The following is a 57,671-nucleotide window of genomic DNA, read 5'->3' as shown; positions in this document are numbered from 1 at the left end:
ATTAATATTTGGATTTGAACGAGCACTTTTGGTTGGCTCAATGATCGCTGCATCTACTCCCAATGATAAAATGCTTTCAAGCACCTTTTTCTCCGTTTCTACATTATTATTCGTGCTGTACAAGCTAACCTGGTACCCTTTTTGTGCTAAGTACGGTTCTGCCCCACGAATAATGAGAGGAAAAATATAATCAGAGATATAGGTAGTGATGATCGCAATGTTTTTGGGACTATTTACAGTTAATTTCTCAATGGTTCGATCGGCACAGTATGTACCAGAACCTTGAGAGCGGTAAAGCCAACCATCCTTCACTAAGTCCCCTATGGCAATTCGGACCGTATGACGGCTGACGCCAAATTCCTTCATAAACATACTTTCTGATCCTATCTTTTTATGAGGAGTGTAGGTGCCATCAAGAATACGTGACTTTACCACTTCAATGATCTTGCTATACTTTGTCTGCATATGGTTGTCCTCAATTCTCTGTTCACTTATACGAATAGGCTACCATACTTTGTGAATCGGAACAATTCGCTTATCTGCTGAATTTATAGGCAAGTTCATTCCATTTCAATTCATTCTCAATGCCTTGGATGGTTGTATGCTCGTTAATGACAACTGCTTCAATTCCAACAAGCTTCGCCCAATCTAGCAATTGCTCTGTTGTAATTTTGTACGACATGACCGTATGATGTGCGCCACCAGCGTGAATCCAGGCTTCGGCTGAGGTTTCAAGTGAAGGCTTCGGCTTCCAAAGTACCTTTGCCACAGGTAGTAACGGTGTCTCATGCTCAGGTGCCACAGCTGTTACTTCATTAATAACTAGACGGAACCGATCACCTAAATGAATGATAGATGCGACTAGTGCTTCACCTTCCATACTGTCAAACACCATACGTGCCGGGTCAGATTTTCCTCCTATTGATAGAGGATGAACTTCGATCTTCGGTTTCCCTGAAGCGATGGTTGGACATACCTCAAGCATATGGGAACCGAGGATCATTTCGTTTCCTTCTTCAAAATGGTATGTGTAATCCTCCATAAACGATGTTTGTTCACCGTCGGCCATTAGCTTTATCATCCGCAAGAGAGCAGCTGTTTTCCAATCACCCTCTCCTCCAAATCCGTAGCCTTGCTGCATCAATCGTTGAACAGCCAGACCTGGAAGCTGAGTTAACCCGTGTAATGTATCAAAGTTTGTTGTAAACCCTCCAAAGTTTCCTTCCTCCAGAAAACGTTTTAAACCGAGTTCAATACGTGCCTGCTCTAAAATGGCTTGTTTATCAGCGTTCGGATCAATGTCGTATTCCTGCTCATACACTGAATATAACTGCTCAACCTCTTCGTCCGTAATGGATTCCACTACTTCTACAAGATCTCCAATTCCGTACCCTTGTACGGACCAACCAAATGTTAATTGAGCCTCAACCTTATCTCCTTCTGTTACAGCTACCTCATTCATGTTATCTCCAAAGCGTGCGATGCGTATGGATTTACTTTGAATCGCGGCAGCCGTTGTTTTCATCCACGTACCCATTCTCTCTTGAACACGTTCATCGGCCCAGTATCCGGCAATGACCTTTCGTGGGAGCTTCATTCTTGCACCAATAAAGCCAAATTCACGATCACCATGAGCAGACTGATTTAAGTTCATAAAGTCCATATCAATGGAATCCCACGGGATCTCCCGGTTAAATTGAGTGTGCAGGTGAAGGAGCGGCTTTGTTAGTAAATGTAATCCACCAATCCACATTTTAGCTGGGGAAAATGTATGCATCCATGCAATAATCCCTCCGCATGTTTCATCTGCATTGGCATCAGCACAAAGCTTGGTAATGCCTTCAGGATTTGTTGCGACGTCCTTTAGCTTAATCGTAAAAGATATCGCCTTACTTTCATTTAATGCTTCAACCATTTGGCGGGAATGATTTTGAACCTCACGAATGGCTTCCTCACCGTATAGAGGCTGTCCCCCTGTAACAAACCAATATTCAATCGTTTTTTGTTGTGTCATTTTGTTTCCTCCTCAGTTGTTTGTATGTGCAGGTGTTGAATCATTTTTGGCCTTTAATGCTTTTAATCGTTTCATGACATCGTTCTCTCCACGACCAAAATAATCATGAAGCGTTGAGTATTCTTTATATAGCTCAGCATAGGTGGAGACGTTTTCAGGAATTGGTTTAAAGGTTTCCTCTCGTACCCGACTCATCGATTGCGCAGCATCGGTTATTGAGTTATACCCACCATATGTTGCTCCAGCTGCAACGGCTGCGAACATCGCTGCACCAAGCGCAGGTGTTTGTGAGGCTGCACTAACCTTAATTTCAACATTTGTTACATCTGCATAGATCTGCATAAGTAATTTATTTTTCTGTGGTAACCCACCGCATGCATACACTTCGTTAATTTCAATTCCATTTGATTGAAAGGCATCAATAATCTTTTTTGTTCCAAAAGCCGTAGCTTCAAGCAACGTCCGGTAAATCTCTTCTGGTTTTGAATGTAGAGTTAAACCTACGATTAATCCACTTAACTCAGTATCAACGAGAACAGACCGATTTCCATTCCACCAATCAAGCGCAAGCAACCCTGTTTTACCTGGAGCATAATTAGCTGCTTTTTCTTCCAGATAAGCGTGGATATTCATTCCTGCTTCCTGCGCTGCTTTTTCCACTTGTTCTGACACTCCATGTCGCACAAACCAAGCGAAAATATCCCCAACCGCAGATTGGCCTGCTTCATAGCCAAAGTATCCAGGAATAATCCCATCTTCAACGACACCGCACATACCTTCCACTTCTTTTTCTTCCTCACCAAGTACCACATGACAAATGGACGTTCCCATCGCCATCACTAATTTTCCTGGCGTTACAACGCCAACACCCGGAGCTGCAGCATGCGCATCAACGTTCCCCACTGCAACAGCCGTACCTGGAAGCAATCCCATTTGCGCAGCCATTTCCTCTGTCAGCCCACCAGCTTTCGTACCAAGTGGAACAATCTCTCCCCGCAGCTTAGTAGATGCTACTTTTTCCAGACGAGGGTCAAGCGCTTTGAAAAAGCCCTCACTCGGATAGCCGTCTTGTTTATGCCAAATGGCCTTGTATCCAGCTGTGCAGCTATTACGAACAATCGAACCTGTCATTTGTGCAATGACCCAGTCCGTGGCTTCAAGAAATAGATCAGCTTCCTCATACATCCCCGGATCTTCATTTAGTACTTGCCAAATCTTTGCAATCATCCACTCTGATGAGATCTTCCCTCCGTATCGTGCAAGGAAGGCTTCTCCTCGCTCTTTGGCAATCCGATTGATCTCGTTTGCTTCATCCTGAGCTGCGTGATGCTTCCATAGCTTTAACCAGCTATGCGGACGGTCTTTTAGCTCGTCTTTTAAACAAAGCGGTGTTCCTACTTCGTCAACTGGAAGCATTGTACACGCCGTAAAGTCAATGCCTACACCAATCACATCTTCCGCATTCACCCCAGCTTGCTTTAATACAGCAGGTACGGAAGTCGTTAGTACCTCGATATAATCGCTCGGATGCTGAAGTGCCCACTCTGATTCAAGGGGCTGATTGGTTGATGGAAGCGTGCGATCAATGACCCCATGACGATAGGGTGTTACATGTTCACTCACTTCTGTTCCATCTACTACATTTACTAACACAGCTCGTCCTGATTCTGTCCCAAAATCCAATCCTATTGTATACGTACTCATTGGTTTCCTCCTTTAGTTTCGTTGACCATAGTAAGCGTCTTTTCCATGTTTCCTAAGAAAATGTTTATCCAAAAGGTCCTGCTGCATATGATTGGCATTTGGGTTAAGAGCGAGTGTGTTTGTCGCCATTTTTGCCGTTTCTTCTAATACCACTGCATTGTGCAAAGCTTCCATAGCGTCCTTTCCCCAGGCGAATGGAGCGTGCGCATGGACAAGCACACCAGGCATGTGGTCGTATCGCTTTTCTGCAAATGTTTCTACAATCACATGCCCTGTTTCCGCCTCATACGCTCCCTTAATTTCTTCTTCAGTCATAGGTCTGGTGCATGGAATCTCCCCGTAAAAATAGTCTGCGTGGGTCGTTCCAAACGCTGGAATTCCCCTACCTGCCTGGGCCCAGCTTGTCGCATGAGGAGAATGAGTATGCACGATCCCACCAATTTCAGGGAAAGCACGATACAGCACCACATGGGTTGGTGTATCCGACGAAGGATTCAACTCACCCTCAACCACATTACCCATTAGATCAACCACGACTAAATCTTCTTTCTTCAACACGTCATACTCGACGCCACTTGGCTTAATAACCACTAATCCACTTTCGCGATCAATACCACTCACGTTTCCCCATGTGAATGTAACCATGCCATGCTTTGGTAAAGCCAAATTGGCATTGAGCACCTGTTGCTTTAAATCATCCAGCATTCTTTTTCTCCTCCTATCCTTATACGTACAAGTATCTATAATAAGAAGCGATTAAGACCGCTTCTTATTCATAATGTCAAAGGCAACTGCCGCTAATAGAACAAGTCCTTTGATTGCTTGCTGCCAATCAATACCTAATCCAAGAATGGACATTCCATTGTTCATGACACCCATAACAAGTCCACCAATGACGGCACCAATGATGGATCCTACACCACCATATGCTGAGGCGCCTCCGATAAAACTTGCCGCAATGGCATCAAGCTCAAACAAGTTTCCTGCTCGTGGCGTGGCCGCATTAAGTCTGGCAGCAAAGATCAAACCGGATAGCGCTGCGAGCACACCCATATTCACAAACACCATAAAGGTGACACGCTTTGTTTTAATACCAGATAGTGATGCGGCCTTCTCGTTTCCACCTACTGCATAGATGTGTCGACCGATGACTGTCTTTTTCATAACAAAAGAATAAAAGGCAATGAGTACAATCAATAGAATTAGTATATTTGGGATCCCACGATAATCCGCTAGAATGTACGTAAACACTCCAATAACCGCTGCCATTCCAACTATTTTTAAGAGAAACAAAGACCTGGGAAGAGCATCAAACCCATTCTTTAGTTGTTTTCTTCTTGCTCGTACTTCAAGAAAGACAAGCATTCCAATTAGTACAACTCCTATGATTAGTGACAACAAGTGAATGGTAGAACCGTTAAATACATCTGGTAAAAACCCAGCACTTAATTGCTGAAACGCAGGAGGGAACGGAGCAATGGATTGTCCTTGGAGCATAATCAATGTAATCCCCCGGAAGATCAACATTCCAGCAAGAGTGACGATAAAGGCAGGTATCTTCACATAGGCAACCCAAAATCCTTGCCATGCCCCAACTATCGCTCCCATCAATAAACAAAGAACAACGGTAAAGAAAGGATCCATGTTCATTTGAATCATTAGAATGGCTGATAAGGCACCGATAAACGCTGCGATTGAACCTACAGACAGGTCAATATGTCCTGTGATGATAACTAACACCATGCCAATCGCAAGAATGAGAATGTAGCTATTTTGCAAGATTAGATTCGTAATATTCAGAGGCTGCAACAGAACGCCATCTGTGAGAATTTGAAACAGTAGCATAATAAGAAGCAACGCAAAGGTCATACTATATTGCCTAATATTAGTTTGGACGATCTTTAGAAATGTCTTCATGGAAAGTCACCTCCCGTGTCATCAGCCTCATTAAATCCTCTTGGTTTAACTGTTCACCCTGAACCTCACCAGTCATTCTTCCTTTATTCATGGCATACACGCGACTACACATGCCAATTAATTCTGGAAGCTCAGAGGAAATGATAAGAATTCCCTTCCCTTTTTGAGCCAGCTCTTGAATGATCGTATAAATCTCGTATTTCGCTCCCACATCAATGCCTCGTGTCGGCTCATCTAGTATTAAAACGTCCGGATCAGAAAGGATCCACTTACTTAAAACGACTTTCTGTTGGTTCCCACCACTCAGATTCCCTGTTTCTTGTTGAATAGAAGGTGTCTTGATGTTCATTTTCTTTCTAAAATCTTCTGCTACCTTCACTTCTTCCGTTCCATTGATCAAGGTCTTGTTAGACAATTTGTCTAAGCTTGCAAGCGAAATGTTCTCTTTTACATCGTTCATTAAAATGAGCCCATATGATTTCCGATCCTCTGTTGCATAGGCAAGACCTGCTTGAATGGCTTCACTAACAGAAGAAAATGAAGTGGGTTCGTTGTTTAAAAGGAGCTCGCCACTTATCTTTGAGCCGTACGATCCACCAAACAGGCTCATGGCAAGCTCCGTACGTCCCGCTCCCATTAATCCTGCTATGCCTACAATTTCTCCTCTCTTCACATGAAACGCCGCATCAAAGATAATCTGGCGTTCACGCTGAATTGGATGAAAGACATTCCAGTTCCTTACCTCAAGGATCGTCTCACCAGGTGTACCTGAATACTCTGGATACCTGCTAGAAAGACTTCTACCTACCATTCCGCGAATGATTCGATCCTCATTCACTTCATCCTTTTTCACATCAAGCGTTTCAATGGTTTGCCCATCGCGAATAATGGTCACTTGATCGGCAATTTGCTTAATTTCATTTAACTTGTGTGAGATGATAATGGAGGTAATTCCTTCATGCTTAAGCTCAAGCAAAAGCTTTAATAAGTTTTGGCTATCTGTTTCATTAAGAGAGGCGGTCGGTTCATCTAATATGAGAAGCTTTACGTCCTTTGCTAGAGCTTTGGCAATTTCCACTAACTGTTGCTTCCCTACCCCAATATGCTTTATCTTGGTCTGAACGGGCTCTAGCAGATTCACTCGTGTAAGGAGCTCTTCAGACAACTTACTTGTCTGATCCCAATCTACTAGCCCGTATCGACCGCGCTCATTTCCTAGAAAGATATTTTCAGAGATTGATAGCTCCGGGATAAGAGCCAGCTCTTGGTGGATAATTGCAATGCCTTTTTCCTCGCTCTGTCTGACATCCTTAAACTGACAAGGCTCGTCTTGAAAATAGATGTCACCCTCATAGCTTCCATATGCATAGACCCCACTTAACACCTTCATTAAAGTAGATTTGCCTGCTCCGTTCTCACCACATAAAGCGTGAATATCACCTTGTTTCACTTGGAGATTCACATGATCAAGTGCCTTTACACCAGGAAACTGCTTTGTGATATTCTTCATATCTAGAAGAATGTTTGACATGTCCCTCTCTCCCTTTTCTGAGTGAGCGGTTCTACTCCTTTAGAACCGCTCAATGAGTAGGTGCTAATTAAGCTGGTCTGCTGTGTAATAGTCACTTTCAATCAGAATCTCTTCGTAGTTATCAATATCTACGACAACAGGTGACTCCAGGAATGAAGGAACTACTTTTACATTGTTGTCGTAGGTATCAGTGTCATTCACCTCAGGTTCCTCATTGTTCAGAACGGACTCAGTCATCTCCACCGCTTTTTCAGCTAAGACCCTTGTATCTTTAAACACGGTCATTGATTGTTCTCCTGCAATAATGGCATTAACGGACGGAATATCCGCATCTTGACCTGTAATAATAGGCATATCATCTGCCGTGTATCCAACGCTCTTTAATGAGGCAAGTACACCAATACTTAAAAGATCTGCTGGAGCTAAAACAGCGTGTAACTCTTCGCCACCACCATAATTTGAGCTTAGTAGATTATCCATTCGACTTTGTGCAGTTGCGCCGTCCCATCGTAAAATAGAAATTTGGTTAAAATCAGTTTGACCACTGCCTACTACTAATTTCCCTTCATCTAAATAAGGTTGAAGAACAGACATCGCCCCATTAAAGAAGAAGTGAGCATTATTGTCATCAGGAGAACCTGCAAACAATTCGATGTTAAAAGGACCTGCTTCATTTTCTAAATCGAGCTGGTCAACAATGTACTGACCTTGCATGACACCAACCTCATAGTTATCAAAGGTTGCATAATAATCTACATGCTCTGAATTCATGATTAAACGGTCATATGAAATGACCGGAATGTCTTCTGCATTTGCACTTTCCAATACACTCGTAAGGGCTTCTCCATCTACTGAAGCAATGACTAATGCATCGACACCTAACGTAATCATGTTCTCAATTTGAGATACTTGATTTTCCACTACATCCTCGGCATATTGAAGCTCTGTTTTATACCCTAATTCTTCAAAGTAATCGACCATATTATTCCCGTCTGCAATCCAACGTTCTGAAGATTGCGTTGGCATGGAAATACCAACTGTTAACTCTTCTTCACCTCCGCCGTCTCCACCAGAACTCCCCTCAGAACAAGCAGCTACCATTACCCCACCGACTATCATTAACCCTACTAAGCCCAGCTTTTTCATAAAAACTCATCCCCCTAATTGGTTGTCCTCCGAATGATAGCGCTATCATTTGTACGGACATTATCGGCTTCATTTTCGATTGGATCGGTTCTCAACTAAACTAGTACGTACAACCAATATAAATCGATTAGCCAAAAAATACAATAACATCACCTAATTATTTTTCGACATGGTGCCAATATACAAGCTTGATCAACAGATTTTATGAAAGGTGAAGGAAAGTTATTCCTTTGTAGAAGTAGAAAAACCCAATGAATCTGTAGTCTGACAGATTCGTTGGGTTGGGATCATCTTTCAATCTTTAAACGTTAAGTGTGTTGCTTGTGTTCTTCCCTCTTTTTTCTTTGATCTCACTTCTAAGAGTGAATACCACACACGCAATTCCAGCCAGAATAAATAAGGCAGAGATTGGATTCGTAAAGAAATCGGCTGCATTTCCTGATGTCATGAGGGCTCTTCTCATATATGTTTCAAGTAATGGTCCAAGAATAAATCCAAGAATCATCGGAGCGATAGGGAATCCATTCCGAACAAGGAAAAATCCTACGACCCCAAACAAAATCATCACCCAAATATCAAAAATGGAGCTATTGGTCGTATAGGCGCCTACGACCGTCAAAACAAAGATAACTGGAAACAGGTATTGCTTTGGAACTGTTAATACCCGAGTAAAAAGCTTCATCCCAAACAACTGATACAAGAATACCAATACCATCGCGACAAAAAAGGCAATAAACACGACGTACACAATGTCGGGGTTACTCGTAAAGAATAACGGTCCTGGTTGGAGTCCATGAATCATAAAACCACCTAAAAGAATCGCCGTAACCGTGTCACCTGGAATCCCGAGAGATAGCATGGGAATAAGAGAACCCCCGACACTTGCCGTGTTTGCTGATTCTGAGGCGTAGATTCCTTCTGGGGCACCTTTTCCAAATCGTTCTGATGTCTTAGAAGCCTGCTTTGCCTGTGCATACGCAACTAAATTTGATGTCCCACTACCAAGCCCTGGTAAGATCCCGAAGGCAATTCCGATTAGTGATGAACGTAAAAGATTCCACCAGTTTTTGATGATTTCCGTAAGCGAGAAAGCAAACCCTTTTGCCTTAAGGTCGATATCCTGACTTTTAGAGTCTCCAAGAATCTCAATTAATAGTTGCGAGATTGCGAATAATCCCATAATTAAAGGCAGAAGTTCAAATCCTCCCTTTAACTCAAGAATTCCGAGCGTATAGCGTTGCAGCCCATCAATTGGAGCAAAGCCAACAAGTCCTGCCGCCAGTCCAAGAAATCCGGCTGTCACTCCTTTTAACATACTCCCCTTCGCAAGGACCGCTACAAGTGAAAGGGCAAAGAAAATTAATGCAAAGAATTCAAATGGCCCCATCTTTACAGCGAGTCTTGAAATAACGGGAGAGATCGTCACAAGAGCAATGAAGCTTAATGCTCCCCCTACTAAAGAAGCGATAACCCCTATTCCAAGCGCCCGTAATGGCTCACCATTTTTAGACATTGGGTATGCGTCAAAGGTTGTTGCAATAGAAGATGGAGTTCCTGGTATCCCGAGTAAAGTCGAGGCAACAAGTCCTCCCGATACACCACCCAAGTGTAAACAAATTAAAAAGGCGATTCCAGGTACCGGGTCCATCCCAAAGGTAAAGGGTACAAAGAGCGCCATACCCATGGTTGCTGTTAATCCTGGCACTGTTCCAAATATCAATCCAATTAGCACACCTAGTGCCATAAGCAGGATGACGAACGGAGTGAAGGATGCAGATAAACTTTGAATAAATACGTCCATGTTGCTCCTCCTTTATAGAAGCCCTGCAGGTAAAATGACATTCAGTAATTGTGAAAACACCACATAAATGATAACGGTTACAACAAAGCCATTAATTAAACTTTTCCAAATGGTTGCTTTGTCTTTCTCTTTTGTCAGGTACCAAGTTAAGAAGCTGAGGAATACAAATGTACTGATGATATACCCAATAACATTAAACAACAAAGCATATGCAAGTAGCGCAATAAAGCTAATGACCATTCGCTTACTGTTCTCGTTTAATTTAAAGGTAAGTTGTTTAGCACCCTCGCTCTTATAGAAGGCGAGCCCAATTCCACATAAAATAAGGGCAATCGAGACTACCCTAGGCAATAGCCTTGGTCCCGGATCATCCGCTAGCATCATAAAAGACATGGTGAATGTATTCAAAAACATGAGTAACCCGAGCCCTGCGATCACCATACCCATGACCCGTTCTTGTGTTAGATTCATCCCCATCACGCCTTATCATTCAATATCAGAAAAAAGTTCATCTGCAATAAGCTGAGCTTTCTCCATTTCTTCCTGAGAAAATAACCGTGCTTCCTCTGCATTCATTAATGTGTGCTGCTGGAACGTCTTTTCGAGTTCCTCGTTGTAGTCCTCATCCTGTGCAAGCTGTTCTGTTGCATCATTCCATTGTTGAACAATCTCATCAGGCATATCCTTAGGTCCATACAAGGAATGAACAATAGGGAATTGAACGTCATATCCCTGCTCCACTGTTGTCTCAAGCTCTGGAGCCAGTTCATCTCGTTCATCCGATAGTACACCTAACGCTCTAAAATCTCCGGACTCAATGTAATTTAATACATTTCCAACACCTGTTACAGCAAGATCGATCTGTCCTCCAAGAAGTCCTGTCATCCGATCCGACTCGCTACCTACATCAAGAATTTTAATTTCTGTACCAGACTCAATTCCTAATAGCTCTCCCATAAAGTGAGTGGTTCCTCCGATCTGTGAACCATAAATGACTTCATTAGGGTTTTCCTTCGCGTAGTCTACGAGGTCATCGAGTGTTTCATAGGGTGAATTGGCACTAACAACGAAGACCTGGTTAACAGATGAGAAAGTGCCGATAGCTGTCAATTCATCTGTGCTGTACTCCAATTGACGTACGGCATGGCCTGTATGAAGGGCTTGATGATTAAAAAGGAGGCTGTATCCATCTTTATCTGAGGAACGAACATTTTCAAAAGCAAGAGCTCCACCAGCGGTTGCTTGATTCACAACCACAATATTAGCACCAAGGTACTTTGGTAAATGCTTGGCCATCACACGAGCGGCTGTATCTGTTTGCCCCCCTGGACTCGCAGGCACATAAATCTCAATGGTCTTATTTGGATAGTTGGCGATATCAGCTTCTGTTGCCTGTTTCCCTTCAGAAGAGGAACAGGCAGCAAGGAATAGAAGACCTATTCCAAGTGCTGCCACACCCACGTGCTTCCGCATGCGTTTCCCTCCCTATCCTCTTGTTTGGGACGTTCGATCCTGCAGCTGGTGAACAGATACATCGCCCCAGCTTAGATCAGGCACTCGATATTTTTCAATCTTATTCCAATCAAGATCTACCCCAATCCCTGCAATTTTTCTATCAGGTAAACGTAGGAACCCGTTCTCGTACTGAATTTTGTCGGTTACGATATCATCAATATAGAGCTCTGGACCTGTTGGGTCAGATGTATAATTTAAATGTGGTAGCGCGCTTCCAAAATGAGCCATAGCGGATGTACCGATAGAAAGCTCTTGAGTTGTTCCGATTAAGACGCTTTTCCCTGCCACTTCAGCTGCATATGCGGCTTTTCTTGCGGCTGTTAGTCCACCGATAAAGACAGGAGCAATGTTAAAGATATCAACGGAATCTTTTTTGATCATTTCATATTGTTGTCTTGGACTCCATACATGCTCACTTACAGGAAATTCACATTGAAGTCTAAAATGATTTAACCCTTCAAAGTCATTCCAGAATGCTGGGCTTTCTACTAATTCAAAGTGATATTTAGATAGACGTTTTGTAGCCCTAAGCGCATCCTTCCAATCAAGTAAGTGACTAAAATCCAAGGACTTAATCGTTACTTTTCCAGCAAATTCGGAATAGACCCTGTCGAGGAATGCTTCATCTGCGTCCACGTTTTTCCCAACATAGAGGCGGAATGTATCAAATCCTTGTTCAAGTCTGTTTCGTACAATTTCAATGTTCTCATCCACTTCATCCATAAAGCGATGGCGGAAGATTGGATAGCATACTTTAAATTTCTCGCGTTGGCGTCCACCTAGTAGATCAGACATAGACACTCCTAAGTATTTTGAACATACGTCATATAGAGCGGTATCTACGCCGTTTCGAATAAAACTACCTTTTTCATAATAATAAAGCGCTTGCGGAAAATTCAAATCGAGCTCGCGGTTGATATCTGCTGTATCAAAAGGATTTTTACCAATTAAAATGGAATCAAGTGTAGCCTCTAGATCCTTCATATCAACTGAATAACGAGGTAGGTGGGAGAAATCGGACATTTCGCCGATTCCCACCGCTCCTTCGTCTGTTTTAAGCTGAACAATGACGTGTTTGTTCACGAATCCAGTATGACGCGGAACACCAACTGCAGTAAGTTTAACTTTTGAAATCTTCATTATAGATCCCCCTCATTTATCCTTTGATAAAAACGGTTTTAACTTCTGTAAAGAATTCAATGGCAGCTGTTCCTTGCTCACGTGAATGTGAGCTTGATTGCTTCATTCCACCAAATGGTGCCTGTAGTTCAACTCCAGCACTTTCTGCATTAATTCGGACAAGCCCTGCATCGATGTCCTCGATAAATGTCATCATGCGAGCAATGTTTGTTGTGAAAATCGATGCACTTAAACCAAATTTCGTATCATTTGCCACTTCAATCGCTTGCTCAAGGCCATCTACCTTAATTAAAGCGAGAACCGGTCCAAAAATCTCCTCTTGAGCGATACTCATCTTCGTATCAACTTCATCAAAGATAGCAGGCTCAACATAATACCCGTCTCCTAGCTTTCCATCTTCTAGGCGGCGACCACCGAATAATAGGTTGGCTCCTTCTTCCTTCCCTTTTTCAATATAAGAAAGTACTGTATCAAGCTGCCCCTTACTTACACTTGGTCCCATCCATGTATCAGAATCAAGCCCGTCTCCTACTTTTAATTCACTCACTTTTGCAACTAATTTCTCTTTAAATGTTTCATAGACTGCTTGATCGACGATAACACGACTTGTGGCTGTACACTTTTGTCCTGTTGATTTTAATCCTCCACTTATCGTTGCATCTACGGCTAGATCTAAGTCCGCATCATCCGCTACAATAACAGGGTTCTTTCCACCCATTTCAAGCTGATACTTTCCACCTCTAGCAAGAACAGCTTGGCCAACCTGCTGCCCAACACCGTCAGAACCAGTGAATGTAACGCCATCTACCTGCTCATGATTAGCGAGACCCTGACCGATAATTGAACCGGAGCCAGTGATATAGTTCACGACACCTTCAGGAAATCCAGCTTCAGCAAAGCACTCTACAACTTTAGCCGCTGTGATTGACGCTTCTGACGCTGGTTTAAGAACAACAGTGTTTCCGTAGATTAATGCTGGAGCCATCTTCCAAATCGGAATCGCTACCGGAAAGTTCCAAGGGGTAATAACTCCTACAACTCCAAGAGCCTTACGGGTTGTGAACATAAAGGCCTCAGCGTCTGTAGAAGGAATGACGTCTCCAACCTTTCGCATCCCTTCACCCGCATAATACCTTAGAATCGCTACTCCGCGAGCGGTTTCTCCCTTTGCCTCTGGTAGGGTTTTACCCATCTCCTTGGTCATAACTTCAGCAACTTCATCTGTTCTTGCTTCAAGGATATCCGCTACTTTATAGAGGTAAGCTCCACGAGCCGCACCTGTTAACTTACGCCACTTTTTTTGAGCCGTTGCTGCTGATTGTACGGCTTGATTAAGATCTTCCGCCGTTGATTTTTGGAACCGTCCTACCACTTCTTTTGCACGAGCCGGATTCACACTTTCTCCTACTTCTCCTGATGCTCCTTGTACCCACTCACCATTAATGTAATTGCTAAACGTCACTGCTTCTGACATGTTCCACACCATCCTTTATGAATTTTGAGTTGTTTTCAAACCCCATGTTTCAAGTAATGCTTCAACTTCTGCATGATCAGATTCATTTAATGCCGCTACCGGCTCACGTGTTTTGCCAGCCGTTAAACCAACGGCTTCCATGGCCTCTTTAATCACAACTACATTGTTTCCATTATTATATTTGGCACGTAAGTCTTCAAACGGAAGAACATGCTCCCAAACATCCCATGCAGCCTCCCAATTGTTTGCTCTGAGCGCCTCTAGCAATTCAAATGACTTACTAGGAAGGATGTTGACTAGACCTGAAGTAAAGCCAACCGCTCCAGCATTCCAGTAATACGGAGCCCACTTTTCAGCAGTTCCACAAATCCAAGCTACGTTATGTGAGGCTGGTACCTCACGTACGAGTTTGGTGAATCGCGGCAAGTCATTGATTGCATACTTTACTCCAACAAGTTTGTCGAGTGGCGCGAGTTCCTTTAAGACATCATCTGATACATTTGGATCTTTAAAATAAACAATAGCTGGCAAATCGACTTGCTCAATAATGGAGCGGAAATAATTAGCTGCTCCTTTCGATGTAATATATGGATGGACAGGCATGTGAATCATAATGGCGTCTGCGCCAGCTTCTTTAGCAAAGTTACCAAGCTCCACCGCCGTTGGGACAGCATAACCAACACCAGCTACAACTAGTGCTCGACCATTCACGTACTCTACAACTCTCTTAGTCTCTTCTTTTGCTTCGTCCATTGATAATGCGTAGAACTCACTTGTGTTTCCACATGGCACAACAACCTCAAGTTTATTCTCCATTAAGAAATCAATATTCTCCTTCACTCCCTCCCAATTCACACTCAAATCATCATGAAAAGCAGTAATTGGGATCGCCGAAATCGTTTCTAACCTTTTGGCAAATGTTTTATAATCCATGTCGTCCTCCTTTTGTATGCGTTATCATTTTATTTAATAGAAGCTTAGCTCCTATTGTTCCTTTTGATGAGACAGAATGAATTCTGTCGTTCGTAAAATATGCTGCTTCATTAACCTCTCAGCAAGATCACCATCTCGACTCTTGATGGCTTGGAAGATAGCTGAATGCTCTTCATATCCCTCAATGATTTCTTTATGATAAGAAAGAGCCCGTTTTCGGAATGCATGATCAAATGCTTTGACGTTGTTTAGCATATTCTTAATCATTGCATTTTCTGCAAAATGAACAATCATTTCGTGGAAGGCTGTATTGTGTCGCACTAACGCTTCCGCATCCTCGTCTTCTTTTAATTCCTTCATCGTGTCAATCTGATCCTCTAACAGCGCTAACTCCGAGTCATTCATTTTCATCGCAGCTAATCGACAACATAATCCTTCGATTGATGCACGGAGCAATAGAATCTCCTCGATTGAGGTATTGGCGTACTCTGATACATAGGTTCCTTTTCGCGGAATCGTCTGGACAAATCCTTCATTTCCAAGAATACGAAAAGCTTCTTTAATTGGCGTTGTACTTATACCCATTAACTGAGATAGCTCACGTTCTTTCAAATGATCTCCAGGCATAAAGTATCCACTAACAATCGCCTCTTTAATTTTCTCTACGGCAATCTCGCGCAAGGACTTAACACTTTCAATCCCTGAGCTAAAAAAGTCCGCTGTATCCATCTGCTTTTTCATGATGACTCCTCCAATGATATCTGATATATCAATGACTATCGACGAAGTCCGAATCTGTCAACGTCTGATCATTTACGAATTGAGATCTAAGAACCTACCTGATATATCAGATATTATATTTATAATAATTCTGATAATAAGGTGTGTCAATACATAAACAAAAAAGATTATGCGCTTACATTGGTTCACCATATCCCTTATAGTGAAGGAAATGATGTCTAAAGGAGTGGCAGAATGACGTTTTTACTCATTTTTACTGGCCTCATATGTTTCATTGGTCTTATCGTTTCAATTATCTATGTAAATATTGTTGATCAAAATTACAGTAGTGAAAAAAGCTTCCGAAACCTGTCCTGGATCTACCTTTTGCTCATTCCTATCGCAATACTGATTGTCATTGGATTGGCTTATGTGTTTTTGTCTTAACCAAAAAAATGCCGCTTCGGGAGAATACTCGCTTTCCGTGGGTACGGCCTCATCCACTTACGCAGAAAATCACTGCTACAGAGTCTTCACCGCGTACTGTATCCACAGGAGTCTCGCATTCACCCTCCGCTTATATCTTAAAAAAAGACAAGGCAAATGATTCACTCATCAAATCATTTGCCTTGTACCTATTTTCTTAGCTCTCTTACTTACTATTTATTTTGATACAAACGAATGATTTTCTCCATATGGATTGTCATTTGTTCCTGTGCATGAGTCATTAGGGTGCTTAAATGTACTTGTTGGTTTTCTTTAACCGTGTCTGCAATGGTGCTCACTGCTGTTAATGAGATTTCTGTATTAACATTAATCTTCCTGATACCATAATCAATCGCTTTTAAAACTTGATCCTCTGGCGTGCCCGATCCTCCGTGAAGAACTAATGGAATTTGAACCTTCTCAGCAATTTCCTCGAGCAAATCAAATTGAAGCTTTGGCTCACCTTTATACATTCCATGAACGGTTCCAATGGAAGCAGCAAGAAAGTCAACGCCTGTTTCTGAGACAAATCGTGCAGCCTCTGTTGGATCTGTTAATCGGCCATCTCCCTCCTCTTCATCTGAGAAGTCTCCTTTTTCCATTGAACCAATCTCCGCTTCAACATGTACACCATGGGCATGTGCGAGCTCAACAACCTCTTTAGTTAATCTGATATTTTCTTCTAATGAATGAGGTGATCCATCAAACATCACAGATGTAAACCCAGCTGTGAGCGCTCTCTTGATGGTCTCTAATTCATAACTATGATCTAAATGCAAGGCCACAGGAACACTTGCAAGCTCTGCTAGTTTTATTGTGAATGCAGCAAACGCTTCCAAATTCATGTAATCTTTATACCGCTCTCCGTACGCAATTAATACTCCTTGATTGGCTTGTTCAGCCGCTTGAATCGCTGCTTGTACCGTTTCCGCATTGTAGCAATTAAAGGCAGCAATTGCCGCATGTTCTTGCTCCGCTTTTACTAAAAGTTCCTTTGTCGAGATAAACATAAAGACCCCTCCATAATGTAGTTTTATTACAATAATCCTTATGATAACGCTACATTCGACATTATTCAACTAAATTTATGTAGTAAAACAAACAAAAAGTCTTGTGTAAGCGATTTTATTGTAGTAATATTACTACGAACACGGAGGTGATTAGACGTTGTCCAGTTTTCAACAACGTATTGAATCGAAAAAAGAATCCATTACTGCTTCTGAACGAAAAATTATTCAACAACTAAATCAACATGATAAACCATTCTTACTTTCTATGAATGAGTTATCTCTATTAAGTAATGTAAGTGAGCCTAGTGTTGTGAGGTTATATCGCAAGCTTGGTTATGCAAGTTATCAAGAACTAAAGGTTGCTCTCGCCCAAGAGCTTGCTGAATCTAAATCAAACGCGACCGAAACAAATGATATCCAAGTGGGTGATCAAGCAGATGTTGTCTTTGAAAAGATTTCTGATCAAATTAGCTCTGCCTTATCAATGACTCAAGATCAGTTAAATGTCTCAACGATTGAACAAGCCATCCTTGCTCTGCAACAAGCAAAACGCCTTTATTTCTTTGGACAAGGCTTATCAGGGACCATTGCGGAAGATGGTGCTCATAAATTTATGCGTTTAGGTGAGACCACCCTCTCAGTCAAAGACCCTCACTACCAAGCGATTTATGCAAGCCATATGAACGAGCAGGATGTTGTTGTAGCCATCTCGCACTCTGGTGAAACCGTTGACATTATTGATGTGGTTGAGATCGCTAAGAACAACGGAGCCAAAATCATCGTCATTACATCAAATCGGAATACGACACTTGCAAGCATGGCGACTTTTCTTCTATTAACTCAAGCGGCTGAAACAACAAAGCGCTCTGATGCCATGGTTTCAAGGATTGTACAGCTTACACTCATTGATACATTGTATACACGTATGGTTGCTCTCGGAGGCGAACGATTAACAAGCAGAGTAAACCAGTCAAGACTTGCCGTAACACGAATGAAAAAATAAGCTTCCAAATGGAAGCGCTCATAAAATGGAAAGTAACTTCAAGAGGTGACGCATATGCTTACAGGAACAGGTTTAATTATTGGTTTTATCGTAGCTTTGATTGTGCTTTTTGTTCTTATTATTAAATTAAAGTGGGATGCATTTATTGCCTTACTGGTTGTAGCTATTGGAATTGGTCTCATTTCGAATATTGGTGTCAGGGAATTACCCGGAGTCATTGCAGATGGCTTCGGAGGAACATTAGCAGGGGTCGGGATACTGATCGGTCTTGGAATTATCTTCGGTCAATTCCTTGCTGCCTCTGGTGCCATTGAGAAAATTGCTTCATCAATGATTCGAGCATTTGGAGTGAAACGATCTCCTCTTGCCTTATCTGCAACCGCAACCACAGTGGCGATTCCCGTTTTCTTTGATGCTGCTTTTATCATCTTAAACAAACTGGTTCAAAGCTTATCCATTAAAACAAAGATTTCACTTGCAACATTTGTTGCGATCCTGGCTATCGGTTTGATTGTTTCACACAGCTTAATTATTCCAACACCAGGTCCACTGATTGTTGCTGACAATACCGGTTCTGAAATTGGCGTCTTCTTCCTTTACGGCTTACTTGTTGCCATTCCTGCCACGCTAGTCGGTGGTGTACTTTATGGTAAATTCATCGGCAAACGTATACCAAACGGAGATCGTCTAAGTGATGTCACTGAGGAAATGGAAGAAACAGAACAAGTATCAACTGGGAAAGAAATGCCTACATGGCTTGCTTATTCCATGCTTGCCTTACCAATTGTTTTGATTCTATCAAACACGTTAATGAATGTTGTTTTCATAGAGAATCCTGAACATATCATTCCTACGTTCTTTGCTTTTATTGGCGATAAAAATACAGCCTTACTCATTAGTGTCATTACTGCACTCTTTGTGTTCAGACCTTATCTAAAAGAAGATTCAAAGACTGTTATGACACAAGCATTTGAGTCCTCCGGTATGATCTTGTTAATAACTGGTGCAGGTGGTGCTTTCGGTAAAGTTGTTCAAGAAACAGGGATTGGTGATTTATTAATCGGAATGATGCAGGGCTTGAATATGCCTGTACTCTTACTTGCTTTCCTATTCGCTCAATTACTACGCGCAGCACTTGGAAGCGCTACAGTTGCACTAATTACAACGTCTTCAATCCTAGGACCGATGGCAGTAGAACTAGGTGCATCTCCAGTGTTACTCGGACTAGCAATCTGTGCAGGTGGTATTGGATTATCCTTACCAAACGATTCCGGCTTCTGGGTTGTTAGTAAATTCGGACGTCTGTCTATGATGGAAACGCTACGTGTGTGGAGCTTAGGTGGTTTCATAGCAGGACTGACAGCTTTAGGTTTTATCTACTTTTTAACAATGTTCCAAACCGTATTACCAGGTTTATAGAATAAGAGAGAGATTATATAAAAAAGGATGGAGATATACATGAACAAACGCGTTGGATTTATTGGACTAGGTATTATGGGAAGCCCTATGGCACGTAATTTACTACAAAAAGGATTTCAAGTAACGGTATTTGACTTAAATCAAGGCGCCGTTGATCAGTTAGCAACTGAAGGCGCAACACCTGCAACCTCAGGTAAGGAAGTTGCCCAAAACAGCGACTGCGTCATTACCATGTTACCTAAAGGCGAGCATGTTCGTATGGCTGTATTTGGCGATAACGGTGTCATGGAAGGCGCATCTAAAGATTTAATTATTGTGGATATGAGCTCTGTCTCTCCTGTAGATTCTAAAGAAATGGCAATTCTAGCTGCAGCACAGGGTGTTCATTTCTTAGATGCTCCTGTAAGTGGTGGAGAACCAAAAGCCATCGATGGCACACTCGCTATCATGGTTGGTGGAGAGTCAGCACAGTTTGAAGAAGTAAAGCCAGTGCTACAAGCGATGGGTTCAGACATCGTTTTAGTTGGAGACAGCGGCTGCGGAACAACGGCCAAACTTGCAAATCAAATTATCGTTAACTTAAATATCGCTGCTGTATCTGAAGCGCTAACGCTTGCTTCTAAGGCTGGAATTGATATTGATAAAATGTACCAAGCCATCCGAGGAGGACTCGCTGGAAGTACTGTAATGGATGCAAAGATTCCAATGATCCTTGACCGTAACTTTAAAGCAGGCGGAAGAGTCGATATTAACTTAAAAGATCTGACAAATGTGATGAATACCGCGCATGAATTGTCTGTTCCACTGCCTTTATCAAGTCAGCTACTTGAGATTTTCCATTCGTTAAAAGCAGATGGAAAGGAAGCCTTGGATCACGCAAGCATCGTGCAGCATTATGAGAAGATGGCAAACGTAACTGTAGAAAGAAAGGAGCAATAAGTATGCAAAACCTAAAAGCTTCCGAACGACTAGACCAGATTCCTTCAATTAATAGAGAGGTTGTTCAAGATCTTTTATCAAAAGAACTAGCAAATTCAGCTTATAAAATTGTCGTACTTGATGATGATCCAACCGGTATCCAGACGGTACACGGTGTGTCGGTTTATACGGATTGGACAAAAAGCTCCATTCAAGCTGGGTTTCGTGAAGAGAATCGAATCTTCTTCCTACTAACTAACTCACGCGGATTCACTTCTGCTGAAACAACAAAGGCTCATACTGAGATTGCAGAAAGAGTACAAGCTGTTTCAGAAGAGGAAAACGTTCCTTATGTTTTAATTAGCCGAGGAGACTCTACCCTTCGCGGGCACTACCCACTTGAGACTGTTACGTTAAAGGATTCAATTGAAGCTGCTTCTTCTAGTCGATTTGATGGAGAAGTGATTATTCCCTTCTTTAAAGAAGGAGGTCGCCTAACCATTGATAACGTTCATTACGTACAGTACGGAGATGACCTCGTCCCTGCTGGAGAAACAGAATTTGCTAAAGATCGTACATTCAGCTTCCACTCTTCTCATCTTGGAGAGTGGGTCGAAGAAAAAACAAAAGGCGAATTCAAAAAGGAAGATTGTATCTACATTACGCTTGAGACGTTAAGAGCAAACGATGTAGAAGCTGTTAAAAACCAACTACTTGCTGCAACCGATTTTCAAAAAATCATTGTCAATGCAGTGGATTACGTAGATGTTGAAGTCTTTGTTACAGCCTTCCTCCAAGCTTTAAAAGAAGGCAAGCAATTTCTATGCCGTAGCGCCTCAGCCTTAACAAAGGTTATTGGTGGAGTAACAGATAAAGCCCTATTAACACGCGATGAGTTAATCACAGAAGACACAAATCATGGCGGATTAATTGTTGTAGGTTCTCATGTTCAGAAAACAACCGAGCAACTCAATGACCTGATTGCGAGCGGTCTAGTGGAAGCGATTGAGTTCGACGTTCACCTTGTACTGGATGATGACGCATTTGCCAAAGAAATTGAGCGAGTTCGTACAACGATTGAACAATTGATTACCTCAGGAAAATCGGTAGTTTATTACACTAGACGTGAGCGATTAGATCTCGGTGATAACCGTCAAGAAGAAGAGTTACAGCTTTCTGTAAAAATTTCCGATGCTGTCACTAGCATTGTTAGCGACTTAACCGTCCAACCGAACTACATTGTCGCAAAAGGCGGCATCACTTCTAGCAGCGTCGGTACAACCGGTCTATCGGTGAAACGTGCAGAAGTCGCCGGACAAATTAAGCCAGGCATCCCTGTATGGAAAACAGGTCCAGAAAGCAAATTCCCAGGATGTGCATACATTGTGTTCCCTGGAAATGTCGGACAAGCTGAGACACTAAAAGAAGCCGTTGCCGTGTTGGAAGGGAAATAAAGAGAGGAATGAGGAGAACCGCGGAGAGACCGCGGTTTTTTTTGATGAACGGTCTGGGGAACGTATTGATGGCTATCGCTTCGATCCCGTTGCTTATCGCATGGATTTTTCTTCTATCACATCAATCTAGATGCCTATCGCATGGTTCTTCCTTCTATCGCATCAATCCAGATGTCTATCGCATGGATTTCCCATCTATCGCATTAATCCAGATGCCTATCGCATAGACTTTCCTTCTATCACATCAATTCCGCTGCCTATCGAATGGATCTTCCTCTATCACATCAATCCAGATGCCTATCGCATGGATCTTCCTTCTATCGCATCCATCCAGATGCCTATCGCATGGATCTCCTTTCTATCACACCAATCCCAGATGCCTATCGGATAGATTTCCCTTCTATCCCACCAATCCAGATGCCTATCGCATGAATCTCCCTTCTATCGCATCCATCCCGCTACCTATCGTATGAATCTCCTTTCTATCACACCAATCCAGATGCCTATCGCATGGATTTCCCTTCTATCGCATGGATCTTTTCTCTATCGCTCCGATTCCACCCCTACCACTCCAAACCCCAACCAAAAAACCACCACCTCATCCAGAAGTAGTGGTTCAAATCTTATAACGTACGGTCTTCTTCTAAGTAAAGCATCAGCTGACGAGCCCAGATCCTGTATCCCAGATCATTTGGATGCAAGCCGTCTGCTAACGTTTGCTCAAGCATTAATCCTTCTTTTTCAAAATCAATTAACATCGCACCATACATATCTGCATAGTTCCAGCCTTGGCTGAGGATGTAATCCTCAGTGCTTTCTAGGTACTCTTGATAATTCAGTCCGATGTCATTATAATCTGTGTCGAGCTTTGTTGTAGCAGGGTTAGGTGATGTGAGCAAAATTTTACTTGTTGGTAGAGCTTGTTGTATTTGCTCGACAGCCATTCGTATGGATTCATTTGTATTTTTTAATGGTTCGTTCTTTCTATGGCTATTTAAAATGGAACTTTCTATAATGATAAAATTAGGTTCTTCCTTAATCATTTGCTCAAAACTTCCGTTATCCAGAAGGTTCTGAATGGTCGCTCCGTTTACTCCATAATTACTGAGTTTGCTTTTTTCGAGCACTGCCTGAGTCTGTTGAATGGAACGTGTCATAAGACTAGGCCAATTTTTCGAGGTCGAGCTTGCGCCTTTCCCATTTGTTACACTACTTCCTATTACTGCAATTTGAACGTGATCATGCGTTAACGCCCAATAGTGTAGATAATCTAAATAACTAACTTCCCCGTTCTCTGGATTCAATTGGTCTATTTTTTCAGCAAGTTCTTCATCATCTGCTGCAACTGCCTGTCCGTCTAGGTTTTGAATAATATTAAGAATGAGAAGAGATAGTCCAGCAAAAGCAAGTAACGCAATACCGATTCGTTTCAAGCTGACGCCCCCTTAACACATATTTTCACATGATTATACCATATTACCCCACGATAAGTTGGTTAAAGCTTTGTAAAGATTGAACTTTTTCATTAAAATAAACGTTTGTTTAACGATTGTTTTGCTTACCTTTACTCTATATTCTCCGTTTCCCAAAGCCTCTTCCCTGTTTGGTAATCTTGTTGCATTTGTTCTTCTGGTACCATACTTCCTCCTGTTGCCCAAACTAAATGAGTAGCGGCTTTAGCGTGTTGAACCGCATGATCCTTCTGTAATTGAATCAGCCCAGCAAGTCCCGCAACGGCCGATGGCTCAAGCTGAATTTTTTCTGTATCCATTAACAAGGCTTGCAGCTTATAAAGCATTGAATCCTCTGCCGTCATGATACCTGAGATAAGCGGCTCCATCAGCAATGGTTTGATTATCAATCCCAAAATCCTGCACAGATATGCGGTCATGGTAACCTGTCATCATTCCAAGCACCATACACGGAGAATGTGTAGGTTCAACAAAAAAGCATTGAACATGCTCACCAAACTCCTGCTTTAATCCATAGGTGACGCCACCTGGACCACCACCTACTCCACATGGAAGATAGACATGTAATGGACGCTCTGCACTTACTTCAATCCCTTGTTCTGCAAGCTGACCCGCAAGGCGCTTAGCCGCTGTTGCATAGCCAACAAAAAGGGTTGTTGAATTCTCATCGTCTACAAAGTGAGTGGTAGGATCGGCTTCCGCTTGTTTTCTTCCTTCCTCTACCGCTTTACTATAGTCTGAAGTGTACTCAATGACTTCCACTCCTCGCGTGCGAAGTAAATCTTTTTTCCACTGCTTTGCATCTGCGGACATATGAACCGTAACCTGAAATCCTAGTGCCGCTCCCATCACACCAATGCTTAACCCTAAGTTTCCAGTAGAACCAACGGCTATCTTATGAGAAGAGAAAAAAGAACGGAATGATTCATCCGCCAATATTGAGTAGTCATCTGATTCCCTCAACATGCCATGTTGGAAGGCTAGCTTCTCAGCATGCGCTAATACCTCATAAATCCCACCTCGTGCTTTAATGGATCCTGAAATCGGTAATTGGTGATCGCATTTAAGCCACAGGTTTCCAGGATTTTTGCCAAACTGTTTTTCAATTTCTTGCTCGGCAAGCACTACTCGCTGAATAGGTGATTCAATCAACCCTTGATTTGCTTGTGTATCAGGAAAAACACTTGCTAAAAAAGGAGCGAATCGTCTTAAACGTTGCTCTGCTTCTTCTATAGTAAGATGGATCGGTTCATGATTCGATTTCCTATCATTAATCCATGTTATAGGTTCTGTTTTCATTAGCTGCTGCAGGTGTGGAAAGTCCTTCATCCATTGTTCAATATCTTTACCTAAAATCACACGACTCATCTAATCAACCTCCATATAAAAACTGAAACCCTTTTTATGTACATACAGTATATAGGTAGAACCTACCTAAAGAGAAGGAAGTGGTCTTTGTGAAAAAATTAATCATTAGCCTTTGTATACTCGGCTTTGCCTTAACCGGCTGTACTGGTAGCGAAGAAGTAGCAGCGGAGTTGTCTGATGTTCCTTCTGCCATCGAAGAAAAAGTCGATCATACCTTACGTTTACAACTTATTTATGGAAAAAATCGAGATAAGCCATATGTCATTTATCAATCAGATCAAAAGGTTGACTACGTAGTTGATATCACTGATGATACGTACACGCTGAAACTAACCGAAACATCTGAGGAAGCTCCTGAGGAAGGTTCTTTACACATTTTTCAGATCAATACAAGTGATACCGACATCATTAGTGTCTACCTTAACGATATCGAAACAGCATTTGATGTAGTGGAGACATAATGCCAAAACAAGAGCACTCCACAAAGCGGAATGCTCTCGTTCTATCATTCGTTAATTATCAGCCACAACTTGTCCAGCATAATGTTCTTCTTTCTCCTTAACCCTCGCTTCTTGTAATCGTGGATTACGAATCATGATGGCTAGAATAAAGGATACTAAGCATAGAGCTGCGATGATCATAAAGGTTGGGACAAACCCGCCCATTACTGTAAAAATCATTGATCCTGCAAGAGCACCAATTCCAAAGCCTTGATAAATCACACCGTAATTACGACTTTGATTTTTAAGACCGAAGTAATCGGAGACAATGGCTGGGAAGATGGTAATGTTGCCACCAAAGCTAAAGGCAATGACTGCCACACAAACAAAGAATAGTCCAAAGTTTAACTCGGCGAAGCTTAGAACAGCAACGGCTAGTGCTGTGATTAGTAGTGTCCCTGCAATGATGTGCATACGTTCCATTTTATCTGAAAGGGCCCCAAGTACGACACGTCCTGTGGTGTTAAAGATGGCAACTAATGCAACAGCATTAGCCGCTGTTTCTGGACTAAGACCAGCAAGACTTTCGCCTGCATCCTTTACAACACCAATTAAGTACAATCCACTCATACACGCAGTGAAGAAGATGATAAAAAGCATGTAGGACTGTTTTGTTTTTAACATTTCTTTTACGGTAAAGTCTTTTAATTGTTTGTCGTTCGTAACAGCCGCTACTACTTTAGCTTCTTTGACGAAAATAGCTCCACCTACGATTAAGGCAAGCGCGCATAACCCCCAAAGTAAAAAGGTTTGCGTCACTCCAAAAGAAGTCAAAAATGCTCCATTTATATATCGGAATAGGAAGCTTCCTGTTCCAAAGGCTCCTACTGAAATACCTGATATAAGTCCTTTGCGTTCAGGAAACCACTTAATTAAGTTAGACAATGACGAGATATAAGCAGTACCGTTTGCAAAACCAACAACGACTCCTGCAAGAATGTAAAGCATCCATAGTGATGAGACAAAGGAGCTTAAGATTAGTCCTAAACCAAGCGTTATCCCTGAGAACATTAAAAGCTTGCGTATCCCCATTTTCTCTTGAATTTTACTAGAGAATAATGTGGCAAAGGCTAATGCAAAGCTTGTAATTGAAAACGTAACAGTGACTGCATTTAAGTTCCAGCCGTTCAATTCGGCTAAGGGTTGATTAAATAAACTCCATGTATAAATCGTTCCGAGTCCCATTTGTACGAGAACGGTTCCAAAAATGATCCATAGTCGGTTAGTCTTTGTTGTATTCATTGTAGGTTCCCTCTTTTCATCCGGTAGTAACATGTCTCTTTAGCTAAAGTCTAGCACCGGATGATGAGGGCGTACGCAGGTTAGAATGAACTGCATAGAAATAAGCATGAATGGTTTCTATAGTCGCATCAGCTGTTTGAATTCTTTTGCTTTCCCACGGCTTACAGGAATCTCTGCCTTAAACTGATGGAATTTTAGAAGATAGGTATTATGAAACCATGGCACAATTTCATGGATTTTTGTAATATTCACCGAGTATGAGCGGTGACAGCGATAAAATAAGTCCTCTGGCATCTCTGCTTGAAAAACAGAGATCGTCGATGGGATTGAATACACATCATCCTTCGTATAAATGAGTGTTTGTTTTTCACTCGCTTCCGCATAATAGATGTCCTCTACGGGAATCACATAAATTTTATCGTCTTTCCAGCCATTTATTCGCTGAATCACGTTTGTTGGGATTTGTTTTACAGCCTGGTCATTTCCCTTTAGAAAATGAGCTTCCAGCTTTGACAGCATCGCCGCTACACGCTTTTCACTATAAGGTTTTAAGATGTAATCAAACGCCTCAAGTTCAAACGCTTTAACCGCATACTCCTTATAGGCCGTCGTGAAAATGATCGCAGGTTTCGTTTCAAATTTACTAATGTGACCAGCAAGCATCATGCCGTCCAGAGATGGGATATTAATGTCCAAAAAGATGGCGTCGGGTTCATGGTCCTGCAAATACTTCAGCACCTCAAGTCCATCTTCAAAGCAAGCTAACACATCAATTTGACTATGTGTTTCAATTAAATATTGCAGCTCTTTTTGAGCAGGTATTTCGTCTTCTACGATGATTGCTTTCATTTAGTCTCCGTCCTTTTTACTACATCAAAATAGATCAACGTACCAGGATTTTGTCTGCTAACCACCAAGCCTTCGCCGTAGATCAGCTTCACTCGCTGATGTACATTTGAAAGTCCAATTGATTTAGCTGAAACCTTGTCTGTATAAAGCTGGTCAATGATTTCTTGGCTAATTCCAACCCCTGTATCCATCACAGTGATCCGTACGGTATCTCCTAAATCCTTTACACGAATGGTCACTTCTCCTTGTTGTTTCCCTTTTTGTACTCCATGATTAATCGCATTTTCAACTAACGGTTGAATTAACAGACTGGGAATTCGTACATCGACTGGATCAATATCATAGTGTACCTTCAGCCTACTTCCAAACCGCGCTTTTTCAATTTCCACATAATCCTGTACCTGCTCAAGCGCCTGAGAAACATCAATCATTTCATCGGTCAGTTCAAGATTATAACGTAAGTATCCCGACAGATTAATAATTAACTCCCTAGCATGACTTGGATCTGTACGTGTTGTTGAAGCAATTGCATTCAGTGCATTAAAAAGAAAATGCGGATTTATCGTCGCTTGAAGAGCCTTCAATTCCGCTTGTTCTGCTCCAGCACGGATTTGTTCAATACGTGAGATTTCCATTAAGGTAGAGATAATTTGCGCGAGACCGATTGCCATGGTCTGCAAGGAATCCGTAATTTTGTTCGCTTTTTGATAATAAATCTTAAGGGATCCAGTGACCTCATTATGCTCTTTAAATGGAATGATGAGTAGACATTGAATTTGAGGTGTATGATGATCGGCAACCTGATTCCGAATCGTAATTTCACCACTTCGGATCGATTGTTTGGTCAGCTCACTGTTTATTTTACTTCCAGCAGTGTACCGTTCTTCCCCGTAACCAACATAAGCAAGCACATGATGAGTATCGGTAATAGCAACAGCATCTGCTTCTATATCATCTTTAATGATCCGACAGATTGTGTGGAGTGAGTCCTGATTAATCGACCGGAAATAAGGTAGCGTTTTGTTTGCAATCTCAAGCGCCATCTTGGATTGCTCCGCAGCCACACGGTCCTTCTCTCCTTCAATATTTAATACAAGCAGAATAATTAATCCAATGCTTACTTCTCCCAAAATCATAGGAATAGCAATGATGGACACAATTTCCACTCCAAGTTCAAATGGTTCGGCCAACAGCAGGATTAAGCCCATCGTTAGCATTTCACAGAACATGCCTACCGCAATACCAACGAGCCACCAGTTCTTTTTCTTCACTTTTAAATGAACAATCCCAGCCATGATCCCTGCAGTGATACTTGTGATTAAACACGGAATAGCCGTGACCCCACCGATATCAATTACATACCGGTGTACGCCCGAAACAACACCCGTAATAATACCCACCCAGGGTCCAAACAAAATCCCCCCTGCAACAATCGCAATCGTCCGCACATTAACAAGGGACCCTTCTACTTCAATTCCAGAATACGTTCCAAACAAGGCGAACGCACAAAATACAAACGTAACAACGGTTAATTCACGCGGGGTTGATAACTTATCTTTCTGCAATAATTCCCGGAAGCCAGGGATTTTCGTCAGGAAATACAAACAAATTAACAGTAATGCTGCGCGTTCAAGTAAATGGATAAACATTTCTAGATACGAGTTCATGATCGTCTCCTCTAAAACTAATCTATCCAGTTTATCAGATTTTATCTTTGTAAACCTAATCATTATGGACAGGGCTAGTTGGATTCATATAAAAAAGCAGCAAGCATCTCTCAATGCTTACTGCTTTCCTGTTTATTTTGAGGTTGGAGCTAGTTCTACTGCATCCTTATAGGCTGCGATTAAGCTGCGCTCGTCTGCAATATTTTTACCTGCAATATCAAATGCGGTTCCGTGGTCTACTGATGTACGAATGATTCCACCTTTTAGACCAACTGTGATGTTCACTCCAGCTTCAAGCCCCATCACCTTGATTGGAACGTGACCCTGATCGTGATAGCACGCTACCACCATGTCAAAATCTCCACGTGCCGCACGGAAAAACAACGTATCAGCAGGATAAGGGCCTTCTACATTAATCCCTTCCTTTTGCGCTTGTTTGATGGCAGGGATCAGCTTCTCTTCCTCTTCCCCTTCGCCAAACAATCCGTTTTCACCCGCATGAGGATTGATTCCACATACAGCAATGCGTGGGGTTTGAACACCTGCATTTTTTAAAGTTTCATCAGCAAGTGTGATGACCTTATGCGTACGTTCTGGATTGATCATATCAATCGCTTTTCGTAATCCTACATGCGTGGTTAAGTGAATTACTTTTAATGTAGGTGCAGAAAGCATCATTGAGAAATCCTTTGTACCTGTTAGCTCAGCTAAAATTTCTGTATGACCCGGATACATATGTCCTGCTTTTTGCATCGCTTCTTTGTTAAGTGGTGCTGTACAAATCGCATGAATTTTTGATTCCTTTGCTAACTCAACTGCCTTTTCCACATAACGAAAGGCTGCATTTCCTGCTTCTTCACTCACTTGACCAAATGGAAGATCCTTTGGTAAAAGCTTGAGATCTAATACTTCAATCGTTCCCGGTTCAAAGACACATTCTGTTGGATCCTTTACAGGAACGACATTTAATTCAGTTTTTGTGATCGCAACAGCACGCTCCATCAGCTCGTAATCTCCAATGACTAGTGGACGACCACTTTGAAAAAGCTCGCCGGAAGCAAAGGCTTTAGAAATAATTTCGGGTCCAACTCCTGCTGCATCTCCCATAGTAATACCGATAATTGGATTCTTCATTTTATCGCACCCTCCATAAAAAATTGATAAATCTTGCTAAATGTATGCTCTGTACCAAATGCTCCGGCTTTTGTAATCGCGTAGGTACCCTCAAGCGAGCCCGTAAACATTGAGATCGGGATGCCAGTTTCAAACTCATCGATTAGATTGAGCTGACTGATGTCGATACGTTTACATAGTGCTTTCGCTGTATCTCCACCAGTCATGATGATCGCTTGAAACGAATACGTTTGAACAAGGTTTTCTCCAACTGCTGCAAGTAGTGCAACAATACGCTTACTGATGACAGAGAGTGGAATGTTTTTCTCTTGCGCATACGAATACACTACATCAATTTCATGTCGCTCTGTCCCAGAATAGATAACAGGAATTTTTTGATCTCTCAGAGTTGCATGCGCCTCTTTGTTTACTCGTTCGAATTCCGTTGCTCTAACAAACTCATCCTCATCTACCGCTTTTAAGGCGTCCATTTTTATACCAACAGCTTGTTCCTGAATCAGTAGATGCTGTACCTGTTTACGGCTAATATCACTCATACTTCCAATAAGGTATAGGATCGGTTGTGTTGGTTTTGTTCGCTTAACCTCGCGTTTTCCTCCATTACTTTCGATTGTTAATGCAGAGGAAAGACCTGCAGAGCCTGCGAGAAGAATTTGATCAGTAGATCCTTGTGCAAACTGGGCGATCGTCTTTAAAGTGTGAGAGCTTGTTGCGTCACAGATGAAAACACATCCTTTTGCAGAGTGATTCTGCTTAAGCCATGCCTCGATCTTGCTTTGGCTTTTAGTCCATAATTCCTCTGGGACCTCTACAAGCTCTCCTTTAAACTGTCTTCCGATATGATCAGCAATTCGTGAATCCTTGACCGGGTCAGCCTCGTTTAACGCAAATTCTGTTTCACCAATTGGCGTCCCATCTACGTATAAAAGCCCCTCACTAACTGTTCGTCTACTTTCCGGAAAACTAGGAGTTAACAACACATAATCTGGTTCGTTTAGCTTGATTAGCTCAGCAAGCTCCGCTCCAACATTTCCGCGTAAGGTCGAATCCACCTTTTTGAATAAAAGCTGCGGTTGATACGGCTCTAAAACGTGTAAGGATGCTTTTATGGATTCTCTGGCTTCATGCTCGCTCATCGCCCGACTATCGGTATCAATCACTACAGCTTCTAACGATTCAACCGTTTGTTGTTCTACATTATTAAGCCAGACAGCCGTTTTCAGCCCACTTTTGGCAAGCTGAACCCCGCTATCATTTGCTCCTGTTATATCATCCGCTATAATTGCGACTTTCATTATGTTCACTCCTCTGATGTTACAGGGCCTTGCTTCCTTTCTAATCGTTTAGCTAAAAAGCCAACAAAGATCGGAAGTAAAATGGCCGTTGTTACGACACTGGCTGCTACTTGTACAGTAGCAAGTTCTACGTTGTACGCAAAAGCTGTACTTGCTGTAGCAATGGCGGCTGGAGTAGCAACAGCATTACCTGCTGTTGATCCTTCTGCGGCACCAATGAGTGGGTTCCATTTAAAGATTTTAAATGCCCAATAGCCTGTAATCCCTGTTATTAAAACAACCAATACACCAAGGAAAATACCAGGTAAGCCACCTTCTACGATAGAGGAGAAGCTGATGTTCATACCTAAGGCAAATGCAAAGAATGGGATCAGCACATCTGCTCCCTTACCAAGGAAGGTTCTCATATCTCCATCAATATTCCCAAGGATGAAACCGATAAGAATCGGTAAAAGAACACCTATAAAGGCTGTAATTTCAAAGAATCCGCCTTGAAGACCAACAGCTCCAAGAACAGATAGCGTTAACATTGTGAACAAAGGTCCATCATTCATCGCAAGCACAGAGTATGCTGCTTTGTCTTCACTTTTTCCGTACTGTCCTGCAAGCGCAACATACAATCCACCATTTGAATTTGTCATGGCCGCAATAACAGCAATTGGGGCAAGTCCAAGGAATAGGCCTTCTGCACCGCCTGCCAGAAGGAAAATAATTGCACCAACAGCTCCCCCAAAAATCCATTTAACCATTAATAGCGTGAATCCCTTTCCAAAAGAAACACCAAAACTTTTTATGTTAATTTGCGATCCTGCACAGAGAAGAAATAAGGCAATTAGTGTTGAGGCACCGTTTACAAAAAGTGCTTCAGTAAAGTTTCCAATCCGTAACGCTTGAGGCATAACCGTATTAATAAGGGCTCCAAGTAATAGAGGAACAACCATCATTCCACCTGGGATTTTCTCGATTGATTGTTTTAGTCTCATCAGCTTACCAACTTTCTGTTCTATTTTGCAATACTTTTTTTCTAGAAAATAATTCAGCAAACGTTTACAGTCATAAATATACACCCATTATTAAAAAAAACAATAAAAAAACTAAAATAAGTTGCTAAATGCAACACTATTTTAGTTTTCTCCAGATGGTTGTACGATTCACATTAAGTCGTTTAGCTGTTTTAGATTGATTAAATCCTTCCTCCTTTAACACTCGTTGAATGATTTCACTTTCCATTTCATCAAGCGTTTTACTTAGATCCAAACAAATAACGCCATCTTGTTCATGATTTAGTTGTTTCACCTCAAGATGAATATGCGAAGCTTGTGCTTGTTCAACTTCCTGAAAAATAAGGTCTCTAAATGATACAAGTGAGTGCCTTTGACATAGCTCTTGCATTTCAGCTGCTTTGTTTTTAAGTCCTATAACTTGCTTGCCAAATCGGCTGTTAGCCCGAGAAATAAACGTACGGATAAAGCTAGGGTCCTGTTCAAGCCTCGCAGTCAGTGACGGCAATTCCAAAATTCTGTCTCCAAACCAGTCCTTCTTCACATCATGATTACAAAAGAAAACAACTGGCGCCTTATACCTTGTTGCAGCATCTATCCATTCTTTTTGCTTTGACTCAGACAATGTATGAAGATGTGAGAAAAATAGTGGCATCTGCGTCTGAAATAACTCGCCCATTTCAACCTGTTTTCGCAAGTCACACTCCAACGCCCACCGGTTCGCTAAAAAGGCTTCTGTCACACAGCGTTCGCCAGACCCTTCTTCTGCCAGAATAAGAATTGGATCGTTACTCTCAACCAGTTGGTTAAATCGATCTACCAATTCTGATTTTGTTCCTAGAACTAACGGGAGGGTAAGTCCATCTGTTTGAAACGGACTACAGAAGCTCGGAATGACTTGTTCGATTTCCCGAATGTAGATGATGAAGTAACCTTTTTTCCCTAATGGTTGGACTTTTAATTGATAAGGTTTCTCCTCAGCATATAACGTATGAGTCCGTTCATCTGAAGGCATTTTATTCTCTAACCGTTCAAATAACTGTTTTACTAAATGACTCACATCTACTTGGTGTCCGAGCCTTTTTAATGCGTTATTTTTAAAGCGTATTTCCTTGCCTCTTACCACTAAAAAGGATTCATCCATTTCTGTAGCTAACGTCTTAAACAATTCCTTCTCTTCATCATGAAAAAGATGCACTTGGCGAATGGTCTCAGCCTGTTCAAATGCTTGCTTAACGGATTCAACCCCCGATGTGATTAAAATCCCTTCCACGCCATAACGCTGTGCAAAATCGTTTGTAACTGTGTCTCCAATAATAACCCTACGTCCTGACGCTTTCGCCTTGATGACGGCCGGTTCAGCTTCAGCCGCAGAATGAATGGACGTAATGGGAACTTCGATTCCAAGCAACTGAGAAATTTCGTTAAAATCACTTGAAATGTTCTCAAAGGCAATGATCTCAGCTTCTTCCTTATCATCCTGAATTAATAACAAGGTTCGTAAGATATCATAGCCTGAGATTGGAATTTCAACGACCTGCTTATCTGTATGAGCCTTAATGACATTAGCTGTTCCTCCACGACTAATATAGAGATCTGTTTTGTCGTCTACCTTCTGGATAATTGGAATAGCTTCTTGCAGATCAGCAAGGTACACATTATATGTGAAAGGCTGTTGTTTTTGGATCACGCGTTTGACTGTTTTTTGAAGTCCTTCGTAAGGCGCGATAACGGTTATATGCATGTCTTTCATCTTTATCAACCCCCATTCTTCTTAGTATAGCGAATTCATCGGTAAAGTACGAGAATGGATAAAAGGCGAAACAGGTTTCACCTCGCCTGTTTCGCCCTCCTATTATTGAATCATTCCACTTGCCTTGGATTTCTCTGCTGTTGCTTGGATTCGTTTGTGTAGTGGCTTCTTCAAAAGAAGTCCAAACGCAATGGCACCTATCCAGAATAAAAACAAAAAGCCCAGATTTGTCCAAACAATAGATGGGACAACTCCTCCAACAGCTTCTCGTAACAATCCAACCGCATACGTAAACGGAAGGAACGGATGAATGGCCTGGAAGAAGGATGGCGCCACTTGAATAGGGAATGTGCCACCCCCACCTGAGAGCTGCAGCACCATTAAGATGATTCCAATCGCTTTACCGATATTCCCAAAAACAGATACTAGCGTATAGACCATGGTCATGAAGACTTGGCTTATAAGAATACCGAATAAGACATAGAGGATCTTATTATCTACGTACGCGCCAAGGATAAAGATGTTTCCAAGTGTCACAATTAATCCTTGTCCAACACCTACAACAAGGAATGTAACCAGACGACCAAAGTACACATGGACAAAATTAAATCTGTTTTCCGGATCTTCTACGTCGGCTCTTAATAGATTCGCAAGCAACAATGCCCCAACCCACAGCGCTAAGGATGTGTAGAAGGGTGAGCTTGCTGACCCGTAGTTCGGAATCGGAAATTTACGGTCTTCGTTTAATATGACTGGATCAGCAAAGAATTCACTCTCTGCTTGTACGTCGTTCTTTAATAACTCAATGATTTCTCCTAAGTCATAGTCTTCATCAAAATCGCGAATTCGATCGGCAGCTTCCTTTACTGCGTCCTCCATATCAGGGAGTTGGTTCCGGACCACATCGGCAATTTTGTGAACGGATTCTTCTGCTTCTGGCAAACGGTTTTGTACGAGATCTGATAGCTTACGAATCTGATCCTCTGCCCCAGGCAAATCATTTCGAACAAAATCTGCCGCACGGTGTATTTGATCCTCTACATGACTAAGATCATTTTGAACAAAGTCACTCGCTTTATTGATGACATCAATTGCATTAGGCAAGTCCTTGTTGATCGCTTCTGCAACTTCATGTACACGCGTACCAATCTCAGGCATCGCCTCGCGAATTTGCAGAAGCTCTTCCTGCCCGTAATCTGCAATACCAGCAGCATCGTCTAAGATTCCTTCTACGTTCGGCAGCATTTCCGTTGCTTCTGTTAAATTATCAGAAGCGGTTTGCGCCGTTTCACGAATTTGTCCGAGCGCTGAGTTAATCGTGTCAGCACCACCTGATTCAAAACGAGAACGAGCGGCTGAACTGCGTTCGTTTGCTGCGTTTGCTCGTTTGTCTAACTCGTTTAGTACATCCTCAGCTGGTTGTTCACCATTTTCAAGAGCATTCTGCACCTTCTGTACTGATTCCTGTGTGGAAACAAGCTCCGTTCTTAAGGATTGTAATTGACCAATCTGATCTGCTAACGGATTTCCAGGCAGGAATTCCTCAAGCTCTTGATACAAGCTAATGGTTTGATCAAGCATTGAGATTGCGGAAGTTAGTCGGTCATTCAAGTTTGCTGCATTTTGAATGGCTTCTTCTGATGGCTCCGCGTCACGTAATGCACCTGTAAGCTGAGCCACAGCTGAGGTTGTTTGCTCTACCAGTCGCAAATTTTGTTCAATGGCTGGTGTAATCGCCGCAAACGCCTCATCATTTTCATCTAAAAAGCTTTGGAATCGATTAACATAATCTAATCCTTGATCGGCTACATCTTCTACGATCGGAAGAGCAGCCTGCGCCCGACCGATCACATCTTGCGCTTTCTCTACTTGCTCAAGCGCAGTATCTAGTTCTGTTGCAATTTCATCAAAGCGACGATCCACTTCTTGAACAGCATTTGCTGCCTGCTGAATCTCTGGAATGCGTTGTTGTAGCTCTAGTACACGGTCTCCAGCTTGTCTAATTTCAGGGAAGCGCTCTTCAAGCTCTAGAATTTGGTCTCCTGCTTCATTAATCTCAGGAATCCGCTTTTCTAGATCCACGATTTTTTGTCCCTGCTCGCGAATTTCCGGAAGAGCTTCTTCAAGGCGTATAGCTTGATCACCTAGTTCGCTTATCTCAGGCAATCGATTTTCTAATTCAAAAATTTGATTCTCGATATTTCGAATCGTCGGCAGCTCTTGTTCAAGTTGTACACCAATCTCGTTAAATTCTTCAAAAATGGCCTCTGTCGCTGTCTGAACGAAATTCTCGTTAATGTCCTCAACAATTGTTGAAGCTCCAGCAGACGTCATTTTTGGTGCAATCGCATTAATTTTCTCGTTCACACTATAATCAAGCTCCGGTTTTTCCGGCGAGTCAGTCAAAACACTACTAATCTTCTCAGAGAAGTCAGACGGGATGTGAATGCTTGCATAATAATCCCCGTGAATCACACCTCGTTCGGCTTCCTCTTTAGAGACAAACGTCCATCCCAATTTATCATTGTCGGCTAATTGATCCACGAGTTCTTCTCCCACGTTAAAGGGCTCACCGCGGACCTCGGCTCCTTCGTCCTCGTTTGTAACGGCAATGGCAAGTTCTGATGTGTTCCCATAAGGATCCCATGTTGCCTTTAAATTAAACCATGCATATAAAGAGGGTAAGATCATTAATCCGATAAGTAAAAGCATAACAATTGGAGTTCCCTTAATGTTTCTCCAATCCTGTTTGATCACTTCTAAGATGCGTTTCATGCAAACATTATCCTTTCCTATGTAAGCGAACAATATAAAAAACAGCGCCCAGGATCCTGGCCTTGACGCTATTCATAGATAGTATACGACACTTCTTCCCGCTTACTCATAAAGGGGATTATACCACATGGGTACAAGAAGGGAATCCCTTAAAAATTACATATTTTTACGGAAATCGTACATAATTGATTGCATCTATAAAGACATATTGATCTGAGCCTGTGTCATAGCCATCTGTCACATCAATCACCACAAGCTCAGGTGTTACGCGCGTGATAAAACCAACGATAAAATTCGTATCTGTCGCAATCTCCACGCGAGATTCAAGCCTGTTAGAAAGCTCTTGATAAAAATACGGCTTATACACTGAGTCAACCTCCTCTCTACCGTTTACGTACGGATTGATTCAACTTTAGCGATACGAACAAAGATCTCTGTATCCAATGAATCCATAAGAACGACATAATCCTTTTTCACACTTACAACGCGACCAGAAACATAGCCAAACGTTGTAAGCACTTCTACGTTCGCGCCAACAAGTAAGGTTAGTAACCTTTTTCTAGTGGTCGTTTTGTCAATGGACGATGGCCAAAGCAGGATGATGAAGAATGTTTTAAGCAAGAACCACATACGGATAAAAAACATGTTCTCCCTCCTTTCACAATCTTCTTTAGTAAATGTAAAACGAGAGAATTTGCTTGTTTCAATGTCCTTGTGGTTCCAAAATTCCATGCTCGCCTGCTTAAATAAAGGAGGTTTCCTCATTGAATCATCTGCTTGTCGTCATACTCTATCGCCCTCCCTTTCACACAGTATTTACAACTCTCGCTTCTATACGTACGCTTCAGCTAGAGTCCATTTGGCTTATTCATTCTCCTTCAGAAACGTTACCTTCTCTGCCTGATGACGTTCATCTTCTAGAAGTGAAACCGGAGGAACTCGGTAAACAGTTGAATACACTAATACACTCTAGACAAAAGGTCGATTCTGCTTTGGTTCTTTTCTCGGGTGTCCAGACTCTCATTCATGAAGACACGACTGTTATGGTCAGCGGGAACGAGGAACAAGTATGGCTCCAAAACCAAGCATGGACTCGCTCCCCTTTTCCTGGGACTCGTTATATTCCGTTTAAAGAAGCATTTCTTGCCTATTGGCTGAACCAGTTACCAAAGGACATGACTTTTCAGCCGTTAAAGGCTCCAACTCAAAGAAGACTACCCATCACAGAGCGCGCAAAGCTAGAGTTTGCGGGAACATATGAACAGCCAAATGAACAGCTAACCTGTTCAGTGACCGTGCTTATCGCTCATTACAATCATGTAAATACAGTTGATGCTGCCATCGCCTCATGTTTGGTGGGAAGGTTTGTTCCGGAGCAAATCCTTGTTATTGATGATGCATCGACCGATTCCTCCAAGGAACATCTTGCAACATGGGAGCATCCAACTCTTCACATTCATTTTTTAAAACAAAATGGCGGGAAAGCCCGTGCCTTAAATGCTGGATTGCCCTATATCCGCACTCCGTTTATCTTAGAGCTTGATCCTGATGATTGGCTTGACCCTGATGCATTCACAAAAATGAGGGAGAGCATTCTATCTTGGCCTGAGCAGTCGCCTCTTCTGTACGGGAATTTCAGGAGATGGAATAGCTCTGAGCATGAGTTACAGTACAAGGGCATTGCCAAGGGACGGCCTATTTATTCAAAGGCAGAGTTACTAGCCTATCGACATCCACTTGGTCCGCGGTTGTATCGCACCTCTTCATTAAAAAAGATTGGTGGCTTTCCAGAACTCAACTACGCGGATGGACGACTTTACGAGGATGTAGCCGTTATGTATAAGCTTCTTGAGGAAGGTTCTTTCCATTATGTGGACCAGACTTTCTACAATGTGCGGAACCATCAAGATAGCATCACGCAAAAAAACCATGCCATGTGGAATGGTTTCTTAACGCATTTAAAAAATCTCGACTAGGCTAGGAGCGAATGGTATAACGACACTAAGTATCTTTCCATATGATTCCAGCTATACTGTTCTTCCATGATTCTTCTGCCATTCCCCCCTACTCTTTGGAGGGTAGAACGATCTTCATTTAGCTTTTGAAGTAGAGCCGCATACTCTGCGGCGCTTGCCTCTTTTTCATTTATAACAAACCCACATTCATGAACCTTTAGAAACTGCTCCATCTGCACGCATTGATTAACGATTGGTGGAATCCCGCGTTCAAGATAGCTGAACAGCTTGTTAGGTAGCGAATACTCGCGATTGAGAGAGTTGTGCACATCCACATCAATCCACCCGACATCAACTGTATCGAGCATAGATGGAAGCTCTTCAAACGGTACCCAGCCACTCCAGCTCATTCGTTCTGAGTCTGTTTGGTCAGGCGGACCCCCGATTACCTTGATGTGAAGATTCCACTTACTCGTTAACCGATGAATCTCATAAAGCTTATCCATACTGCCCTTCTCGTGATGCATAGCTCCGACATAACCTAACACTAGAGGTGCGTCTGTAGTCTCCCTCTCCTGCCAAGTAGAAAGCAGCGGTGCATTGTATAAAACAAGTGTACGAACATTTGAACATAAGCGTTGGATCTCTGACTCAATCTTCGGCGAAACTGTAATCACCGCATCAACCGTTTGATACATTTCTCTTAAAAACAGCTTAAGCTGTTGCTGTCTTAGTCGACTGATGGAGCGATCTCGTGGGTCGAGGTCAAGCTCATGGCTGTCATAAATGATCCGGCAGTGTTTCTCCTTATCTTTTAGCTGTCTTTTAATCATAATCGCCTCATAACAGGAGCTTTGTTCGTGTGCATGATAGATGTCAGCACATTCACGTACTCCGAGCTCTCTTAACTTTGACGGAAATGGATCCACTTGACCTGTTTGAAGGTAATGAAGCTGATGAGCAATTGGTTTTGATGATAACTTCTGTTCATAAGTGACAAATCGAACTCCCTCATATTGAAAAGTCGATTCTAAAAATGTATCCTCTAGCAGATTTCCACTTGGCTCAAACAAATATCCTTGCTTTCTCGGTACAATCAGTGTGACACAAAACCCATTTCGCACCAGACTTTTCGCCTCTTTATAAAAGATTCTTGCGTCCAAAAACGGATGCTCCGACACTAGAAAGCAGACCTTTCCCCTCAATTGCAACCATCCTCCTCTAACTTCCTACCCAAGACCCCGAGCAAACGTCGTGGCATGAACAAGCTAGATACATATTATTTATTATCGAATGATAAGTAGAGCAAAATGGTGCGTTCGATAGGAGGATAATATGAACATACTCACTGTCATTGGGGCACGCCCCCAGTTTGTTAAGGCATGTATGCTATCAATTTGCTTTTTGAATGATCCTGATATGAATGAAATAGTTGTTCATACGGGACAACATTATGATGCCAACATGTCTGATATCTTTTTTGATCAGCTTCAAATGCAAAAGCCACATTATCATCTTGGTGTTGGCTCAGGAACACACGCAGAACAAACCGGAGCCATGCTTGTTAAAATTGAAGCCATTCTCCTTAAAGAAAAACCAGATGCAGTGCTCGTTTATGGCGATACAAACTCTACACTTGCTGCAAGTCTGGCTGCTTCAAAGCTACACATCCCCATCATCCATGTGGAAGCTGGTCTCAGAAGCTTTAACAGAAGGATGCCTGAGGAAATCAATCGTCTTTTAACCGATCATTTATCTTCATTACTCTTTTGCCCTTCACAAGTTGCTGCTGATCAGCTTGCGAAAGAAGGCATTCAAAAAGGCGTCTACAACACAGGCGATATTATGTATGATGCGGTTCTTCACCACAGGTACGAAGCCATTAAGCAATCAACTATTTTACTAAAACACGGACTCATTCCAAAGAAATATTATGCAGCTACCATTCATCGTGCAGAAAATACGGATTCCCCTAAGAAGCTCACTGCCATCATGAATGCTTTTGCCCAAGTAGACCTTCCTGTGATCTTACCTCTTCACCCAAGAACGAAAAAAATGCTGACCGAGCTTAAACTGGCTAAGGCAAAAAATATTCACCTGATTGATCCCCTTCATTATTTTGATATGCTTTCTCTGATGAGTCAGGCTAAAGCGATTTTGACCGATTCAGGTGGGATTCAAAAAGAAGCGTATATGCTTAAAGTCCCATGTGTAACATTACGGGATGAAACAGAATGGACAGACACTGTGCGAACAGGCTGGAATCAGCTTGTTGATGCTAGTGCGGAAAAAGACATCATTGAAGCAGTTAAGAATGTAACGATTCCTACCTCTCACCCATCACTATTCGGGGACGGACAGTCCGCCAAGCAGATGTGCGAGCTGATTAAGAAGCATTTAAGTAGCACGTAATCCGCTCCAGTGGAAACTTCGCTAAATTAAGCGAACAAAAGAAGAGCCTGAGACAAAACTAAAAATCAATTTAAAAATGGCGAATGATTCTACGATCGAATCATTCGCCATTCGTGTTTTTTGGATTATTTAGTAAGAAGAGCGGAAGGAGAACCCGAGACTCCTACGGAACAGAACGCGGTGAAGACACTGTAGCGGCGCTTTTTCCGCGAAAGGGGCTGAGGCCGTTCTTGTGGGTGCGAGGGATTCTCCTGAAGCGGATGTATTGCTATGTTCGTGTTTTGCTATCCGCATTGATGTTATGTCCCACCTTCTATTTTACATTATTAAGTTATATCCCCACCTCAATTAAAGATAAAAACTCGGAGACTGCTTAGATAAAAGAGTTTGGTAGATCTGGAGCATACGCTTCTCCATTTGCTCCCAGCTATATAGCTTTTCCATAACTGCCCGTGCATTTGCGCTCATTTGCTCAAGCACTTTTCGATTGCTGTGAAGATATAAAACGGCCTCCGCATAATCAGCGCCCGTTGCATGCTGCTTATTTAAAACAATTCCGCATTGGTGTGTTTGAATGAATTGTTCCATGTCGTGCAGCTTGTTGACAATGACTGGGATGCCATTGTTTAAATAGCTAAAAAATTTATTCGGCAGTGCATACGAACGGTTCAACGAGTGGTTCAGATCTTCAAAGTCAATCCACCCAATATCAATGTCTGTCATCTCAGAAGCAATTTGCTCGAACGGAACCCATCCTGTTAGATGAATATAGTCGTTCACATTTTCTGGGATGTCGAGCGTCTGATGATGCAGCACCCCACCAATGATTTTGAAGGTAAACTCATCGATTTCCTTCGCTGCATGTTCTGTCATTTCAAAGATCTTGTCACTGCTTCCTTTTTTCTTATCTGCAATGTGACCCTCATATCCAACCGTTAGCTTTTGGTCATGCGTGATTTTTGGTTTGTAGGCTGCATGTAATGGTGGAGAGTTATATAGAATATCAATCGGAAGAAGAGGCTGCTTGGTAATGTAATAGGCTTTAATAGAAGGTGAGACGGTAATGAGATGGTCAATTTCTTTTAACAGATCATCAAGAAGCTTGCCCATGGCTACAAGTCGCGGGTTCATGTCAAACGGATCAGGAATCAGGTCATGACTATCAAAAATAAGTGGTACCGACACCCCAGCTTGTGCGAGCTTTCGTTTAATACCTACACCTGCAAATAATGAACCAACCTCATGCGCGTGATACACATCTGCCTTTTCCTTTAATCCCAGCTCAACAAGCGGGTTCGTGAAAAGCATGGCCGGGTCTTTAATCTGCTCATGCATATGCTCCACCGTCGGTTTGAACGTTTCAAAATCATAAGTGACAATCTCAATTCCTTCATAGGTGAAGCGTTTTTCTAAAAGTTCTGATTCAAAGGGTTCTTTGTTCACTTTGAACAGCTTCCCCTTAATCCGAGGTACAATCATAACCACATCATAGCCGTTTTTCTTAAGTGACTTTGCTTCCTTCTGAAATATACGAGTATCTAAAAAAGAGTGCGTATGAACAAGAATACATACTTTCGGCATATGATTCCTCCCTCCAATTCGTTAGGTGATAATCTCTTTTATTTCTTTCATTTTTTGAATAAGCTGATTGGCACGAATAGACGTTGTGTGTGTACGGTGAATAAAATCGTACCCGCTTTTCACAATGACTTGTCGCTCTTTCTCATGAGTTACATAATACTCAACAACCGCTCGGACGGTGCTCTCAGTTGCTTCCGCAAAGTGAACTCCTGGTACAAAACCAAGATCCTCGAGCTCCGTAAAGCTAGGTGCCACTAAAAGAGTGCTACTCGCAAGCGCTTCATAATATTTTTTCACTGGATAGACATGAATCGAAGGACAGGTAATAAAAAGCTTCGACTGATTGATTAATTGCGCGTAGGAGTGCCCAACCGGTGCAGAGGTCTCAAGGGGAAAATGGTCATACCCTGGATGTGGCCTCGTTGTAAACTCAGGGTGTGTGCGGAAGATCTTCTCTACATGTTGTCTAAATGGATACACCTCGTTCATTTGACCAAGCAAAAGGATACCCAGCTGCTTTTTACAGTTTCGATCATAAAAGACGGATGGTTCAACAAAGTGAGGAAACCACTCTGTTCGATTGGCATATTCAGGGTATGTCTTCATGCAGGCATCCCTTGTCACACTAAACAAAAACGTGTGACGATGCTTTTTTAAAAATGATCTTCTTTCCTCTTTAAACCTGTGAACATCGTTTATAAACACCGCCGAAGGGATGCCTACCTCATGTAACCCGTGAATGACCGGCTCAAAACGAGGACCAATATCTTGAACGATTAAGATAAAATCAGGCTTCCATGCCAAGCTCTTAAGTATTTGGCGAATATGACCAGATTGTCTCCACGTAACAAGCTCCACTTTCCTTGCAAGCTCCTGTTCAAGATAAAAGTAATTACGATCAAGATACGTAGAAGTATCCTTTGCAATCCACAGAACCTTCACAACTCTCCCTCCCAACCAGCCTTATTCATGGTATGTCTATGCTGCTTTTATGGCTTCAACCATGACCCTTGTTCACAAAAAAACTCGACATTCAAACGAATGTCGAGTTTTTTATCCATTCCGTTCCAATTCATCAACGTATCTCTTCGCCTCTGCTAAAGAAATTGGATGAACGGTACGCAGTTCTTTAATGGCTTTAATCTTTTGCCCCTCGCGTAGCAATTGGCGTAATCGATTATTTAACGGTACGTCTTGCGAGATTCTCCGCTCCGTCTCTTCCGATTGTTCATGAGTGGAGCGATCTGCTTGATTTGCGCGAAGATTTTTAATCACAATCCATTGAGTGACAACAACAATAGCTAATATAAGAATAATAACACGTTCCATTTATTTCACACCCTCCTCCCCTTATCGTAGCAAATCTTTGGGCTTAAGAGGAAGCGGAAGATTTCTGATCAACCTTGTCGTCAACAAACTGAAGGTCGTCTTGAATGTCCTGCCCAAGCAGCTTCTGCACCCGCGCACGTGCCTGAGCCTTGGTTGAATCATCAATATACGCAGCTACCAAAAGAAGTGCACCCGTTAAGGCCACTATATCATCCGTGTATCCAATGATTGGTGTCATGTCAGGAATAAAATCGATTGGCATAATAAAATAACCAAGTGCACCCAGAATCGTAGACCTTGCCTTTAATGGAAGATCTGGTTTCCTAAATGTATAGTAAAGCAAAAAGACAGTATAGATTCCCGCTGCGCCAATCTTCTTAGCGTATTTTCTAACTTTCATCCAAAAGGACTCTTCTGAAAACTCATCCTGGTACGCGGCAAGATTGTTCGGGTCCTCCAATTCAGAACGTTTCTTCATTGAAACACACCTCCATTCTTACTATACCCGAATGACCTGCAGCGAACACCTTATAATTCCCGTACCCCATGACCAGCCCGACTTACATAGAATTCAGGAATATAGCCAATCTCGTCCTGATACTGCCTCTCTACCAGCTCACGGAAATCTGTTAGGTTATCCTGGTGAACAAGGCTTACCGTGCATCCTCCAAAGCCCGCACCTGTCATTCTGGATCCGATGCATCCAGGTGTATTCTGTTGAATTCGCACGAGCGTATCGAGTTCATATCCGGTGACTTCGTAATCGGCGGCAAGCGATTGATGTGAAGCGTTCATAAGCTCTCCAAATGCATGTAAATCTCCTGAACGTAACACTTCTATCGCATCGACCACTCGTTGATTCTCCATTACCACATGATTTACTCGTTTACTGAGCATATGGTCCTCGATAAAATCTTTGCATTCGTTCCAGGAAGCAGTGGTCAGATCGCTTAAGGTTTCAAGCATCACACCCCCATCCTGAAGAACACGAAGGGCTCCTTCACATTCACTTCGCCTTTCGTTATATGCGGAATCAGCGAGTGTTCGCTGTTTGTTTGTGTTCGTAATCACCATGTGATAGGTTCCAAGCTCCAATGGCACATGGTCATACATCAAACTAGCTGTATTTAAAAAAATGGCTTGATCTTTTTTGCCCATTCCTACAGCGAATTGATCCATGATCCCACTTTTAACTCCTATAAAATGATTCTCTACAGCCTGACACACCTTGGCGAGTTCAACAATAGGCCAATGAGCACCCGTTATTTCTGAAACTGCGAAGGCTGTAGCCATTTCGAGCGAAGCCGACGATGAAAGCCCAGCTCCATTGGGTATGGTTCCTTTGACTAAGATCTCTGCACCAGGAAGCTGAAATCCCTCTTCCTTAAATGCCGCGAGAACACCTTTTATGTAATTACCCCATCCGTGTGCTTCGTCATAATTGAGTTCCTTTCCACTAAACTCAACTCTTTCTTTCGCGTTCACGCTGGTTAAATAGAATTTCTCATCTGTCCGAAGTCGAATCACCATATATGTACCAAGCTCAAGTGCAGCAGGAAAGACAAATCCTCCATTGTAGTCTGTATGTTCACCAAGTAAGTTGACACGACCAGGTGCAAAGAAAATTCGCTCTGGCGCAAGGCCATTGTAGGTCGCCTCAAACTCACGGTGTAGGTTCATTAATTCTTGCATTGTTGTCCACTCCTCAACATCCCAATAAAAAGTAAGCGCTTACCATAATAAGAATATCAAGTTATAATGACAAAAGAAACAAATAACACTTTACTAGATCAAAATAAATAATCGGATTAAATCTTCATACTTTTGATATACTGTATAAATGCTCTTTTCCCATTTTGTTTTTAGTAGGTGACGTATGTTTAAGAATGTACATTGGTTAACGATCTTTTTTGTTGCTGCAGCAACAGCTATCTGCGGCGAGCTGCGTATTGCCCCTTTTGGTACTGAATTTCGCTTTGGGCTAGGAAGTAGTGCATTCTTTTTGCTTCTTTTATTATTTCCTTATTTACCTTATATATGGACTGGCTTCGTAACTGGACTAGTTGTCGTTATTTTCCGCACACTCACTAGCAGCCTGTTTATCAATGATCCATCCATGTTCATTGATGCATGGAACATTCATTTTTCAGCCTTCTTTTATTATCTTGTTTTTGGGATTGGGATGTTCTTTCTTCCAAAGAAGCTACCTGATAAAAAGCTTTTGTTATTCGGGCTTTTTGTGATTGGTGTGGATGTTTTATCAAATATTGCAGAGATAAACGCTAGATTCTTTTTTCTACAGACAAACCCTCTGCTTACAACTGAATGGTTAACCTTAGTTGTTGTAGCAGCCATCCGAGTGTACTTTGTGCTGGGGCTGTACGTCGGGTTGAAAATGCAGCAGATGAGCGCGGTTCATGCCGAGCAGCAAAAACGCTTTGAGCAAACATTAACTGTAAGCTCCACCTTGTATGGAGAAAGCTTCTATATGAAGAAAATGATGAATGATATTGAATCTATAACCGGTAAGAGTTATCGCTTGTATCAAAAGCTTCAAGATCTTAATCTGCCGGCCCCAGCCCGTGAAGCTCTCTTTGTTTCTGAAAATATCCATGAGATTAAAAAGGATGCACAAAGGGTGACATCAGGGTTAATGAAGCTGCATGATAATAATAAAATCTTTACTACGCTTGATTTGTCTGAGGTCATTCACTACGTGGTAATCGGAAATCAATCATATAGCACGTGGTTAAATAAAGAGATTGAATTTACAACCGACTTATTAACGGATTATAAAACGGATCAGCATTTAGCCTTACTTAGTGTGTTAAATAATCTTACCTCTAATGCAGTGGAAGCCATTTCTGAGTCTGGCACCATCTTTATTCAGGTTTCGGAAAAAGGTGATCAAACACTATTCACCGTAACAGATGATGGACAGGGCATTAAAGAACAGGATGTTGACTTTGTATTCGAGGCTGGTTACACAACGAAGTATCATATGAATGGCGAAGCCTCTACAGGAATTGGCCTATCGCATGTCAAACACGTTGCCGCCTCGTTTGACGGGGCCATCGAAGTGACCTCACCTGTAACGGGCGGGGCACAATTTGTCCTAACTCTCCCAACTTACCGATTAAAACAGGAGGACTCATCATGATTTCGTATTGTATTATTGACGATCATAAAGCAACCCGACGTATGATTGAACAAATTATTGAGGATGCAATGCTTGGCACGGTCGTGGGCAGCTCCTCTGGTGGATCTGAGGGAATTGAACTGGTGTTAAGCACAAATCCACATATGGTTCTAATTGATCTACTAATGCCAGAACTAGACGGGATTGGGATGATTTCTGAGCTTAAGGCCAGAGGGTATAACGGCAAGTTTGTGATGATCTCACAGATTGATAACAAGGATATGGTTGGAGAAGCCTATAAGATGGGGGTTGAATTCTTTATTCATAAACCGATTAATATGATTGAGGTTGAATCGGTTTTAAATCGGATCAATATGCAGTTCACAGTCGATCGCTCCCTTCTTCAAATCCGCCAATCTCTTGCGAACCTAGAACAAGTACAGCCTATGATGCTTCCATCAACAAAAAGCCACTCTGCCCGAGATACCGCTCAGAATCTATTAATGGATATGGGGCTTCTGGGCGAGCGTGGGTCACAGGACTTGCTACAGGCAATTGAACTGTTAATTGAACTCGAGCTCCCTACCTTCCCTCCATTAAAAACGTTATATTCCTTGTTAGCTAAGGAACGTGAGCCTGATGTGGACCCGGTCCGTGAGAGTAAAGCGATTGAGCAACGAATCCGTCGAACTGTCGCTATTGCGTTATCAAATATGGCTTCAGTCGGTTTGACTGACTACGCCAACCCAAGGTTTGAATATTATGCCCCGCTGTTTTTTGATTTTCAGGATGTGCGTTTGCGCATGCAGGAGCTTGAGAAAGAAACGGAACAAAGTCGTGTGAAAACAAACGTGAAGAAATTTATCCAGGTGCTCTTCTGGGAAACCCAGGAGAAAATGAAAGGAGCTCAAAGCTAAGGCTTTGGCTCCTTTTTTTATACGTATTTCGCTTCGAATCTGCGAGCAATTAAAGACAAGGTGTAATTCACAATAAAGTACATCATCGCGACGATGAAGAGGACTTCAATGACGATGTTTGATTGCCCCCCATAAAGAATACGCGCATGGTGCATAAGCTCTGGAAGAGTGATGACAACCGCAAGCGAAGTATCCTTAAGTAAAGCGATAAACTGACTAACTGTCGGTGGTACCATCCGTCTTAACGCCTGCGGCAAAATGATATGCCACAAGGTTCTTGTGTAGGATAACCCGGACGAGCGAGCAGCTTCAATTTGTCCCTTATCTATGGAGTTTAAGCCACTTCGGACAATCTCTGAAATGAGCGCTCCTTCAAACACAGTTAAACCAACTACTGCCGCAGTGATCACACTCATGTCGATTCCTACTTCAGGCAAAGCAAAGTAAATAAAGAATAAGATTAAAAGCAATGGCAGGTTACGAATCGTATCAACCCAAACCGCCACAAGCTGTGATAGTACCGGGATCTTTGCATAACGAATCACGGCTAGTATAATTCCGGTTATAAAGCTAAAGACAATAGCTAGTCCAGCTACTTGAAGAGTAACAAGGAAGCCCTCGAATAAATAGCTAAGATTGGATGCTGTTAATGCTTCACCAAAATTCATTTATTCCCCTCCTAGTAGCTTCTTGATACTCTTTTTTCTAGGTAACGAACGCCAAAGCTAAGCGGAATCGTTAACACCAAGTAAAAGAGACCAACAAAAATATATGTGCTAAATGCTGCAAATGTCTGGCTATTGATTAAATCGCCATAATACATAAGATCCAATCCCCCTACAACACCGAGGATCGACGAGTTTTTAACAAGGTTTAATGTTTGGTTGCCAAGCGGCGGAATCACCATTTTTACGGCCTGTGGTAAAATGACATGCCACATCGCCTGTAGGTAATTAAGACCCGATGAACGCGCTGCTTCCATTTGCCCTTTTGCAATCGACTTAATTCCCGCACGTATCGCCTCTGCAATGAAGGCTGCCGTGTAAACAATTAACCCAAGCGTACCAGCATGGAACCCTCCTAAACGAAAGCCCATATAGAACACAAAGACAATTAGCAAGAGCGGGATGTTACGAATAAATTCAACATAAATCGCACCAACGATGTTTAATGGCTTAAACGGAGCAATTCGGAAAATCGCAATAATGGCGCCAAGCACAAAGCTCCCGATCAATGCTAAAAAGCTAGCAAAAAGAGTAATCTTAAACCCTTCTAAAAACATATCAAAGTAATTAATGAGAATTGAAAAATTAATCATGACTAAACCTCCCGCTTGATAAACAAGGTAAGAGCTTCACACTCTCACCTTGTTCAAAAGTCTTATTCGCCCTCAGGAGACTCCCCAATCCACTCTTCATAAATCGCGTCATATTCGCCGGATTCTTTAAGATCCGCTAGGACTTCGTTTACTTTCTCTGTGAACTCGTCATCGCCTTTTTTAATAGCAATACCGTATGGCTCATCAGTGAAGGTTCCACCAACAACCTCATAGTTATCATCTTGTTCAGCCATTCCGTAAAGGATGGAGTTATCTGTTGTCAGCGCTTGACCTTGTCCTGCTTTCAGTGCAAGGAATGCTTCCTGGTAGTTTTCAAGCTCAAGAACTGTCGCTTCTGGCTTCAGCTCAAGTAAGTTTGCTCCAGATGTTGCCCCTTTTACAGCAAGAACCGTTGTATCACCGTCTACATCATCAATGCTTTGGATGTCACTGCCTTTTTCAACAAGCAATGATTGACCCGCTTCAAAGTACACATCAGAGAAGTTAACCTCTTTTGCACGCTCTTCTGAGATCGTCATTGTTGCGATGATCGCATCAATTTTTCCGTTATTTAAAAGTGGGATACGTGTTTTAGATGTCACTTCCACAAATTCAATCTTTTCTTCGTCCCCTAAAATGTCTCCAGCAATGGCTTTAGCGATATCAATATCAAACCCATTGACTTCACCAGAAGCTGGATCCTTTAAACCAAAAAGATTCGTATCGAATTTTACACCGACTACAAATTTGTCACGATCTTCAATCTTGGCAAGTGTGCTCTCGCCGCCTTCTTCAGATGCTTCCCCTGAGTTTCCACCACATGCTGCTAACGCGAGTACCATTGCACCTGCTACTGAACCGATCAACCACTTTTTCATATTCATTACCCCTCTCAATGTATAAGATTAATGTAATAAACGACTGAGGAAATTGCGTGAACGTTCTTCACGTGGATTTGAGAAAAACTCAGCCGGAGATGCTTCTTCTACAACACGACCTTCATCCATAAAAATGATGCGGTCTGCTACTTCTTTGGCAAATCCCATTTCGTGTGTGACCACAACCATGGTCATTCCTTCTTTAGCCAGTGTCTTCATAACTTCAAGCACTTCTCCGATCATTTCTGGATCCAGAGCTGATGTAGGCTCGTCAAACAGCATGACCTGAGGCTTCATCGCAAGTCCACGCGCGATCGCTACACGCTGCTGCTGTCCGCCGGAAAGCTGCGAAGGATAAGATTCTGCTTTTTCAGGAATCCCTACTTTTTCGAGATACTGCATCGCCGTTTGTTTCGCTTCTTGATCAGATTTCTTCAGCACTTTTTTTGGAGCTAACGTAATATTCTCAATTATCTTTTTATGAGGATACAAGTTAAAGTGCTGGAACACCATGCCGATGTCACGACGCATTTTATTGATATTGACTTTTTTATCATGAAGAGCAAACCCATTCACATTAAGCTGCCCGTCAGTAATTAATTCAAGACGATTGATACAACGAAGCATGGTACTTTTACCGGATCCAGATGGACCAAGGACAACCACAACTTCTCCTTTTTCGATCTCTATGTTCACGTCCTTTAACACGTGAAAATCACCATAGTACTTGTTCACATTCTTAAAAGAGATCAATACTCTCCCCCCAAACCTTTTATAATGACAAAAAGTTACTTAATGGCATCCTACAGAGATGACTATGTAATCCTACATAAACCTACAGAAAAAACACTGTCAGATAATCTAACACAGTTTACTTTTTAAGTGCTTTCAAGGGAATAAAAGGATAATAATTAGAGAGCGCAGGTATTATTTTGTTGCGCTTCGGCTGTCGCTACCAGAATGGGGGCCGCTTTCCATGGGCGGGCGGTGAACTAAACCGGCTTCGCCAGGTTCATTTCTCCTTTGCCCTTTCCTCCCATAGGAGTCGGCCTCCCCATTCCTTCCGCTTTGTTTTGAGGATTTATGAGTTTTGGGAAATAGATATACGTAGGCATAATTTAATTTTGTGCCTTGATTGTTGATTTTAATCTCTCTTTGTTGATTCCATCCTCTCTTTGTTGATTCTGCCTTCTCTTTGTTGATTTTTACCCACTAAGCTCTGTAACTTCGCCGAAATTCACAGCGTGAAGCACATTGATTTGTGTAAACAGTGGAAAAGTCGGCTTTAGATTCTCATTCATTCAGTTAGGTAGTGCATTTAACGTATGGGCAAGTGAGCCTACGCTCTGAGTTTGAACTCCGGCCGTCGCTACCGGAATGGGGCCCGCTTTCCAGGTAGCGTAAGCCGAAGCATCAAATCCTTCTATAAGAACTGACATCTTCTTAAGGTGGCAGTCCTTTCATCGTTGATTCCGTCCTCTCTTTGTTGATTCCGCGCTTTCTTCGTCGATTCCATCCCCTCTTCGTCGATTCCGCTCTCTCTTCGTCGATTCCGCGCTTTCTTCGTTGATTCCGCTCTCTCTTCGTCGATTCCATCCCCTCTTCGTTGATTCCGCTCTCTCTTCGTCGATTCCATCCCCTCTTCGTTGATTCCGCGCTTTCTTCGTCGATTCCATCCCCTCTTCGTCGATTCCGCTCTCTCTTCGTCGATTCCGCGCTTTCTTCGTTGATTCCGCGCTTTCTTCGTCGATTCCATCCCCTCTTCGTTGATTCCGCTCTCTCTTCGTCGATTCCATCCCCTCTTCGTCGATTCCATCCCCTCTTCGTCGATTCCTCACTCTCTTCGTCGATCCCGCTCTCTCTTCGTCGATTTCTCGCTCTCTTTGTCGATTCCAACTCAGCACCGGGTGTTCGCCAAAACTCACTATCACTGTCTAGTCCTCTAAATAAGAGTAAGGGCCATTCATAGCGGACCGGAAGAGCGTAGCCTGGTTAGTTCAGCCTCTCCCAATCCCAAGGATTGAGTTTCGCTCTGCACGGGAGCGAAGCCGAAGCATCAAAAAAACTGCCATCCTCTATAGGTGGCAGTTCCCCAATTAAATCCTATTCATCCAAACCAGCAATAAATCGTTTAAACGCTCTTACCCCCGCCTCGTCTTGTTTAAAAACTCCACAGTGGCTCAAGGCTTGTGAGAAGATGTGTCCGACTTCTTCTTTTAATAGATGTAATGCTTCTTCCTTCGCTACAGATGCGTGTCTGTTCATTAATTCACCAAGCCATGTAGCATGTTTCGAAAGCTCTGGATATTCAGCTAGCTTTTTAATCGATTGATTAGACACCATCACCTCTGCTAGCTGCAGAAGTTCTTGCTTCAGACGTCCTGGCAGAATCGCTAGCCCCATGACTTCGATTAATCCGATGTTTTCTTTTTTAATCGGATGCACTTCCGCATGAGGGTGGAACAGGCCGAGTGGGTGCTCTTCCGTCGTCCGGTTGTTACGTAGCACCAAGTCTAGCTCATAATTCTCTCCCCGACGACGCGCAATCGGAGTAATTGTGTTATGTGGCTCTCCGTCTGTTTCTTGATCAATCTCAGCTTCAAGATCTGTATACTTCCGCCACTGATCCAGAATATACGCACCCGCTACTTCTAGACGGTGACGGTCACTCGCTTGTAGACGAATGACAGACAGTGGCCATTTTAAGAGGCTTGCTTTTACCTCAGGATAGTAAGGCATTGTAAAGGTATCAAGCTCTTCCGCTCGTGCCATCGGAAACTCGTAATGTCCCGCTTGATAATGATCATGCGTTAAAATCGATCCTCCAACAATCGGCAGGTCTGCATTGGAACCAATAAAATAATGCGGAAACTTCTCTACAAATTCAAGCAAGCGCCCAAACGTCTGTTGTGTAATTTGCATCGGCCGCTTTTCTTCAGAGAGAACAATCGCGTGTTGATGATAGTACACATAAGGCGAAAACTGCATCAGCCACGATTCTCCTCCAAGTTCAATTGGAACCTGGCGAAGCGTTTGTCGAGCCGGGTGATTCAATCGACCTGCATACCCAACGTTTTCTTTATGAAGCAGTCCATCCGGATAGGAGCTTGCTGCAAGTGTTCGACTTTTAGCAATGTCTTTAGGGTCAAGCTCGGGCTTAGAAAGATTAATTGTTACCTCAAGCTCGCCATACGGCTGCTCGGAAGTCCAAGATTCATTTAAAGCGACTCGGTCCATACGAATATAGTTTGTATCTTTTGATAGCTCATAGAAAGCGGCTGTTGCTTCAGCTGCTCCCTTCGTGTTGTATGTGTCGTAAAAGGAGGCTGTCACCGCGCTCGGCCAAGGGGTTACGCATCCCATGATCTTTGTATCAAACAAGTCACGTTGAATCACTGAATCCTCAAGCAACGCATGCTCTATCGCCCATGCAGTAATAGGCGCAAGGATTTCAGCCACTTCCCACTCTTCAGAAATAGCAATCTTTTCAGGGTGTGCCTCATCTAACTGCAACACTTCAAGTAGTCGATTTCTTGCATATTCCTGGTCGCCAGCGCCTAGGAGACCCTTTTCTGTTGCGAATGCCAGTAAGCGTTCGATTGATTGTTGAATCGTCAAGACAAACTCTCCTCTCGCTTTCGATCACGTAAGCTCATGTACGCCTGCCCCTGCATCACTAACGTAAAACTCAGGAGATAGGCCAATCTCTTCCTCGTATTTCGTCGCAACATCTTGGAAAAAGGTATCAAGCGAATCCTCATGTACCAGACTGACTGTACATCCCCCAAATCCAGCACCTGTCATCCTTGAACCGATGCATCCAGGTACCTGTTGCTGAACATGGACTAAGGTATCAAGCTCTCTTCCTGTTACCTCATAATCCTCGGCAAGCGATGCGTGAGATTGATCCATTAACGTCCCAAACGTCTTTAGGTCACCATTCTTTAAAACGCGTACCGCTTCTTTTACTCGCTTGTTTTCTGATAGCACATGCGAGACTCGATTGCGAATGATTGCGTCATCTATCTTATCTTTATGCGCATGCCATTCCGTTTCTGAACACTCACTTAATGATTCGATCTGAAGTCCAAGCTCTCTCAATTGTCTTAAGCCTTCCTCACACTCTGATCGACGTTCATTGTACTTAGAGTCAGCAAGCTCTCTGCGTTTATTTGTATTCGTGACAACCACCTTATAATTACCTAAAACAAGAGGTACTTTTTCATAGGTAAGAGTAGCTGTATCAATAAAGAGTGCATGGTCTTTTTCACCAAGTCCAACGGCAAATTGATCCATAATCCCACTGTTCACGCCCATAAACTGATTCTCAACAAGCTGACATAGTTTAGCCAGCTCCACTCGGGACAGACCCGCTCCCGTTAGTTCAGATACCATATAGGCTGTGACCATTTCAAGAGAAGCTGATGAAGACAAGCCTGCTCCGTTCGGGATATTACCCGATACGTAAAGATTTGCTCCCTTTAATGAGTAGCCCTTTTCTTGAAAGGCATGTAGAACCCCTTTAATGTAATTCCCCCATGTGTGAGATTCATTGTATGTGAGATCCTCACCACTAAATTCAACCTGGTTCTCCATGTTCCCACTAACCAATTTGAACATCCCATCTGTACGTTGCGTTACGGCCATATAGGTTCCTTGAGTAAGAGCTGCCGGAAATACAAAGCCTCCATTATAATCCGTATGCTCACCAATTAAGTTCACTCGTCCCGGGGCGAAAAAAACGCGTTCCGGCGCTTTCCCTTCAAAGTGTTCGCTAAACTCTCTTGCTACTTGTTCCTTCTCAGACAATGAAATCAATCCTCCATCAATTCAAAGAATGCAGGAGTAAACCTTACTCCCGCATGTCCTTGTTCTATTTTTTTAAGATCATGTATTGATATGGATCCATTTTGAGAGTGTTATGTACGCTCTCATCAGTAAGCATATTTGTATAGTTCTCTTCTTGAGGTAGCTGGAGCGTTTGCGCTTGGTCCGTAAAGTTCATGACAAACACATAATCTGTCTGCCCATCGGTACGCTTTTGAACGCTTACTCCTTCTGGGATTTCAGTGTTAAGCACACGATTTAATGTACATTCTTTTGCAAGTTCTTGATAAAAATCATCGTAGAAACGTTGTTCATTGGATGAGGCAATGTAGTAAGCCTTTCCATTTCCAACTTGGTTAACCGTCACGGCTGGTCTTTGATCATATCCACCTGATTCAAACCGAGCGAGTACGTCGGCATCAACCGCATGAATACGCTCACAATAATCCGTCACCTGATACATTTGGCTATCTGTTTTGAGAACGATATCATGATTCGGATACAGACTATCAATCTCCTCAGCCCACACTCCTAATAGATTCTTTAGCGGACCTGGAAACCCTCCTAAAAAGCATAAATCATTTTCATCAACAATACCACTCCAATATGTTGCGATAAATGTTCCGCCTGCCTTAACAAAGGCTTCAATTCGCTCAGCAACACCTGGCCTAATCATATAAAGCATTGGACCTACAAGCACCTTGTACGTTGAGAAGTCTTTATCCATTGTAATAATGTCTGTCGGAATGCCTTGCTTCCAAAAGCTATGATAATGAGCCTGACACTGCTCAGAATATTTCTTATTTACATTATTTAACGCCTGCGCATCATCAATAGCCCATTGGTTTTCCCAGTCAAAGATGACAGCCACTTCGGGTTTAATGCTTGTTCCGGCAATCGGCTGAATTTTATCTAGTTCAGCGCCAAGCTTAGATACCTCTTGGAAAACTCGTGTGTGCTCCGAACCTGAATGATCCACAACCGCTCCGTGGAATTTCTCAGATGCGCCACGTCCCTGCCTCCACTGGAAGTAAAGGATGGAATCCGCACCGTGTGCAACAGACTGCACAGCAGATAAGGCGTGTACACCATCTTCTTTTCGTTTATTAATATCATGCCAGTTTACGAGACTTGGTGTGTTCTCCATGATCAAAAACGGCTGACCGTCTTTTAATGAACGATAGAGGTCATGAACAAATCCAACATCCGATGCTAGTTTTGTTGTCGTTTGCCCTTCAATATGCCAAGGTGGATATGCATCCCATGTGACAACGTCCATAACACTTGCAAATTTGTTGTATTCGATCCCAAGAAACGGTCTCATATGCGGGTAATTCCCCATAAAGTTTGTTGTGACAGGTATACTTGCGTCAGCTTTACGCAATGGTACGATTTCTTCTTTAAAGAAATCAATGGTTTGGTCACTGACAAATCGACGCCAATCTAGATTCTGACCGTGGACCATACTCTCACCATGAGGAGCTGGAGATTCAATTTGAGACCAGTCGTTAAAACGATGGCTCCAAAATCCTGTCCACCATGCTTGGTTCAACTGTTCTAAATCATTATTGTATTTCTTTTTTAGCCATGTACGGAAGGCATCCTGACACAAGTCACAATGACACTCGCCACCATATTCATTTGAGATATGCCACATGATGAGAGCCGGGTGATGAGCATATCGTTCAGCTAGCTTTTCATTCATAATTCGTACTTTTTCGCGGTAGACAGGGGACGTGAAGCAATGATTATGACGCAGCCCATGTAAATTACGGACACGGTTTTTCTCTACTCGAAGAACCTCCGGGTATTTCTGCGACATCCAAGCTGGGCGTGCGCCACTTGGTGTTGCTAGAATGACGTGACTACCCTCCTCCGCTAACCGGTCCATGATTTCATCTAGCCAACCAAAATGAAATTCTCCTTCTGTACGCTCAATGGCACTCCAACCAAAGATATTTAACGAGAATGTATTTGTATTTGCAAGCTTCATCAGGCGATAATCTTCCTCGATGATCTCTGGCATATGAAGCCATTGATCCGGATTATAATCTCCTCCATGCATAAAGCCCTT

General features: G+C 42.5%; 51 protein-coding genes and 1 pseudogene (2 of these 52 running past the window's edge). 10 read left to right on the top strand and 42 right to left on the bottom strand.

The window, feature by feature from the left end; translation table 11 throughout:
• The 15 genes from JNO66_RS10135 to JNO66_RS10065 form a co-directional block, all read right to left on the bottom strand.
• On the bottom strand, nucleotides 1-465 hold the 5' end (the start) of the coding sequence (locus JNO66_RS10135; RefSeq protein WP_203088121.1) for a GntR family transcriptional regulator. Its footprint begins 633 nt before the window's first position; 465 of the gene's 1,098 nt are visible here — the first part of the coding sequence; the start codon lies at nucleotides 463-465; the stop codon falls past the left edge of the window.
• 70 nt (nucleotides 466-535) lie between these two features.
• Complete coding sequence (araA, locus tag JNO66_RS10130) at nucleotides 536-2,014, bottom strand: L-arabinose isomerase (RefSeq protein ID WP_203088120.1); 1,479 nt, start codon at nucleotides 2,012-2,014, stop codon at nucleotides 536-538.
• A gap of 12 nt (nucleotides 2,015-2,026) precedes the next feature.
• Entirely contained in the window at nucleotides 2,027-3,718 is a 1,692-nt protein-coding gene (locus JNO66_RS10125; RefSeq protein ID WP_203088119.1) for a ribulokinase, read from the bottom strand.
• Nucleotides 3,719-3,730: 12 nt separating this feature from the next.
• Nucleotides 3,731-4,423 carry an L-ribulose-5-phosphate 4-epimerase gene (gene araD, locus JNO66_RS10120; RefSeq protein ID WP_273753241.1) on the bottom strand — a complete coding sequence of 231 codons (693 nt, stop codon included), beginning with the start codon at nucleotides 4,421-4,423 and terminating at the stop codon, nucleotides 3,731-3,733.
• Nucleotides 4,424-4,474: 51 nt separating this feature from the next.
• Nucleotides 4,475-5,635, bottom strand: coding sequence for a multiple monosaccharide ABC transporter permease (gene mmsB, locus JNO66_RS10115; RefSeq protein ID WP_203088118.1), 1,161 nt, complete (start codon nucleotides 5,633-5,635; stop codon nucleotides 4,475-4,477).
• Nucleotides 5,604-7,166 carry a multiple monosaccharide ABC transporter ATP-binding protein gene (mmsA, locus tag JNO66_RS10110; RefSeq protein ID WP_203088117.1) on the bottom strand — a complete coding sequence of 521 codons (1,563 nt, stop codon included), beginning with the start codon at nucleotides 7,164-7,166 and terminating at the stop codon, nucleotides 5,604-5,606. The genes mmsB and mmsA overlap by 32 nt, the downstream gene beginning before the upstream one ends.
• 63 nt (nucleotides 7,167-7,229) lie before the next feature.
• Nucleotides 7,230-8,312, bottom strand: a complete 1,083-nt coding sequence (gene chvE / locus JNO66_RS10105) for a multiple monosaccharide ABC transporter substrate-binding protein (protein WP_203088116.1) — start codon at nucleotides 8,310-8,312, stop codon at nucleotides 7,230-7,232.
• Nucleotides 8,313-8,613: 301 nt separating this feature from the next.
• Nucleotides 8,614-10,113 (bottom strand): tripartite tricarboxylate transporter permease, encoded by a 1,500-nt coding sequence (locus JNO66_RS10100; RefSeq protein ID WP_203088115.1) that lies wholly within the window; start codon nucleotides 10,111-10,113, stop codon nucleotides 8,614-8,616.
• 12 nt (nucleotides 10,114-10,125) lie between these two features.
• Nucleotides 10,126-10,584: a tripartite tricarboxylate transporter TctB family protein gene (locus JNO66_RS10095; protein ID WP_203088114.1), complete on the bottom strand. Its 459-nt coding sequence runs from the start codon at nucleotides 10,582-10,584 to the stop codon at nucleotides 10,126-10,128.
• A gap of 15 nt (nucleotides 10,585-10,599) precedes the next feature.
• Nucleotides 10,600-11,586: a tripartite tricarboxylate transporter substrate binding protein gene (locus tag JNO66_RS10090; protein ID WP_203088113.1), complete on the bottom strand. Its 987-nt coding sequence runs from the start codon at nucleotides 11,584-11,586 to the stop codon at nucleotides 10,600-10,602.
• A 12-nt stretch (nucleotides 11,587-11,598) separates the two neighbouring features.
• Nucleotides 11,599-12,768, bottom strand: coding sequence for a mandelate racemase/muconate lactonizing enzyme family protein (locus JNO66_RS10085; protein WP_203088112.1), 1,170 nt, complete (start codon nucleotides 12,766-12,768; stop codon nucleotides 11,599-11,601).
• 16 nt (nucleotides 12,769-12,784) lie between these two features.
• Complete coding sequence (gene gucD / locus JNO66_RS10080) at nucleotides 12,785-14,242, bottom strand: alpha-ketoglutaric semialdehyde dehydrogenase GucD (RefSeq protein WP_246483227.1); 1,458 nt, start codon at nucleotides 14,240-14,242, stop codon at nucleotides 12,785-12,787.
• A gap of 15 nt (nucleotides 14,243-14,257) precedes the next feature.
• Nucleotides 14,258-15,175, bottom strand: coding sequence for a dihydrodipicolinate synthase family protein (locus JNO66_RS10075; RefSeq protein ID WP_203088110.1), 918 nt, complete (start codon nucleotides 15,173-15,175; stop codon nucleotides 14,258-14,260).
• Between the two features lie 51 nt (nucleotides 15,176-15,226).
• Nucleotides 15,227-15,916: a GntR family transcriptional regulator gene (locus JNO66_RS10070; RefSeq protein ID WP_203088109.1), complete on the bottom strand. Its 690-nt coding sequence runs from the start codon at nucleotides 15,914-15,916 to the stop codon at nucleotides 15,227-15,229.
• A 638-nt stretch (nucleotides 15,917-16,554) separates the two neighbouring features.
• Nucleotides 16,555-17,391, bottom strand: coding sequence for a class II fructose-bisphosphate aldolase (locus JNO66_RS10065; RefSeq protein ID WP_203088108.1), 837 nt, complete (start codon nucleotides 17,389-17,391; stop codon nucleotides 16,555-16,557).
• A gap of 157 nt (nucleotides 17,392-17,548) precedes the next feature.
• On the opposite strand from JNO66_RS10065, the gene JNO66_RS10060 reads away from it, so the two are divergent.
• Genes JNO66_RS10060 through JNO66_RS20435 form a run of 5 tightly spaced genes read left to right on the top strand, consistent with a single transcriptional unit; the run spans nucleotide 17,549 to nucleotide 22,412 of the window.
• Nucleotides 17,549-18,394, top strand: a complete 846-nt coding sequence (locus tag JNO66_RS10060; protein WP_203088107.1) for a MurR/RpiR family transcriptional regulator — start codon at nucleotides 17,549-17,551, stop codon at nucleotides 18,392-18,394.
• A 54-nt stretch (nucleotides 18,395-18,448) separates the two neighbouring features.
• Nucleotides 18,449-19,813 carry a GntP family permease gene (locus JNO66_RS10055; protein ID WP_203088106.1) on the top strand — a complete coding sequence of 455 codons (1,365 nt, stop codon included), beginning with the start codon at nucleotides 18,449-18,451 and terminating at the stop codon, nucleotides 19,811-19,813.
• Nucleotides 19,814-19,852: 39 nt separating this feature from the next.
• Entirely contained in the window at nucleotides 19,853-20,752 is a 900-nt protein-coding gene (gene garR / locus JNO66_RS10050) for a 2-hydroxy-3-oxopropionate reductase (RefSeq protein WP_203088105.1), read from the top strand.
• Between the two features lie 2 nt (nucleotides 20,753-20,754).
• Entirely contained in the window at nucleotides 20,755-22,185 is a 1,431-nt protein-coding gene (locus tag JNO66_RS10045; protein ID WP_203088104.1) for a four-carbon acid sugar kinase family protein, read from the top strand.
• A 44-nt stretch (nucleotides 22,186-22,229) separates the two neighbouring features.
• A complete protein-coding gene (locus JNO66_RS20435; protein WP_210340830.1) occupies nucleotides 22,230-22,412 on the top strand; it encodes a hypothetical protein in 183 nt (60 codons plus the stop codon).
• A gap of 396 nt (nucleotides 22,413-22,808) precedes the next feature.
• Here JNO66_RS20435 and JNO66_RS10040 read toward each other — a convergent pair whose 3' ends face one another.
• Together JNO66_RS10040 and JNO66_RS10035 are read right to left on the bottom strand one after the other, a co-directional pair.
• Complete coding sequence (locus tag JNO66_RS10040) at nucleotides 22,809-23,618, bottom strand: SGNH/GDSL hydrolase family protein (RefSeq protein ID WP_203088103.1); 810 nt, start codon at nucleotides 23,616-23,618, stop codon at nucleotides 22,809-22,811.
• 131 nt (nucleotides 23,619-23,749) lie between these two features.
• Nucleotides 23,750-25,025, bottom strand: a pseudogene (locus JNO66_RS10035) (D-serine ammonia-lyase).
• Between the two features lie 89 nt (nucleotides 25,026-25,114).
• Between JNO66_RS10035 and JNO66_RS10030 the strand changes: the two are divergent.
• Nucleotides 25,115-25,486 carry a hypothetical protein gene (locus JNO66_RS10030; RefSeq protein WP_203088102.1) on the top strand — a complete coding sequence of 124 codons (372 nt, stop codon included), beginning with the start codon at nucleotides 25,115-25,117 and terminating at the stop codon, nucleotides 25,484-25,486.
• 51 nt (nucleotides 25,487-25,537) lie between these two features.
• Here JNO66_RS10030 and JNO66_RS10025 read toward each other — a convergent pair whose 3' ends face one another.
• The 10 genes from JNO66_RS10025 to JNO66_RS09980 form a co-directional block, all read right to left on the bottom strand.
• Nucleotides 25,538-26,767 carry an L-lactate MFS transporter gene (locus JNO66_RS10025; RefSeq protein WP_203088101.1) on the bottom strand — a complete coding sequence of 410 codons (1,230 nt, stop codon included), beginning with the start codon at nucleotides 26,765-26,767 and terminating at the stop codon, nucleotides 25,538-25,540.
• A gap of 117 nt (nucleotides 26,768-26,884) precedes the next feature.
• The gene (locus JNO66_RS10020) at nucleotides 26,885-27,616 is read right to left on the bottom strand and encodes a LytR/AlgR family response regulator transcription factor (RefSeq protein ID WP_203088100.1); all 732 of its coding nucleotides are present in this window, start codon (nucleotides 27,614-27,616) and stop codon (nucleotides 26,885-26,887) included.
• A complete protein-coding gene (locus JNO66_RS10015; RefSeq protein WP_203088099.1) occupies nucleotides 27,613-29,283 on the bottom strand; it encodes a sensor histidine kinase in 1,671 nt (556 codons plus the stop codon). The genes JNO66_RS10020 and JNO66_RS10015 overlap by 4 nt, the downstream gene beginning before the upstream one ends.
• Before the next feature lie 132 nt (nucleotides 29,284-29,415).
• Nucleotides 29,416-30,417 (bottom strand): 4-hydroxythreonine-4-phosphate dehydrogenase PdxA, encoded by a 1,002-nt coding sequence (gene pdxA, locus JNO66_RS10010; protein WP_203088098.1) that lies wholly within the window; start codon nucleotides 30,415-30,417, stop codon nucleotides 29,416-29,418.
• Nucleotides 30,414-31,712, bottom strand: coding sequence for a four-carbon acid sugar kinase family protein (locus JNO66_RS10005; RefSeq protein WP_203088097.1), 1,299 nt, complete (start codon nucleotides 31,710-31,712; stop codon nucleotides 30,414-30,416). Before JNO66_RS10005 ends, pdxA begins: the two co-directional genes overlap by 4 nt.
• Before the next feature lie 5 nt (nucleotides 31,713-31,717).
• The gene (locus JNO66_RS10000; protein ID WP_203088096.1) at nucleotides 31,718-32,695 is read right to left on the bottom strand and encodes a 2-keto-3-deoxygluconate permease; all 978 of its coding nucleotides are present in this window, start codon (nucleotides 32,693-32,695) and stop codon (nucleotides 31,718-31,720) included.
• Between the two features lie 136 nt (nucleotides 32,696-32,831).
• A complete protein-coding gene (locus tag JNO66_RS09995) occupies nucleotides 32,832-34,466 on the bottom strand; it encodes a sigma-54-dependent Fis family transcriptional regulator (protein WP_203088095.1) in 1,635 nt (544 codons plus the stop codon).
• 102 nt (nucleotides 34,467-34,568) lie between these two features.
• Complete coding sequence (locus JNO66_RS09990; RefSeq protein WP_203088094.1) at nucleotides 34,569-37,241, bottom strand: YhgE/Pip domain-containing protein; 2,673 nt, start codon at nucleotides 37,239-37,241, stop codon at nucleotides 34,569-34,571.
• Nucleotides 37,242-37,407: 166 nt separating this feature from the next.
• On the bottom strand, nucleotides 37,408-37,608 hold the full coding sequence (locus tag JNO66_RS09985) for a DUF2642 domain-containing protein (RefSeq protein WP_203088093.1): 201 nt from the start codon (nucleotides 37,606-37,608) through the stop codon (nucleotides 37,408-37,410).
• Nucleotides 37,609-37,631: 23 nt separating this feature from the next.
• A complete protein-coding gene (locus JNO66_RS09980; RefSeq protein ID WP_203088092.1) occupies nucleotides 37,632-37,886 on the bottom strand; it encodes a DUF2642 domain-containing protein in 255 nt (84 codons plus the stop codon).
• Between the two features lie 119 nt (nucleotides 37,887-38,005).
• Here JNO66_RS09980 and JNO66_RS09975 point away from each other — a divergent pair, with 119 nt between their 5' ends.
• On the top strand, nucleotides 38,006-39,217 hold the full coding sequence (locus tag JNO66_RS09975) for a glycosyltransferase family 2 protein (RefSeq protein ID WP_203088091.1): 1,212 nt from the start codon (nucleotides 38,006-38,008) through the stop codon (nucleotides 39,215-39,217).
• Here the strand turns inward: JNO66_RS09975 and JNO66_RS09970 are convergent.
• On the bottom strand, nucleotides 39,214-40,359 hold the full coding sequence (locus JNO66_RS09970; RefSeq protein ID WP_203088090.1) for a glycosyltransferase: 1,146 nt from the start codon (nucleotides 40,357-40,359) through the stop codon (nucleotides 39,214-39,216). The genes JNO66_RS09975 and JNO66_RS09970 overlap by 4 nt on opposite strands.
• Nucleotides 40,360-40,531: 172 nt before the next feature.
• Here JNO66_RS09970 and wecB point away from each other — a divergent pair, with 172 nt between their 5' ends.
• Nucleotides 40,532-41,608 carry a non-hydrolyzing UDP-N-acetylglucosamine 2-epimerase gene (gene wecB, locus JNO66_RS09965; RefSeq protein WP_203088089.1) on the top strand — a complete coding sequence of 359 codons (1,077 nt, stop codon included), beginning with the start codon at nucleotides 40,532-40,534 and terminating at the stop codon, nucleotides 41,606-41,608.
• A gap of 348 nt (nucleotides 41,609-41,956) precedes the next feature.
• Here wecB and JNO66_RS09960 read toward each other — a convergent pair whose 3' ends face one another.
• The 5 genes from JNO66_RS09960 to JNO66_RS09940 form a co-directional block, all read right to left on the bottom strand.
• On the bottom strand, nucleotides 41,957-43,189 hold the full coding sequence (locus JNO66_RS09960; protein ID WP_203088088.1) for a glycosyltransferase: 1,233 nt from the start codon (nucleotides 43,187-43,189) through the stop codon (nucleotides 41,957-41,959).
• A gap of 21 nt (nucleotides 43,190-43,210) precedes the next feature.
• The gene (locus JNO66_RS09955; RefSeq protein WP_203088087.1) at nucleotides 43,211-44,131 is read right to left on the bottom strand and encodes a glycosyltransferase family protein; all 921 of its coding nucleotides are present in this window, start codon (nucleotides 44,129-44,131) and stop codon (nucleotides 43,211-43,213) included.
• Between the two features lie 111 nt (nucleotides 44,132-44,242).
• Nucleotides 44,243-44,518: a hypothetical protein gene (locus JNO66_RS09950; RefSeq protein ID WP_203088086.1), complete on the bottom strand. Its 276-nt coding sequence runs from the start codon at nucleotides 44,516-44,518 to the stop codon at nucleotides 44,243-44,245.
• A 43-nt stretch (nucleotides 44,519-44,561) separates the two neighbouring features.
• Complete coding sequence (locus tag JNO66_RS09945) at nucleotides 44,562-44,996, bottom strand: YkvA family protein (RefSeq protein WP_203088085.1); 435 nt, start codon at nucleotides 44,994-44,996, stop codon at nucleotides 44,562-44,564.
• 50 nt (nucleotides 44,997-45,046) lie between these two features.
• Complete coding sequence (locus JNO66_RS09940) at nucleotides 45,047-46,210, bottom strand: galactokinase (protein WP_203088084.1); 1,164 nt, start codon at nucleotides 46,208-46,210, stop codon at nucleotides 45,047-45,049.
• A gap of 184 nt (nucleotides 46,211-46,394) precedes the next feature.
• Between JNO66_RS09940 and JNO66_RS09935 the strand changes: the two genes are divergently transcribed.
• Together JNO66_RS09935 and JNO66_RS09930 are read left to right on the top strand one after the other, a co-directional pair.
• Nucleotides 46,395-47,678, top strand: coding sequence for a sensor histidine kinase (locus JNO66_RS09935; RefSeq protein WP_203088083.1), 1,284 nt, complete (start codon nucleotides 46,395-46,397; stop codon nucleotides 47,676-47,678).
• Nucleotides 47,675-48,574: a response regulator gene (locus JNO66_RS09930; protein WP_210340829.1), complete on the top strand. Its 900-nt coding sequence runs from the start codon at nucleotides 47,675-47,677 to the stop codon at nucleotides 48,572-48,574. The genes JNO66_RS09935 and JNO66_RS09930 overlap by 4 nt, the downstream gene beginning before the upstream one ends.
• A gap of 17 nt (nucleotides 48,575-48,591) precedes the next feature.
• Here the strand turns inward: JNO66_RS09930 and JNO66_RS09925 are convergent, their stop codons facing one another.
• From JNO66_RS09925 to JNO66_RS09890, 9 genes are all read right to left on the bottom strand, one after another.
• Nucleotides 48,592-49,242 carry an amino acid ABC transporter permease gene (locus JNO66_RS09925; RefSeq protein WP_203088082.1) on the bottom strand — a complete coding sequence of 217 codons (651 nt, stop codon included), beginning with the start codon at nucleotides 49,240-49,242 and terminating at the stop codon, nucleotides 48,592-48,594.
• Nucleotides 49,243-49,253: 11 nt separating this feature from the next.
• A complete protein-coding gene (locus JNO66_RS09920; RefSeq protein WP_203088081.1) occupies nucleotides 49,254-49,892 on the bottom strand; it encodes an amino acid ABC transporter permease in 639 nt (212 codons plus the stop codon).
• 62 nt (nucleotides 49,893-49,954) lie between these two features.
• Nucleotides 49,955-50,770: a transporter substrate-binding domain-containing protein gene (locus JNO66_RS09915; protein WP_203088080.1), complete on the bottom strand. Its 816-nt coding sequence runs from the start codon at nucleotides 50,768-50,770 to the stop codon at nucleotides 49,955-49,957.
• A 27-nt stretch (nucleotides 50,771-50,797) separates the two neighbouring features.
• Nucleotides 50,798-51,523, bottom strand: a complete 726-nt coding sequence (locus JNO66_RS09910) for an amino acid ABC transporter ATP-binding protein (protein WP_203088079.1) — start codon at nucleotides 51,521-51,523, stop codon at nucleotides 50,798-50,800.
• 548 nt (nucleotides 51,524-52,071) lie between these two features.
• Nucleotides 52,072-52,209, bottom strand: a complete 138-nt coding sequence (locus tag JNO66_RS20430; RefSeq protein ID WP_210340828.1) for a hypothetical protein — start codon at nucleotides 52,207-52,209, stop codon at nucleotides 52,072-52,074.
• A 21-nt stretch (nucleotides 52,210-52,230) separates the two neighbouring features.
• Entirely contained in the window at nucleotides 52,231-52,701 is a 471-nt protein-coding gene (locus tag JNO66_RS09905; RefSeq protein ID WP_203088078.1) for a hypothetical protein, read from the bottom strand.
• 172 nt (nucleotides 52,702-52,873) lie between these two features.
• Nucleotides 52,874-54,388 (bottom strand): UDP-glucose--hexose-1-phosphate uridylyltransferase, encoded by a 1,515-nt coding sequence (locus tag JNO66_RS09900; protein ID WP_203088077.1) that lies wholly within the window; start codon nucleotides 54,386-54,388, stop codon nucleotides 52,874-52,876.
• A 24-nt stretch (nucleotides 54,389-54,412) separates the two neighbouring features.
• The gene (locus tag JNO66_RS09895; RefSeq protein ID WP_203088076.1) at nucleotides 54,413-55,579 is read right to left on the bottom strand and encodes a galactokinase; all 1,167 of its coding nucleotides are present in this window, start codon (nucleotides 55,577-55,579) and stop codon (nucleotides 54,413-54,415) included.
• A 64-nt stretch (nucleotides 55,580-55,643) separates the two neighbouring features.
• Nucleotides 55,644-57,671, bottom strand: partial view of a beta-galactosidase gene (locus tag JNO66_RS09890; protein ID WP_203088075.1) — the 3' portion only. It continues 30 nt past the right edge of the window; the window shows 2,028 of its 2,058 coding nt (coding positions 31-2,058); the start codon falls outside the window, past its right edge; the stop codon is at nucleotides 55,644-55,646.

Origin of the sequence: Alkalicoccobacillus gibsonii (assembly GCF_016798245.1) — a bacterium.
GTDB lineage: Bacteria > Bacillota > Bacilli > Bacillales > Bacillaceae_D > Alkalicoccobacillus > Alkalicoccobacillus gibsonii.
The sequence above is the reverse complement of the archived record's forward strand: the minus strand, read 5'-3'. Positions and strand labels throughout refer to the sequence as shown.

What these genes read in the sequence shown, in the direction of transcription:
- gucD (WP_246483227.1), bottom strand. Translation starts at nt 14,242, where the DNA reads ATGTCAGAAGCAGTGACGTTTAGCAATTACATTAATGGTGAGTGGGTA.
- JNO66_RS09915 (WP_203088080.1), bottom strand. Translation starts at nt 50,770, where the DNA reads ATGAAAAAGTGGTTGATCGGTTCAGTAGCAGGTGCAATGGTACTCGCG.
- araA (WP_203088120.1), bottom strand. Translation starts at nt 2,014, where the DNA reads ATGACACAACAAAAAACGATTGAATATTGGTTTGTTACAGGGGGACAG.
- JNO66_RS10070 (WP_203088109.1), bottom strand. Translation starts at nt 15,916, where the DNA reads ATGAAAAAGCAGATGGATACAGCGGACTTTTTTAGCTCAGGGATTGAA.
- mmsA (WP_203088117.1), bottom strand. Translation starts at nt 7,166, where the DNA reads ATGTCAAACATTCTTCTAGATATGAAGAATATCACAAAGCAGTTTCCT.
- JNO66_RS10085 (WP_203088112.1), bottom strand. Translation starts at nt 12,768, where the DNA reads ATGAAGATTTCAAAAGTTAAACTTACTGCAGTTGGTGTTCCGCGTCAT.
- pdxA (WP_203088098.1), bottom strand. Translation starts at nt 30,417, where the DNA reads ATGAAGAATCCAATTATCGGTATTACTATGGGAGATGCAGCAGGAGTT.
- JNO66_RS10000 (WP_203088096.1), bottom strand. Translation starts at nt 32,695, where the DNA reads ATGAGACTAAAACAATCAATCGAGAAAATCCCAGGTGGAATGATGGTT.
- JNO66_RS20430 (WP_210340828.1), bottom strand. Translation starts at nt 52,209, where the DNA reads ATGTCAGTTCTTATAGAAGGATTTGATGCTTCGGCTTACGCTACCTGG.
- JNO66_RS09990 (WP_203088094.1), bottom strand. Translation starts at nt 37,241, where the DNA reads ATGAAACGCATCTTAGAAGTGATCAAACAGGATTGGAGAAACATTAAG.
- JNO66_RS10025 (WP_203088101.1), bottom strand. Translation starts at nt 26,767, where the DNA reads ATGAATACAACAAAGACTAACCGACTATGGATCATTTTTGGAACCGTT.
- JNO66_RS09925 (WP_203088082.1), bottom strand. Translation starts at nt 49,242, where the DNA reads ATGAATTTTGGTGAAGCATTAACAGCATCCAATCTTAGCTATTTATTC.
- JNO66_RS10020 (WP_203088100.1), bottom strand. Translation starts at nt 27,616, where the DNA reads ATGAAAGCAATCATCGTAGAAGACGAAATACCTGCTCAAAAAGAGCTG.
- JNO66_RS09960 (WP_203088088.1), bottom strand. Translation starts at nt 43,189, where the DNA reads ATGCCGAAAGTATGTATTCTTGTTCATACGCACTCTTTTTTAGATACT.
- JNO66_RS10045 (WP_203088104.1), top strand. Translation starts at nt 20,755, where the DNA reads ATGCAAAACCTAAAAGCTTCCGAACGACTAGACCAGATTCCTTCAATT.
- mmsB (WP_203088118.1), bottom strand. Translation starts at nt 5,635, where the DNA reads ATGAAGACATTTCTAAAGATCGTCCAAACTAATATTAGGCAATATAGT.
- JNO66_RS09980 (WP_203088092.1), bottom strand. Translation starts at nt 37,886, where the DNA reads ATGTTTTTTATCCGTATGTGGTTCTTGCTTAAAACATTCTTCATCATC.
- JNO66_RS09940 (WP_203088084.1), bottom strand. Translation starts at nt 46,210, where the DNA reads ATGCAAGAATTAATGAACCTACACCGTGAGTTTGAGGCGACCTACAAT.
- JNO66_RS09930 (WP_210340829.1), top strand. Translation starts at nt 47,675, where the DNA reads ATGATTTCGTATTGTATTATTGACGATCATAAAGCAACCCGACGTATG.
- garR (WP_203088105.1), top strand. Translation starts at nt 19,853, where the DNA reads ATGAACAAACGCGTTGGATTTATTGGACTAGGTATTATGGGAAGCCCT.
- JNO66_RS10090 (WP_203088113.1), bottom strand. Translation starts at nt 11,586, where the DNA reads ATGCGGAAGCACGTGGGTGTGGCAGCACTTGGAATAGGTCTTCTATTC.
- JNO66_RS09920 (WP_203088081.1), bottom strand. Translation starts at nt 49,892, where the DNA reads ATGATTAATTTTTCAATTCTCATTAATTACTTTGATATGTTTTTAGAA.
- JNO66_RS10075 (WP_203088110.1), bottom strand. Translation starts at nt 15,175, where the DNA reads ATGGATTATAAAACATTTGCCAAAAGGTTAGAAACGATTTCGGCGATC.
- JNO66_RS10095 (WP_203088114.1), bottom strand. Translation starts at nt 10,584, where the DNA reads ATGAATCTAACACAAGAACGGGTCATGGGTATGGTGATCGCAGGGCTC.
- JNO66_RS20435 (WP_210340830.1), top strand. Translation starts at nt 22,230, where the DNA reads ATGAACGGTCTGGGGAACGTATTGATGGCTATCGCTTCGATCCCGTTG.
- JNO66_RS10100 (WP_203088115.1), bottom strand. Translation starts at nt 10,113, where the DNA reads ATGGACGTATTTATTCAAAGTTTATCTGCATCCTTCACTCCGTTCGTC.
- JNO66_RS09935 (WP_203088083.1), top strand. Translation starts at nt 46,395, where the DNA reads ATGTTTAAGAATGTACATTGGTTAACGATCTTTTTTGTTGCTGCAGCA.
- JNO66_RS09945 (WP_203088085.1), bottom strand. Translation starts at nt 44,996, where the DNA reads ATGAAGAAACGTTCTGAATTGGAGGACCCGAACAATCTTGCCGCGTAC.
- araD (WP_273753241.1), bottom strand. Translation starts at nt 4,423, where the DNA reads ATGCTGGATGATTTAAAGCAACAGGTGCTCAATGCCAATTTGGCTTTA.
- JNO66_RS10015 (WP_203088099.1), bottom strand. Translation starts at nt 29,283, where the DNA reads ATGAACTCGTATCTAGAAATGTTTATCCATTTACTTGAACGCGCAGCA.
- JNO66_RS09950 (WP_203088086.1), bottom strand. Translation starts at nt 44,518, where the DNA reads ATGGAACGTGTTATTATTCTTATATTAGCTATTGTTGTTGTCACTCAA.
- JNO66_RS10005 (WP_203088097.1), bottom strand. Translation starts at nt 31,712, where the DNA reads ATGAAAGTCGCAATTATAGCGGATGATATAACAGGAGCAAATGATAGC.
- wecB (WP_203088089.1), top strand. Translation starts at nt 40,532, where the DNA reads ATGAACATACTCACTGTCATTGGGGCACGCCCCCAGTTTGTTAAGGCA.
- JNO66_RS09995 (WP_203088095.1), bottom strand. Translation starts at nt 34,466, where the DNA reads ATGAAAGACATGCATATAACCGTTATCGCGCCTTACGAAGGACTTCAA.
- JNO66_RS10055 (WP_203088106.1), top strand. Translation starts at nt 18,449, where the DNA reads ATGCTTACAGGAACAGGTTTAATTATTGGTTTTATCGTAGCTTTGATT.
- JNO66_RS10065 (WP_203088108.1), bottom strand. Translation starts at nt 17,391, where the DNA reads ATGTTTATCTCGACAAAGGAACTTTTAGTAAAAGCGGAGCAAGAACAT.
- chvE (WP_203088116.1), bottom strand. Translation starts at nt 8,312, where the DNA reads ATGAAAAAGCTGGGCTTAGTAGGGTTAATGATAGTCGGTGGGGTAATG.
- JNO66_RS10125 (WP_203088119.1), bottom strand. Translation starts at nt 3,718, where the DNA reads ATGAGTACGTATACAATAGGATTGGATTTTGGGACAGAATCAGGACGA.